The sequence below is a fragment of the Planococcus citreus genome, assembly GCF_003664125.1.
GTDB lineage: Bacteria > Bacillota > Bacilli > Bacillales_A > Planococcaceae > Planococcus > Planococcus citreus.
On sequence record NZ_RCCP01000005.1, the window covers coordinates 1 to 57,671 of the forward strand.

55 protein-coding genes (1 of these 55 running past the window's edge) are annotated in these 57,671 nt (G+C 50.0%); 37 read left to right on the forward strand and 18 right to left on the reverse strand.

The window, feature by feature from the left end; all coding sequences use genetic code 11:
* Positions 1-281 precede the first annotated feature (281 nt).
* The 3 genes from chrA to kynB are packed head-to-tail and all read left to right on the forward strand — an operon-like array spanning position 282 to position 3,346.
* Positions 282-1,451 carry a chromate efflux transporter gene (chrA, locus tag DFR62_RS14250; protein WP_121301002.1) on the forward strand — a complete coding sequence of 390 codons (1,170 nt, stop codon included), beginning with the start codon at positions 282-284 and terminating at the stop codon, positions 1,449-1,451.
* Positions 1,452-1,480: 29 nt separating this feature from the next.
* Complete coding sequence (kynU, locus tag DFR62_RS14255) at positions 1,481-2,722, forward strand: kynureninase (RefSeq protein WP_121301115.1); 1,242 nt, start codon at positions 1,481-1,483, stop codon at positions 2,720-2,722.
* Positions 2,723-3,346, forward strand: coding sequence for an arylformamidase (gene kynB, locus DFR62_RS14260; protein ID WP_121301003.1), 624 nt, complete (start codon positions 2,723-2,725; stop codon positions 3,344-3,346).
* Positions 3,347-3,395: 49 nt separating this feature from the next.
* On the opposite strand, the gene DFR62_RS14265 is transcribed toward kynB, so the two are convergent.
* A complete protein-coding gene (locus DFR62_RS14265; RefSeq protein ID WP_121301004.1) occupies positions 3,396-3,833 on the reverse strand; it encodes a low molecular weight phosphatase family protein in 438 nt (145 codons plus the stop codon).
* Positions 3,834-4,005: 172 nt separating this feature from the next.
* A complete protein-coding gene (locus tag DFR62_RS14270) occupies positions 4,006-4,527 on the reverse strand; it encodes a universal stress protein (RefSeq protein WP_121301005.1) in 522 nt (173 codons plus the stop codon).
* Between the two features lie 519 nt (positions 4,528-5,046).
* On the opposite strand from DFR62_RS14270, the gene DFR62_RS14275 reads away from it, so the two are divergent.
* Both DFR62_RS14275 and DFR62_RS14280 read left to right on the forward strand, forming a co-directional pair.
* Positions 5,047-6,786, forward strand: coding sequence for an ABC transporter ATP-binding protein (locus DFR62_RS14275; RefSeq protein ID WP_121301006.1), 1,740 nt, complete (start codon positions 5,047-5,049; stop codon positions 6,784-6,786).
* Positions 6,786-8,537: an ABC transporter ATP-binding protein gene (locus tag DFR62_RS14280; protein ID WP_121301007.1), complete on the forward strand. Its 1,752-nt coding sequence runs from the start codon at positions 6,786-6,788 to the stop codon at positions 8,535-8,537. Before DFR62_RS14275 ends, DFR62_RS14280 begins: the two co-directional genes overlap by 1 nt.
* Positions 8,538-8,661: 124 nt before the next feature.
* On the opposite strand, the gene DFR62_RS14285 is transcribed toward DFR62_RS14280, so the two are convergent.
* Complete coding sequence (locus DFR62_RS14285; RefSeq protein ID WP_058381306.1) at positions 8,662-8,865, reverse strand: YheE family protein; 204 nt, start codon at positions 8,863-8,865, stop codon at positions 8,662-8,664.
* Positions 8,866-8,942: 77 nt separating this feature from the next.
* On the opposite strand from DFR62_RS14285, the gene DFR62_RS14290 reads away from it, so the two are divergent.
* From DFR62_RS14290 to DFR62_RS14300, 3 genes are all read left to right on the forward strand, one after another.
* Entirely contained in the window at positions 8,943-10,091 is a 1,149-nt protein-coding gene (locus DFR62_RS14290) for a DUF445 domain-containing protein (RefSeq protein WP_241663040.1), read from the forward strand.
* 13 nt (positions 10,092-10,104) lie between these two features.
* Positions 10,105-10,452 (forward strand): YlbF family regulator, encoded by a 348-nt coding sequence (locus tag DFR62_RS14295; RefSeq protein WP_121301008.1) that lies wholly within the window; start codon positions 10,105-10,107, stop codon positions 10,450-10,452.
* 87 nt (positions 10,453-10,539) lie between these two features.
* Positions 10,540-11,319 (forward strand): enoyl-CoA hydratase, encoded by a 780-nt coding sequence (locus DFR62_RS14300; RefSeq protein ID WP_121301009.1) that lies wholly within the window; start codon positions 10,540-10,542, stop codon positions 11,317-11,319.
* A gap of 492 nt (positions 11,320-11,811) precedes the next feature.
* Here the strand turns inward: DFR62_RS14300 and DFR62_RS14305 are convergent, their stop codons facing one another.
* Positions 11,812-11,997, reverse strand: coding sequence for a YhzD family protein (locus DFR62_RS14305; RefSeq protein ID WP_121301010.1), 186 nt, complete (start codon positions 11,995-11,997; stop codon positions 11,812-11,814).
* Positions 11,998-12,121: 124 nt separating this feature from the next.
* On the opposite strand from DFR62_RS14305, the gene DFR62_RS14310 reads away from it, so the two are divergent.
* From DFR62_RS14310 to yhaM, 5 genes are all read left to right on the forward strand, one after another.
* On the forward strand, positions 12,122-13,021 hold the full coding sequence (locus tag DFR62_RS14310) for an ABC transporter ATP-binding protein (RefSeq protein ID WP_121301011.1): 900 nt from the start codon (positions 12,122-12,124) through the stop codon (positions 13,019-13,021).
* Positions 13,014-14,264: an ABC transporter permease gene (locus tag DFR62_RS14315; protein WP_121301012.1), complete on the forward strand. Its 1,251-nt coding sequence runs from the start codon at positions 13,014-13,016 to the stop codon at positions 14,262-14,264. Before DFR62_RS14310 ends, DFR62_RS14315 begins: the two co-directional genes overlap by 8 nt.
* Positions 14,265-14,363: 99 nt before the next feature.
* Entirely contained in the window at positions 14,364-15,578 is a 1,215-nt protein-coding gene (locus DFR62_RS14320) for a metallophosphoesterase family protein (RefSeq protein WP_121301013.1), read from the forward strand.
* Positions 15,575-18,412, forward strand: a complete 2,838-nt coding sequence (locus DFR62_RS14325; protein WP_121301014.1) for an ATP-binding protein — start codon at positions 15,575-15,577, stop codon at positions 18,410-18,412. The genes DFR62_RS14320 and DFR62_RS14325 overlap by 4 nt, the downstream gene beginning before the upstream one ends.
* Positions 18,409-19,347: a 3'-5' exoribonuclease YhaM gene (yhaM, locus tag DFR62_RS14330; protein ID WP_112233607.1), complete on the forward strand. Its 939-nt coding sequence runs from the start codon at positions 18,409-18,411 to the stop codon at positions 19,345-19,347. Before DFR62_RS14325 ends, yhaM begins: the two co-directional genes overlap by 4 nt.
* A gap of 285 nt (positions 19,348-19,632) precedes the next feature.
* On the opposite strand, the gene DFR62_RS14335 is transcribed toward yhaM, so the two are convergent.
* From DFR62_RS14335 to DFR62_RS14365, 7 genes are all read right to left on the reverse strand, one after another.
* Positions 19,633-20,553, reverse strand: a complete 921-nt coding sequence (locus tag DFR62_RS14335; protein ID WP_121301015.1) for a peptidylprolyl isomerase — start codon at positions 20,551-20,553, stop codon at positions 19,633-19,635.
* Between the two features lie 248 nt (positions 20,554-20,801).
* Positions 20,802-20,987 carry a hypothetical protein gene (locus tag DFR62_RS17535; RefSeq protein ID WP_068868672.1) on the reverse strand — a complete coding sequence of 62 codons (186 nt, stop codon included), beginning with the start codon at positions 20,985-20,987 and terminating at the stop codon, positions 20,802-20,804.
* A 59-nt stretch (positions 20,988-21,046) separates the two neighbouring features.
* Positions 21,047-21,592, reverse strand: coding sequence for a DUF3267 domain-containing protein (locus tag DFR62_RS14345; protein WP_121301016.1), 546 nt, complete (start codon positions 21,590-21,592; stop codon positions 21,047-21,049).
* Positions 21,593-21,696: 104 nt separating this feature from the next.
* Positions 21,697-22,257, reverse strand: coding sequence for an HTH-type transcriptional regulator Hpr (locus DFR62_RS14350; protein WP_083509225.1), 561 nt, complete (start codon positions 22,255-22,257; stop codon positions 21,697-21,699).
* Between the two features lie 116 nt (positions 22,258-22,373).
* Complete coding sequence (locus tag DFR62_RS14355; RefSeq protein WP_121301017.1) at positions 22,374-22,814, reverse strand: YtxH domain-containing protein; 441 nt, start codon at positions 22,812-22,814, stop codon at positions 22,374-22,376.
* Between the two features lie 123 nt (positions 22,815-22,937).
* Positions 22,938-23,471: a tryptophan transporter gene (locus tag DFR62_RS14360; RefSeq protein ID WP_121301018.1), complete on the reverse strand. Its 534-nt coding sequence runs from the start codon at positions 23,469-23,471 to the stop codon at positions 22,938-22,940.
* 103 nt (positions 23,472-23,574) lie between these two features.
* Positions 23,575-24,006 (reverse strand): HIT family protein, encoded by a 432-nt coding sequence (locus DFR62_RS14365; RefSeq protein ID WP_121301019.1) that lies wholly within the window; start codon positions 24,004-24,006, stop codon positions 23,575-23,577.
* Positions 24,007-24,180: 174 nt separating this feature from the next.
* Between DFR62_RS14365 and DFR62_RS14370 the strand changes: the two genes are divergently transcribed.
* Entirely contained in the window at positions 24,181-24,930 is a 750-nt protein-coding gene (locus tag DFR62_RS14370; protein WP_121301020.1) for an ABC transporter ATP-binding protein, read from the forward strand.
* Positions 24,914-26,134 (forward strand): ABC transporter permease, encoded by a 1,221-nt coding sequence (locus DFR62_RS14375; RefSeq protein ID WP_121301021.1) that lies wholly within the window; start codon positions 24,914-24,916, stop codon positions 26,132-26,134. Before DFR62_RS14370 ends, DFR62_RS14375 begins: the two co-directional genes overlap by 17 nt.
* Positions 26,135-26,188: 54 nt before the next feature.
* On the opposite strand, the gene DFR62_RS14380 is transcribed toward DFR62_RS14375, so the two are convergent.
* The 3 genes from DFR62_RS14380 to DFR62_RS14390 all read right to left on the reverse strand — a co-directional run bounded on the left by DFR62_RS14380 (position 26,189) and on the right by DFR62_RS14390 (position 29,015).
* A complete protein-coding gene (locus DFR62_RS14380; RefSeq protein ID WP_121301022.1) occupies positions 26,189-27,355 on the reverse strand; it encodes a M20 metallopeptidase family protein in 1,167 nt (388 codons plus the stop codon).
* Positions 27,356-27,433: 78 nt separating this feature from the next.
* Positions 27,434-28,432 carry a sodium:calcium antiporter gene (locus tag DFR62_RS14385; protein WP_121301023.1) on the reverse strand — a complete coding sequence of 333 codons (999 nt, stop codon included), beginning with the start codon at positions 28,430-28,432 and terminating at the stop codon, positions 27,434-27,436.
* A 67-nt stretch (positions 28,433-28,499) separates the two neighbouring features.
* Positions 28,500-29,015, reverse strand: a complete 516-nt coding sequence (locus DFR62_RS14390) for an antibiotic biosynthesis monooxygenase family protein (RefSeq protein WP_121301024.1) — start codon at positions 29,013-29,015, stop codon at positions 28,500-28,502.
* A gap of 221 nt (positions 29,016-29,236) precedes the next feature.
* On the opposite strand from DFR62_RS14390, the gene hemE reads away from it, so the two are divergent.
* From hemE to DFR62_RS14405, 3 genes are all read left to right on the forward strand, one after another.
* Complete coding sequence (hemE, locus tag DFR62_RS14395) at positions 29,237-30,280, forward strand: uroporphyrinogen decarboxylase (protein ID WP_121301025.1); 1,044 nt, start codon at positions 29,237-29,239, stop codon at positions 30,278-30,280.
* A gap of 21 nt (positions 30,281-30,301) precedes the next feature.
* The gene (gene hemH / locus DFR62_RS14400; RefSeq protein WP_121301026.1) at positions 30,302-31,234 is read left to right on the forward strand and encodes a ferrochelatase; all 933 of its coding nucleotides are present in this window, start codon (positions 30,302-30,304) and stop codon (positions 31,232-31,234) included.
* 151 nt (positions 31,235-31,385) lie between these two features.
* Complete coding sequence (locus DFR62_RS14405; protein WP_121301027.1) at positions 31,386-31,841, forward strand: FixH family protein; 456 nt, start codon at positions 31,386-31,388, stop codon at positions 31,839-31,841.
* 87 nt (positions 31,842-31,928) lie between these two features.
* Here DFR62_RS14405 and yhfH read toward each other — a convergent pair whose 3' ends face one another.
* Positions 31,929-32,054 (reverse strand): protein YhfH, encoded by a 126-nt coding sequence (gene yhfH / locus DFR62_RS14410; protein ID WP_083509120.1) that lies wholly within the window; start codon positions 32,052-32,054, stop codon positions 31,929-31,931.
* Between the two features lie 144 nt (positions 32,055-32,198).
* On the opposite strand from yhfH, the gene lplA reads away from it, so the two are divergent.
* The 7 genes from lplA (at position 32,199) to DFR62_RS14445 (ending at position 41,490) form a co-directional block, all read left to right on the forward strand.
* Positions 32,199-33,191, forward strand: coding sequence for a lipoate--protein ligase (gene lplA / locus DFR62_RS14415; RefSeq protein WP_121301028.1), 993 nt, complete (start codon positions 32,199-32,201; stop codon positions 33,189-33,191).
* 71 nt (positions 33,192-33,262) lie between these two features.
* Complete coding sequence (locus tag DFR62_RS14420) at positions 33,263-33,967, forward strand: response regulator transcription factor (protein ID WP_121301029.1); 705 nt, start codon at positions 33,263-33,265, stop codon at positions 33,965-33,967.
* Complete coding sequence (locus DFR62_RS14425; RefSeq protein ID WP_121301030.1) at positions 33,967-34,974, forward strand: sensor histidine kinase; 1,008 nt, start codon at positions 33,967-33,969, stop codon at positions 34,972-34,974. Before DFR62_RS14420 ends, DFR62_RS14425 begins: the two co-directional genes overlap by 1 nt.
* The gene (locus tag DFR62_RS14430) at positions 34,971-35,744 is read left to right on the forward strand and encodes an ABC transporter ATP-binding protein (protein ID WP_058381282.1); all 774 of its coding nucleotides are present in this window, start codon (positions 34,971-34,973) and stop codon (positions 35,742-35,744) included. Before DFR62_RS14425 ends, DFR62_RS14430 begins: the two co-directional genes overlap by 4 nt.
* Complete coding sequence (locus tag DFR62_RS14435) at positions 35,716-37,653, forward strand: FtsX-like permease family protein (protein ID WP_121301031.1); 1,938 nt, start codon at positions 35,716-35,718, stop codon at positions 37,651-37,653. The genes DFR62_RS14430 and DFR62_RS14435 overlap by 29 nt, the downstream gene beginning before the upstream one ends.
* Before the next feature lie 139 nt (positions 37,654-37,792).
* Entirely contained in the window at positions 37,793-39,346 is a 1,554-nt protein-coding gene (locus DFR62_RS14440) for a fatty acid--CoA ligase family protein (RefSeq protein ID WP_121301032.1), read from the forward strand.
* A gap of 164 nt (positions 39,347-39,510) precedes the next feature.
* Positions 39,511-41,490, forward strand: coding sequence for a S9 family peptidase (locus tag DFR62_RS14445; protein ID WP_208640411.1), 1,980 nt, complete (start codon positions 39,511-39,513; stop codon positions 41,488-41,490).
* Between the two features lie 49 nt (positions 41,491-41,539).
* Here the strand turns inward: DFR62_RS14445 and DFR62_RS14450 are convergent, their stop codons facing one another.
* Positions 41,540-42,316, reverse strand: coding sequence for an enoyl-CoA hydratase-related protein (locus DFR62_RS14450; RefSeq protein WP_121301034.1), 777 nt, complete (start codon positions 42,314-42,316; stop codon positions 41,540-41,542).
* 99 nt (positions 42,317-42,415) lie between these two features.
* Between DFR62_RS14450 and DFR62_RS14455 the strand changes: the two genes are divergently transcribed.
* A complete protein-coding gene (locus DFR62_RS14455; protein ID WP_121301035.1) occupies positions 42,416-44,032 on the forward strand; it encodes an ABC1 kinase family protein in 1,617 nt (538 codons plus the stop codon).
* Positions 44,033-44,244: 212 nt separating this feature from the next.
* Positions 44,245-44,610, forward strand: a complete 366-nt coding sequence (locus tag DFR62_RS14460; RefSeq protein WP_121301036.1) for a YhjD family protein — start codon at positions 44,245-44,247, stop codon at positions 44,608-44,610.
* Here the strand turns inward: DFR62_RS14460 and DFR62_RS14465 are convergent.
* Positions 44,607-45,161 (reverse strand): competence protein ComK, encoded by a 555-nt coding sequence (locus DFR62_RS14465; RefSeq protein WP_121301037.1) that lies wholly within the window; start codon positions 45,159-45,161, stop codon positions 44,607-44,609. The genes DFR62_RS14460 and DFR62_RS14465 overlap by 4 nt on opposite strands.
* 176 nt (positions 45,162-45,337) lie before the next feature.
* Here DFR62_RS14465 and DFR62_RS14470 point away from each other — a divergent pair, with 176 nt between their 5' ends.
* From DFR62_RS14470 to DFR62_RS14485, 4 genes are all read left to right on the forward strand, one after another.
* On the forward strand, positions 45,338-45,577 hold the full coding sequence (locus DFR62_RS14470) for an IDEAL domain-containing protein (RefSeq protein WP_058381274.1): 240 nt from the start codon (positions 45,338-45,340) through the stop codon (positions 45,575-45,577).
* A gap of 200 nt (positions 45,578-45,777) precedes the next feature.
* Entirely contained in the window at positions 45,778-47,760 is a 1,983-nt protein-coding gene (gene uvrB, locus DFR62_RS14475; protein WP_121301038.1) for an excinuclease ABC subunit UvrB, read from the forward strand.
* Between the two features lie 6 nt (positions 47,761-47,766).
* A complete protein-coding gene (gene uvrA, locus DFR62_RS14480; RefSeq protein ID WP_121301039.1) occupies positions 47,767-50,649 on the forward strand; it encodes an excinuclease ABC subunit UvrA in 2,883 nt (960 codons plus the stop codon).
* A gap of 83 nt (positions 50,650-50,732) precedes the next feature.
* Positions 50,733-51,896 carry a DUF4097 family beta strand repeat-containing protein gene (locus DFR62_RS14485; protein WP_121301040.1) on the forward strand — a complete coding sequence of 388 codons (1,164 nt, stop codon included), beginning with the start codon at positions 50,733-50,735 and terminating at the stop codon, positions 51,894-51,896.
* 50 nt (positions 51,897-51,946) lie between these two features.
* On the opposite strand, the gene DFR62_RS14490 is transcribed toward DFR62_RS14485, so the two are convergent.
* Entirely contained in the window at positions 51,947-52,489 is a 543-nt protein-coding gene (locus DFR62_RS14490) for an N-acetylmuramoyl-L-alanine amidase family protein (protein ID WP_121301041.1), read from the reverse strand.
* 164 nt (positions 52,490-52,653) lie between these two features.
* On the opposite strand from DFR62_RS14490, the gene hprK reads away from it, so the two are divergent.
* The 6 genes from hprK to DFR62_RS14520 form a co-directional block, all read left to right on the forward strand.
* A complete protein-coding gene (gene hprK / locus DFR62_RS14495; RefSeq protein WP_121301042.1) occupies positions 52,654-53,580 on the forward strand; it encodes an HPr(Ser) kinase/phosphatase in 927 nt (308 codons plus the stop codon).
* 21 nt (positions 53,581-53,601) lie between these two features.
* A complete protein-coding gene (gene lgt / locus DFR62_RS14500; RefSeq protein WP_121301043.1) occupies positions 53,602-54,414 on the forward strand; it encodes a prolipoprotein diacylglyceryl transferase in 813 nt (270 codons plus the stop codon).
* Between the two features lie 19 nt (positions 54,415-54,433).
* Positions 54,434-55,369, forward strand: coding sequence for a nucleoside recognition domain-containing protein (locus tag DFR62_RS14505; protein WP_121301044.1), 936 nt, complete (start codon positions 54,434-54,436; stop codon positions 55,367-55,369).
* A complete protein-coding gene (ppaX, locus tag DFR62_RS14510; RefSeq protein ID WP_121301045.1) occupies positions 55,366-56,019 on the forward strand; it encodes a pyrophosphatase PpaX in 654 nt (217 codons plus the stop codon). The genes DFR62_RS14505 and ppaX overlap by 4 nt, the downstream gene beginning before the upstream one ends.
* Positions 56,016-56,528, forward strand: a complete 513-nt coding sequence (locus DFR62_RS14515) for an acyltransferase (protein ID WP_121301046.1) — start codon at positions 56,016-56,018, stop codon at positions 56,526-56,528. Before ppaX ends, DFR62_RS14515 begins: the two co-directional genes overlap by 4 nt.
* A gap of 139 nt (positions 56,529-56,667) precedes the next feature.
* Positions 56,668-57,671 carry the 5' portion of an ATP phosphoribosyltransferase regulatory subunit gene (locus DFR62_RS14520; RefSeq protein WP_121301047.1) on the forward strand. Its footprint extends 160 nt past the window's final position, so the window shows 1,004 of its 1,164 coding nt (coding positions 1-1,004); its start codon is at positions 56,668-56,670; the stop codon falls past the right edge of the window.

Here is a 57,671-nt window from a genome sequence, read left to right on the forward strand (position 1 = left end):
GGGGGGGGGGGGGGGGGGGGGGGGTGGGGGGGGGGTGGGGGGGGGGGTGGGGGGGGGGGGGGGGGGGGGGGGGGGGGGGGGGGGGTGGGGGGGGGGGGGGGGGGGGGGGGGGGGGGGGGGGGGGGGGATCTGGTCCTTTTTGTGTCAGGTAGAGCTTTCTAAAAGTATACCACCAAAAAGACTAATTATTCAGTGAAAAATATTTACATGGGTTTAATATTGAAACATATAAGCAAACCGTTATGATAGAGAAGAATCCAAAAGAGAAAGGGAGATGGATAGTGAAGCGAAAAGAACGCTGGGTGGAAATCCTGAAAGCATCGACCAAACTGGGTTTGACCTCGTTTGGCGGGCCGGCCGCCCATATCGGCTATTTCCGTGATGAATATGTACATAGAAGAAAATGGTTGGACGATAAAGCGTATGCAGACTTGGTGGCGTTATGCCAATTCTTGCCGGGTCCTGCCAGTTCGCAGGTCGGCATCTCGATCGGCATGCTGCGCGGAGGGATCATGGGCGGATTTTTATCCTGGCTCGGGTTTACTTTGCCTTCTGTCATTGCCTTGATGATTTTCGCCATGCTGATCAGCAGTGGTTCGGTCGATATTGCCTGGCTGCATGGCTTGAAGATTGTCGCCGTCGCGGTCGTCGCGCATGCCTTGCTCGGCATGGGGAAATCACTGACACCGGATGTTCAGCGGCTGATGATCGCCTTTGGTGCGGCCATCGCCATTTTGCTGGTGCCGACCGCCTGGGCACAAATTATTGTCATTCTATTGACGGGCGTCATCGGGTTTTTATTGTACCGGAGAGAACAGGCGCCTGAGGCCGTCAAGCTCGCTTTGACCTTCGGCAAAAAGACCGGTCTCGCCGCTTGGGGGATTTTCGGGGCATTGCTGATCGGCTTGCCGTTATTGCGACCGTTCATCGAATCGAGCGCGTTTGCGATTTTTGACATTTTCTACCGTGTCGGCGCGATCGTCTTTGGCGGGGGCCATGTCGTCTTGCCGATGCTTGAGCGTGAAGTCGTGCCTGAATGGATGACGGCAGACGCCTTTATTGCAGGATACGGGGCGGCACAGGCCGTTCCGGGGCCATTGTTTACTTTGTCTGCTTATTTGGGGCAATTGATGAACGGGGCTGGCGGCGTATTGATCGCCGTCATCGCAATGTTCTTGCCGTCATTCCTGTTGGTCATCGGGACCTTGCCGTTTTGGAGCGTCATCCGCACGAAGCCTGGCATCCAAGCGGCCTTAAAAGGCATCAATGCTGGAGTTGTCGGCATTTTGCTTGCGGCGCTGTATGACCCGGTTTTCACCTCCGCCATTCAAGGGCCGGTCGACTTCGCCATTGCGATTGCCGCCTTCGGAATGTTAGTCTATTTGAAACTGGCTCCGTGGAAAGTCGTCTTGATTACGGCGCTTCTCGGTGCGCTGGCTTATGCTCTATAGGAATGGAGAGATGAGATTTGGAAACGGCAATGCAGAGAGACCAACAAGATCCATTGGCTAAATTCAAAGAAGAGTTTTTTGTAGAACCAGGAACGATTTATATGGACGGGAATTCGCTCGGCCTGATGTCAAAGCGTGCTGAAACAAAGCTGATTGCGCTCATGGACAGCTGGAAACAATTCGGTATCGAGGGCTGGACAGAAGGCGAACATCCATGGTTTACGCTGGCAGAGACGCTGAGCGAGAAAGCAGCGCCATTGTTCGGGGCGAAAGCACATGAAGTGATGGTCACCGGCTCGATCACGTCGAATATCCACCAGATGCTGTCGACGGTCTATGCGCCGACTGATGAGCGTTTCGTCATCTTGGTCGACGAGCTGAATTTCCCATCGGACATTTATGCAGTGGAGAGCCATTTGCGCCTGCGCGGGCAAGATCCGGCCATCGCAATGCGCAAAGTATCAAGCCGTGACGGCTACACGCTCGAGCTGGAAGATATTTTAGCGGAAATGAAAGACGATGTGGCGGTGCTATTGTTGCCGTCGGTCCTTTACCGAAGCGGCCAATTGCTGCCGATCCCTGAGATTACGCAAGCTGCACACAAGCACGGCATCATCGCAGGATTCGACTTGGCCCACTCAGCGGGCGCCATGCCGCATGACTTGCATGAAGACGGCGTGGATTTTGCTGTCTGGTGCCATTATAAATACATGAATTCAGGTCCCGGCGGTACAGGCGGCTTGTATTTGCATGAGCGCCATCACGATTTGAATCCTGGAATAGCCGGCTGGTTCGGTTCGGACAAGGCGAAGCAATTCGACATGGACCATAGCTTCACGAAAGCGGAAGGAGCCGGAGCTTATCAGGTCGGCACGCCGAATATCTTCAGCATGGCACCGCTAATTGGCAGCCTGGAATTATTCGAAGAAGCAGGGATCGATAAGATCCGCAGCAAATCGCTGGAATTGACGACGATGCTGCGCGAGAGGCTTGCGGCGCTCGTGCCTTCTTTAATAGATGTTACGCCCAAAGTGGATGGACAGCGCGGTGGCCATATCGCGCTTGCGCACCCGGAAGCGGCGCGAATCTGCAAAGCGTTGAAGAAAGCAGGGATCGTCCCGGACTTCCGTGCGCCGGATATTATACGCCTTGCGCCAATCGCCTTCTACACGAGTTTTGAAGATGTGGAGAAAGTAGCGCTCGCTTTGCAGGATATTATCGAGCACGAGCTTTACAAAGAATTCAGCAACGAACGAAATGTGGTGGCGTAAATGACAAAATCGATCATAGACATTTCGATGGCACTGGACAATTCAACTCCTGAATGGCCGGGAGATACGCCGTTTTCCTATCGTTTATCGGTCACGAAAGAAGAGAGCGGCTCGGTGAATATCGGCGAACTCAAGTCAAGCACGCATATCGGCACGCATATTGACGCGCCGTTCCATTACGATGAAAATGGCTTGAAGACTGACGAATTGCCGCTTGATGTCTATTTGACGACAGCTCAAGTGATGGACGTGTCGGGTCATGAACAAGTGCAATTGGCTGATCTGGATGAGCTTGCGCATGGCGTCAATGCTGTGCTGTTGAAGACGGCCGCGTGGCAAGACCGCAGCGCGTTTCCTGGAGCTTGGCCAGTATTCGACCCGGCGATCGCCGAATGGATGAAAGAACAAGGCGTCCGCCTGCTCGGTGTCGATGTACCGTCAGTGGACCCTGAGACGAGCAAAGAGCTGCCGATGCATCATGCGATGAACCGCAACGAGCGCTTTATCTTGGAAGGCATTGTGTTGGATGAGGTTGCGCCGGGTGTCTACAAACTTGCTGCGTTGCCTTTGAAGATCCGCGGCGGGGAAGGAAGCCCTGTGCGTGCCGTGCTTTACACAGAATAAGGAAAAAGCCGCCATTCAAACCGAATGGCGGCTTTTTTGCTATAGTTTTTCATTGTGTAGGCTGTGACCTGAGAATCGGTTCCATTTGTTTGATGTTCATCGCAATGGCATCGCAGACTTCCTGGTATAAAGCCCATTTCTCGTCATTGTCTGTACTGCGGATTTCGGGGTTCGGGATATCCCAGCGCACCAATTTCTGCATCGGCAAATCGTCGGGTATATCAGCTTGTTCGAATTCCCCGTCATGCAGGGCAATAATCAAATCCGCCTGTTTCACCTCGTCCGGATTGTACAAGCGCTGCTCGACTGGCGGAATCTCCAAGATGATTTCTTTGAGAACTTCTATCGGAATGTCGTTGAAAGATGGTTGGTTCCATGCCGCACTTCTGATGTCCCAGTCCGGCAGCATTAAGCGGCTCGCCCAAATTTCAGCCATCAGCCCGCGATGTTGATGTGATGATAGAAAATATACAGTATGTCTCGGCATGGCTGACCCCTTCTTCCTTTCTTTATTTTCCAGCTGGTTTAATTAGTATTCTTTACCCATGTAGGGAATCCGGCAAACAGATAAATATATGATATTCATTTAATTATGTCAAAAATATGTCATAAAAATAAACATCCCCCTCAGGATGGGGGAAGTCCTCATCCTAGGGGGATCATTTCACCACAAGAACGGTAGAATTTGAATCTTTGATCAGCTTACTGCTGACAGAACCGACAAAGAATTTCTGCAATCCGGATTTCCCGCTATTGCCGACAATCAAGAGATCGATATTTTGCTCATCGACAAATCCAGTGATTGTCTTGATGACCGGACCTTCCAGTGCAAGAACGGAAGCTTCGGCATTTTTTGCGTCGAGCTGCTGTTGAATCGAGTTGTGCATATGCTTCGAATATTCCGATGCGCGGGCCGTGTCCACTTCCTGCGGCGGCCGGTAGCCATCATCTCCGATTCCCTGCGGCATGAACTGTGCATATGAACTGTCGACGTTTGCAGAAGTGACCGGTGCGGAAGCATGCCCCACATCCATATAGCCTGTGCGTTCCTGCGCTTCTTCATTGACATAGATGACCGTCAGCTTAGATTCTGGAAGAATCTTGGAAAGTTCTATGCCTTTCTCCAGTGCCAGCCGGCTGCCTTCCGACCCGTCGTATGCGATTGCAATATTCTTATACATTTCTTTCACCGCCTCAATTTACTGTTATTCTCTTGTTCCCCCAAATATTGTAGCCGCAAACCTTTCAGGCACAACTGGCGGTAGTGGGAGGAGCAGCAGTACGACTTTTGGCTGAATTATTGTTTTGATTCGAAATAGCTTGACAATTCAAAAAAACGAGTGGTACTCTTGAACTAACAAATATATGGAAAAGGAGGTTTGGACAATGAAAAAAATTCAAAAGGCGTTAAACACCAATTGCATAGCATTGCCAGGCACTCCGATGATTTTTCATTGCTATTTACTTCGTGACTAGAAATATTCGGGTTGGGTCTGTGCATCCAGTCCTATTTTCAAGAGCGCATGCCTGAAAACAGGTATGCGCTCTTTTTGTGTGGTTTAAACAGCTTGGCTGCTTAAATAAATAATCGAAACTAAGGGAGAGAAGCATTATGGAAAAGCCTCATGTGAAAAAAGCATTGATCAAGGAATCGCTTGAAGGCGATTAGCAAAACTGAAAATGGAAAGAAGGCGTAATGTATGTTTGATGTTTTATGGAAATTAAAATGGTTTTTTAAAGAAAACTGGCTGCGCTACACCATCGCAGTGGTGCTCTTATTTGTAGCGAATATTCTCGAAATCGTGCCGCCGTGGCTGATTGGCGTGGCTATCGATGCCATCGCACAGCAGGAATTGACCAGTGAACTGCTGTGGCAGTATGTCGTCGTTTTACTTGTGGCGATGGTGCTGGCTTATGTCATTAATTTCATTTGGCAATACCAATTGTTCGGAGGGGCTTATGTCATCGAACGGCAATTGCGCTCAAGCTTGATGGGGCATTTCCTTAAGATGACGCCGACATTCTATGAGAAGAACCGGACGGGGGATTTGATGGCCCGTTCGACCAATGATTTAAAGGCGATTTCCGAGACGGCAGGATTCGGGATCTTGACGCTTGTCGACTCGACTTTATACATGGCGACGATCATCGTGGCAATGGGGATTCTCGTGTCATGGGAATTGACGTTTTTGGCCATTTTGCCATTGCCGGTGCTCGCGATTGTCGTCCAACTGCTCGGCAAGAAAATACACGAGCGCTACACCTTGGCGCAGGACGCATTCGGTGATATGAACGACAGCGTCTTGGAATCGGTCGGCGGCGTCCGCGTCGTTCGGGCATATGTGCAGGAACGTTCATCTGAAAAGGAATTCCAAGACATGACGCAAGATGTCTATGAAAAGAATATGGCGGTCGAGCGCATCGATGCCTTGTTCGCGCCGGTTACGAAAGTGCTGACGGGCATCAGTTATGTCATCGGCCTCGGTTATGGCGCGTTTCTGGTGTCCGAAGGGACGATGACTTTGGGTGATTTGGTTGCCTTTAACGTTTACCTTGGCATGATTGTCTGGCCGATGTTTGCGATCGGTGAATTGATCAATATCCTGCAGCGCGGCAACGCATCGATCGACCGCGTCAATGAAACATTGGATTACGAAGAAGACGTGGTTGACCCGAAAACGACAAAAGAAACCGGGCATCCGGAGCGCATCGGCTTCCGCGATTTCGGTTTCACATATCCACAGTCGACATCGATCAACCTTCAAGGCATCAATTTATCGATGAACAGCGGTCAGACGCTCGGCATTGTCGGCAAGACGGGAAGCGGCAAAACGACTTTCGTCAAACAGCTGCTGAAGGAATACCCAACAGGTGAAGGGTCGTTAACGATGAACGGCATCGAAATCAATGAACTAAGCAAAGCGCAATTGCGCGATTGGGTCGGCTATGTCCCGCAGGATCACGTCCTATTTTCACGGACCATCCTCGAGAACATCCTGTTCGGAAAAGCGGATGCGACAGAAGAGGAAGTGTCCCAGGCCATCAAGCTGTCCTATTTCGAAAAAGATTTGGCCATGCTGCCGAACGGTCTTGAGACGCTAGTCGGTGAAAAAGGCGTCGCACTATCCGGCGGGCAAAAGCAGCGCATTTCCATTGCGCGGGCAATCATCAAAAATCCGGAAATCCTCATTTTGGATGATTCCCTCTCGGCGGTCGATGCCAAGACGGAAGCCAAAATCATCGAGAATATCCAACGCGAACGGGCAGGCAAGACGACAATCATCACGACGCACCGGCTGTCTGCCGTCAAACATGCTGATTGGATCGTTGTGCTGGATGATGGGCGCATCATCGAAGAAGGCACACACGATAAATTAGTCGCAAAACAAGGCTGGTATCATGAACAATTCCTCCGCCAGCAAATCGGGGAGGTGCAATAATGGGAACAGGAAAACGATTAACGAATTATGCATTGCAATTCAAGAGCGTCATCATCTGGGGCCTGGTGTTCCTTGCGGTGGCGGTAGCCGCCGATTTGGCCGCCCCTTTGATCGCCATGGAAATCATCGATGAACACATTTCGGGTGCCGGGGAAATCGAATTTGGCCCGATCGCACAGCTGTTGGCCTTGTTCTTCGGCTTATCTGTCGTCACGGCAGTGTTCCGCTATTTGCAGTATATTTTGCTGCAAAAAGGCGCGAACCGTGTCATCCGTAAAATGAGGACCGATGTCTTTGAACATGTCCAACGCTTGCCGATTAGCTATTTCGATAATTTGCCGGCAGGGAAAGTGGTCGCGCGTATCACCAATGACACCGAAGCGATCCGTGAGTTATTCGTCACAGTGCTTGCGCAATTCGCGACTAGCTTCATGTATATGGCAGGAATCTATGCCGCTCTATTCTATCTGGACTGGCGCATGGCGGCGATTGCATTCGTGCTCGTGCCGCTATTGTATGCATGGATGCTCGTTTACCGGAAGTATGCTTCGAATTTCAATCATGTCGTCCGTGAAAAAGTCAGTGAGATGAATGCCATGATCAATGAATCGATCCAAGGCATGAGCATCATCCAGGCATTCCGGCGCGAGAAGCAGATGAAAGGTGAGTTTGAAGAGCTCAACCAAAAGCACTTCAAATTCCAGCAGAAATTATTGGTGCTAGAAGCCGCCGCCTCGCATAATATGGTCGGCGTCTTGCGCTCGATGATCTTCGTTTTGTTCATCTGGTACTTCGGAGGGGCTTCCATGACCGGTAACACGGTCGTCACAGTAGGCGTGCTGTACGCATTTGTCGATTACATCATCCGCCTGTTCAACCCGATCAGCGGCATCGTCAACCAATTCAGCCGTCTGGAACAATCACTCGTGGCAGCTGAGCGCGTGTTCCGCTTGCTCGACCGCCCCGGGGAACCGGTCAGCGATGAGCGGGTCGAACGCTACCAAGGCAATGTGAGCTTTGAAAGTGTCTGGTTTGCGTATAAAGATGAAGAATATGTGCTTAAGGATTTGTCTTTCGAAGCGAAACAAGGGGAGACTGTTGCACTTGTCGGCCATACGGGATCAGGGAAAAGTTCGATTATGAACTTGCTGTTCCGCTTTTACGATGCGACAAAAGGGCAGATTTTAATCGACGGCGTCAATGTCAATGATCTGCCAAGGCAAGCGGTGCGTGAACATATGGGCATCGTACTGCAGGATCCGTATTTGTTCACCGGAACAATCGAATCCAATATCACGCTTGGGGACGACCGCGTCAGCCGCGAAAAGGCGCAAGCGGCACTTGCGGCTGTCGGCGGCGAGCGTGTCACGAAGCATTTGCCGAATGGCATCGATGAGCCGGTTGTGGAAAAAGGCAGCACGCTTTCTTCCGGCCAGCGCCAGCTCGTATCGTTTGCCCGGGCGCTGGCATTCGATCCGGCGATTTTGATCCTAGATGAAGCAACGTCCAATATCGACACCGAAACAGAGGAAATCATCCAGCATGCGATGGATGTATTGAAGAAAGGCCGGACGACGTTCATCATCGCCCACCGTTTGTCGACCATCAAGAATGCAGACCGCATCTTGGTGCTTGACCGGGGCGAAATCGCTGAATCCGGCACGCACGATCAATTGATGGATCACGATGGCATTTATCGCCAGATGTACCGCATTCAATCAGGGATGGCCACTACCCAGAACGTTGGGTAAGGGGCCACCCCTTTTTTCTTTTTAAGAGGAAGCAATTCGCTATTGTTGTGAAACCGGCAGCTCTATCTTTATAATATAGCTACGGCATAGCCATAGAAAAAAGCGCCGGAACTTTTCCGGCGCTTCAGTCGTATACATGATAGAGCATCAGCTCATGGACCATTTTCTTGATGGCTTCCTCATCCTGCGGCGGAGCGGATTGCCAAACAATCGACCCGTCCGGATGATACTCGCCGCGAATGCGTTCATTGCGGTAAAAGAATGAGATGTTCCAGCCGGGCAGCCGGCTGTCTTCGAACATCGGCTTGAATTTAAAATGCTGCAGCATCGGAATCCCCCTTTGATCGTCTCTTTCCATTATAGGGGAAGAGGCGCAATAGACAAAGAAGAAATGAGTGACCTTAGTTGAATATTCTACTGACATTAATGCTGATGGCCTTGATCGGTGCCTTGATCGGCGGCATGACCAACCATTTGGCCATCAAGATGCTGTTCTGGCCATACGAAGCGAAATACATCGGCAAGTTCCGCCTGCCGTTTACGCCAGGGCTCATCCCGAAGCGACGGGATGAATTGTCACGCCAGCTCGGCCGTACCGTGGTCGAACATTTGCTGACGCCGGAAACCTTCAAAAAACGCTTTTTCAACGAAGCGATGCATAAGAAAACAGAGAACTGGCTGAATCGCCAGTTGGATCTGCATCTTTTTTCTTCACCCCGCACGTTCAACGAATGGCTGGACCTTGCCAATCAAAAAGGTGTGGACCGAAAGCTTGAAGCGAAGCTCGACGGGTTGGTTGACCGCAACCGGGACGCCATAGATGACTACATCGCCGGAAAAACCGTTCGGGAATTGCTTCCGGATGCCTGGAAGCCGGGAATCGAGGAAAAGATTTTTGGCGGCGTCAAATACGCCATCGATAGAGGCTCGGACTATTTTGCTTCGCCTGCAGGGCGACAGACGGTTAAAAGTTTATTGGACGAATTTCTAGTATCGCGCGGCCGTTTCGGGAATGTGCTCCACAATTTGTTCGGCGATTCCCAGTCAATCACGAATAAGACCCAATCGGAAATCATCAAGTTCCTTAATTCCCCGAAAACCTTTGAACTGCTCGGCACTTTGGCGTTTCGTGAGTGGGAAAAGCTGCAAGATAAGCGCGCGGATGAGCTCTTGAAGGAATTCGACGCCGAGCCGGCGATTGCGGCCATCAAGCAGTATGTCCGCGACCAGGCCCGCATTTCGGCAAGACTAGACGCATCACTTGCAGAGACATGGCCTCGGGGGTTAGAATGGACAAGTGTCAATATTACGCCTCTCATCACGGACTTCGCGTTTGAAATGGGAGAGCAGAAGTTAGAAGAGACCATATTGAAAATCGACATGGAAAATATGGTCAGACAGCAAGTCGATTCTCTGCCGCTCAGCCGATTGGAAGAATTGGTGCTCGGGATTTCACGGAGAGAATTCAAGATGATCACGGTACTGGGCGCATTTCTGGGGGGCTTTATCGGCATACTCCAGGGTTTGCTCGTCACAGTGCTGAATTTAGGGTAGAGGAGAGATTTACATGGCAGTAAACATTTATGACGACATCAACAAATTAGAATCATCGTTCCGTTCAACAGAGGAATTTCAAAAACTTCAAGAAGCGGTTGCACAAGTAACGGCAGATAGCGAAGCAAACGAATTGTTCAAGAAATTCCGCGACCTGCAAGTTACATTGCAGCAAAAACAACAGCAAGGCGAAGAGATCACTGAAGAAGAAATGATGGGTGCTCAAGCGACAGCGCAAGCTGCTCAGGAAAACCCGAAAATCTTGTCTATGCTCGAAGCTGAAATGGCCCTTAGCCAAATGATCGAAGAAGTAAATCGTGTTTTGATCAAGCCAGTACAAGAACTTTACGAAAGCATGTAATTCCAGCAAAAAAAGGATTTACGGAAAAGACACCGAATACGTAAAGATGAATGCTAATTCATTTTTACGAAGGGGTGTCTTTTTCTTATGTATCAAACGATTATGCTGAAAAAAGATGGGCGTTTGGCGTACTTGGTGCTGAACCGTCCGGATTCAATGAATGCAATGAATGCGAAAATGATGGGAGAGCTCGCGGATTGCTTTGAAAGCTTGAAAAATGACCAGTCGGTTCATGCGCTGATTATTCACGGGGCAGGAAGGGCGTTTTCTGCTGGAGGCGATATTAAGGAAATGGTCGATCCCGACAACCCGATGGATATCGATGTGGTGATGGGAGACGTTAGCCGCCTGGCAAAAGCGCTTTATACCTTGCCGCAAGTGACGATTGCGGCTGTGCATGGCGCTTCTGCAGGGCTTGGGTTCAGCATGGCGCTTGCCTGCGACCATGTGGTGGCGGAAGAAAGCAGCAAATTGGCGATGAATTTCATCGGCATTGGACTCATCCCGGACGGAGGCGGCCATTTCTTCCTGAAAGAGCGTGTCGGCGTGCCAAGGGCGAAGCAATTGATTTGGGCGGGCCAAGTGCTGAAAGCGCATGATGCCCTCGCCAAAGGCTTGATCGAAGAAGTGACGGCGGAAGGCAGAGGCTTGGAACAGGCGGAGAAATACGCGCATGAAGTGCTGGCCTCTCCGGTTGCTGCGATGCTGAAATCGAAAGAAATCCTGCACGCCATGAAGCTGGCTGAACTGGATAAAGTGCTCGCAGGCGAAGCATCCGGGCAATCGGCGATGCGTAAAACGGCAGACCATCTCGAAGGCATACAAGCCTTTGTCGAAAAGCGCAAGCCTGCTTTTAAAGGAAAATAAAAAGAGTGACGGGTTTCCGCCATTCTTCACAGGCTGTCGAGAAAGGTTAGAAGACGTATTTTCCGAAGCTTATTGCTCTCTTTCCGTGGGCTCGCGCCCAAGCCTCCTCAGTCGCCTTGAAACCCTTGTGCTCCCACCTCTGCTTAACGCAGATGCGTCGCAAATGAATGCGCTCAGCTAAGCTTCGCTTATTTATTCCTTGCGGGGTCTCGGTCGTCTCGCTGATCCACTGGAAAGATGAGGTCGACCTACGGGAGACCTTATCTTTGCGAAAGTAATGCGCAGCATTATTGAGCAGAAGGGGTTACGAGCAAACGCTTCTCCAAATACTTAGACAGAACATTGATTTTGAATGTAGAATATATGATCTCCTTATTATTCATAGTGGAACACGAACTTCTTCAACACTCTGAAAAGCATGGCGGGTTTCCGCCATGCTTTTTTTGCAGCAAAAATAGATCAAAAGAAAAAACACGGCGACTGCCGTGTTTTTTAAGTATGGAACAATAAGAGTTTGCCGGCTGGAGATGCAAGCCGGTGGGTTTTTTCAGTCAGCGCTTTTTCTTCGAGCAGCGCAAGCCCTTGTTCTTTCGCCTCGTCGTCAGTCTCCGCGGTGAAAGTTTCTTCTGTAATCAATTCGCCGGTTTTTTCGAAAGCAGTCAGTTTATAAGTTCTCATATTCGGCACCCCTTTCTGAACGGTTATTCAGTTTAAGTATAAAGGGTTTACATGGAAATGTCCTGCAAATTTGAAACATTTCGGCTTCGCTGCCGTATATAAAGGTGGAAAGGGGACATGAATGATGACTTTATCGATTAAAAACGCAACAAAACAATTTGGCGACTTTACAGCTGTAGACGATATCTCCCTCGATGTAGCCGAAGGGCAGATGCACGGCTTTCTCGGCGCGAACGGGGCAGGCAAGACGACGACCTTCCGCATGGCGCTCGGTTTGCTTACGCCGACACAAGGCGAGGTGTTGTGGCAGGGCCGCCGGATCAGTTATGCAGACAGCCCGGACATCGGTTATTTACCGGAAGAGCGAGGCTTGTATCCGAAGATGAAGGTGCAGGACCAGCTCGTCTACTTGGCCAGGCTCCGGCGCATGGATAAAAAACAGGCGGAACAAGGCGCAAAGGAATGGCTGGAGCGCTTTGAAGTGCCTCATTACGCCAATAAGAAAGTGGAAGAATTATCGAAAGGCAATCAACAGAAAATCCAGTTAATCGCATCTCTATTACATAACCCAAAACTGTTGATTTTGGACGAGCCGTTTTCCGGGCTCGATCCCGTCAATGTGGAAATGCTGAAAAAAGCGATACTCGATTTCCAAAGACATGGGGCGACCATTGTGTTCTCCAGCCACCGCATGGACCATGTCGAAGAATTATGCGACGACATGAGCATCTTGGACAAAGGGAAGCTCGTCGTACACGGCTCGATACGGGAAGTGAAGCGCACGTTTGGCAAACAGAATGTCCGCATCCACAGTGACGCTGACATCACCGCGCTCAGTGAATTGCCAGGCGTCGAGAAATTTACCGCTCAGCGCAGTGGCGGCGTGTTCCGTATTGCCGATGAAGCGGTCGGCCAGAACTTGCTCGCCCGTGCCTTAGAGCTTGGCCCAGTGCGCCAGTTTGCTTTAGAAGAGCCTAGCCTCGAAGAGATTTTCATTGAAAAGGTGGGGCGTGCCCATGTATAGTTTCTGGATTATTTTCAAACAGGCATTCAAAACGAAAGCGATGACGAAATCGTTCATGATCACCACGCTGGTCGTTGTCGCTTCATTTTTCCTGCTGGCCAATTTGCCGTCGATCATCGAGTCATTCGATGGAGACGACAATTCGCAGCAAACGATTCAAGTGGTGGATGGGACAGGGCAGTATACGGAAGCCTTGCAAGCGCAGCTCGACCAACAAGACAGTGCCATTCAACTAGAAGCGAGCGCGCTTTCTGAAGAACAATTGAGGACGGATGTGGAAGCAGGTGAAATGGACGCTTTTCTTGTTATCGAAGGCGATGATGAGATCACTGCCCGTTACATAGCGGAGTCCGCCACTGAATCGGCTCAAGCCGCAGAATTAGAAAACGCGCTTCAGAGCCTCCAGACAGCGAGGGTCGCCGAGCAGCTGGAGCTCGAAGCTACGGAGCTTGCCCAATTGTTTGCGCCAGTTGAAATGGAACGTGAAGCGCTTGCCGAATCTTCCAAATCACAGGAAGAGTTAAGCCAAGCGCGCGGCCTTGTCTATATTTTGATTATGGTTATCTATATCGCGGTCATTTACTATCCAAATATGATCGCCATGGAAGTGGCGAACGAAAAATCCTCGCGCGTCATGGAAATCTTGATTTCCAGCGTCTCACCAGTTAAGCATATGTTTGCGAAAATTGCGGGCATCGGCTCGCTCGGCATTTTGCAGATGATGATTTTCGCGCTTGCCGGATATTTGGCGATCCAAAGTTCAGGGTCGGACCTGACCGAAGGCGTATTTAGCGTCATGGGCTTTTCCGAAGTGAAGTTTAGCACCTTCTTTTATGCCATCCTGTTCTTTTTGCTGGGCTATTTCCTCTATGCTGTGCTTGCGGCATTGCTCGGCTCGCTCGTCAGCCGGACAGAGGATGTTCAGCAATTGATGCTGCCGATGATGATTTTGATCATCATTGCGTCATTCATCGCGTTCTCGGGCATTTCCATGCCGGAAGCGGGTTATGTAACAGTCGCTTCCTATATCCCGTTTTTCGCGCCGCTCGTCATGTTCCTGCGTGTCGGCCTGCTCGATATCCCGTTATGGGAGCCGCTGTTGTCGATTGCGATTATGCTGTTGACGATCGGCATACTCGGCTGGTTCGGCGCCCGCGTTTATCGCGGCGGCGTCTTGATGTACGGTTCATCGCAGTCGCTGAAAGATATCCGCCGGGCGATCAAGCTTGGCAACGAGAAATAATGTAGAGACTGCTTGCGGGAAGTTGCCGCAGGCAGTTTTTTTTCGCTCGGGGAAATGGTAAGATAAGAACAAATATTCGCTTTTGAAAAGGGGATCACGATGGCAAGCATTCGATTTATCCACAGCGCTGATTTGCATCTCGGCAGCCCATTCAGCGGCATGAAAGGGCTCGGTGCTGAGCAATGGAAAACATTGCAGAACAGCACGTTGGCCGCTTTTGAACGGTTGATTACCTATGCGCTTGAAACGCGGCCTGATTTTTTATTGATTGTCGGGGACATTTACGATGCGGAAGACCGCAACTTGCGCGCGCAGCATCGTTTTCAGCAAGGCATGGAACAATTACATGAAGCGGGCATCCCGGTTTTTTTGAGCCATGGCAACCACGATCATTTAAGCGGGAGCGGCGTGAGTTTTGACTTGCCGTCAAATGTCCATGTGTTCCAGGACAGCGTAGAGAATATGACCTTTACGCTGAGAGGCGCAACAGTGAACATTGCCGGGTTTAGCTATGGCCGCCGCCATGTCACCGAATCGATGATCGAACATTATCCAAGTAAAGAAAACGGCGTCATCCAGATTGGCATGCTCCACGGTTCTGAGGAAAGCGACACAGAGCACGCTGTATACGCACCGTTTCGCAAAGAACAATTGCTGGCCAAAAACTACGATTATTGGGCTCTTGGCCATATCCATAAGCGGCAGCAATTATCCATGGATCCACCGATCGTCTATCCCGGGAACCTGCAAGGGCGCCACAGGAAAGAGCCCGGTCCTAAAGGCTTTTACGAGGTCGTGCTGACGGATGGCTATGCCGAATTGGAATTCATTGAAACAGAAGCAGTGCGCTTTGAGCGGATCGAAATCGATTGCAGTAGCGTCCAGCACATGAATGAATTATTCAGCATTGCCAAAGAGCAGCTCGAAGCGCATGACGCTGAGGCGCTCGTCGTGGATTTGGAACTCCGAAGTCTGGATGAGGCAACTCTTCACATGCTGGAAGATATCCCGAATGGAGAGCTTGTATATGCTTTACGCGAAGCGCTCAGCGAGCCACAGCGCTTTGTCCATATTTCAACGGTTCAGCTTGACAGAAACGGCCTCTCTTCGGAATTATCGCCGTTCGGCAAACAGCTTGCCAGCCGCTTGGAAAGCTGGCAGTCGAATGACTGGAAACAGGCGTTGAAAGAGCTTTACAACCATCCGAAAAGCGGGCGTTTCCTGCCGCAGTTGAACGAGGGGCTGCAGAGTGAATTGCAGGTGGAAGCGGTAGCGAAAATCCGCAAGATGATGGCATTGGAGGACCAGCAATGAAACTTGAAAAACTGATCATTTATGGTTTTGGCCGCCACGAAAACAGGACCATCGAGCTGAACAAACCGATAACCGTATTTTACGGAATGAACGAAGCGGGCAAAACGACCATCCAACAGTTTATCTTGCAGATGCTATTCGGCTTTTCAGCACGCAGCCAAGCGCATAAACGCTACGAACCGAAAGCGGGCGGCAAATACGGCGGCCAGCTACAGCTGAGCGATCCCGTTTATGGCCGTGTCGTGATCGAGCGGATCGCCGGCAAATCGGCAGGGGATGTGACGCTCTGGTTTGAAGACGGGCGCCGCGGGGGCGAGGCAGAACTGGCGGAGTTATTAAGAGGCTATGACAGGGCATCCTATGAAGCAATTTATTCGTTCTCTGTCCACGAACTCCAGGATCTCGACCAAATGACGGAACAGGAGCTGACGCGCACGCTGTTATCTTCCGGCACTGCCGGTGTCGATCACGCGGGGAAAATGGAAAGCCAGCTCGAACGCGAAATGGGCGAGCTGTTCAAGAAAGCGGGGAAATTACCGCTAATCAACCGTTTGACCGAAGAGTTACGGGAACTTGAAACGGAGTTGCGCGAATACAAACAGCGCGCCGACAGCTTCCGTCCGGCAACCGAGCGGCTGGAGCACATCAAACAGCGATTGGCTGAGCTGGGCCCAACTGAAAGCGTGCTCGTTCAAGAGATCAAAGAAGCGGAGAAATGGCGTCAAACGGCGCCGCTATTGGCACGGAAGCAACAACTTGAGCGCGTGGCGGAAAGCGGCCCGATGAATTTTCCGGAATCGGGCATCCGCCAGTATGAACGCCTGCTCGACCAGAAAAACGAATTACAGGCCGAATCAGCTTTTCTTGAAAATGAAATCAATCGCTTGGAGCCGGTCCGCGAGCTGCCTGAAACAGATTCACTAACAGACCTGCTCGGACGCGAAGCCGAATGGCACCAGATAAATTCTTCATTGAAAGTGAAACAAGAAGAGCGCAGCCGATTGCAGGATGAGCTCGACCGGTTACTGAAATTATGCGGAATGAACAAAGAGCAGGCACTGCTCTCGGATGCCTCGCTCGAACAGGAAGACCGCTTGAAGACCGTATTGGAGGCGCTCCAAAGCGCAGAACAAGAACAAGCTTTCGGGCAGCGGCGATTGGCAGAAGAGCGGCAACGATTGTCAGAAGCTGAACGCGCGTTAAAACAATACCTCGAAGCAGAGCCGCCTGCAGAACAGCGTCAGCGCGCAGAGCAATGGGCCGACATCGAGCCGCAATTGGCATTGGCCAAAGCGCAGCAAAAACGGCAAACGGGAACGGCTGCCAATAATCGCCTAGCCCAATTTCTGCTGGGGGCCATCGGGATTGTCGGCTTGATCATCGCTGCATTTTCCGCAGACGCTTTGACAGGCTTGCTTGCGGCGATGGCACTCGGTGCAGCAGTGTGGCTCTGGCTGCGCGATAGCAAATCACCATCTGGTACGGCGAAGGATGAATTAGTGGAACGCTACGGCGGGCAGGAAGCGGAATATGAAGCTTTGCTCATGAAGCTAGCGGAATATGATAGAGGCCTTGATGAACGATTTGATGCAATCGAGGCAAGCAAGCAGAAAATCGCTGCGCTGCCGCAGACAGACAGCAGCGAGGAATTGCAGGAATACCGGCGATTGCTGAAATCACTCGGCTTTCCGGAAGATACTTCACGCGCTACCGTCCTCACTTTATTCGATAAATTGCGTGACGTGCATGCAGCCGCTAGCCGGCTGGAGCGCGTCACAGAAGAAATAAAGAATTTGGAAGGCCAGCGAGAAGGATGGCTAGAGCAGGCGCAGCGTGCATGCGGCAAACCCGTAAGTGCAAGCAATGTCATCAGCGTGCTTCGTGCGGAATCGGAAGCACGCCAGCAGAAACTTCAGCATGCCGAAAAAATCCTTGAGAAAAACCAGCAGCTGGCGGAACAGGCCCGGAAATGCGCTGAGCGATTGGCCACGCTTTCCGAAGCGATGGATGAGCTGTTCAAAAGGGCTGCAGTGGCAGATGAAGATTCGTTTTACCGCGCTGCCAAACTATCGGAACAAGCAAAGTCCGCACAGGAACAATTGCAGATGGTTCAGTCGCAGCTTTCGGCCATCGGGAAAGTGGAAAAGCCCGCTGCACTTGGTGACGAAGAAGAGAGTGCAGAACAATTTCTTGAGCGTTCGCAGCAACAACTGGATGAACTGCAGAATGAACGCCAGTCATTATGGGAAGAACAAGCAGAAAAACTTCAATTGACGAGGCATTTACTGTCGGATGAAGGGCATTCGATGAAACTTCAGGAACTGGAAGCGAAAAAAGCAGAGTTCCAGGATGCAGCCAAAGAATGGGCTGTCAACCGCGCAATCGTTGAAGTATTCAAGCAGACGATGGATGAATTGAAAGAGACGAAATTGCCGGCAGTACTGAAGCTTTCGGAATCGTACTTCACCCAATTGACCGGCGGCGAGTATGTGCGCTTGCTGCTCAGCCAGGAAGGAAACTTTGAAGCGCTGCGGAAAGACGGCTTGCGCTTTCGCGTCATCGAGCTCAGCCAAGCAACGAAAGAGCAGGCATATTTGGCACTGCGCTTTGCGCTGGCATCTTCTTTGAAGGAATCTCACCCGTTCCCGATCATCATGGATGACCCGTTCGTCCATTTTGATCGCCGAAGAAGCCAGCAAGTGATAAAATTAGTGGAAGAGCTGCAGGCAGACCATCAGTTCATTTATTTCACATGCCACGAAGCGATGCGGCAAGCTTGGCCAAGTGCCCAGCAAATCGACGTGGCGAATCCTGAAAGGAGCATCCAAGCATGACAAAAGGAATAACTACCCGCGCTGTCGGGGAGACAGTCGATGATTTTCTTCTGATCAAACAATCGGTCAAAGGCGTCACGACGACCGGCAACCCATTCATGTCACTCGTTCTGCAGGACAAGAGCGGAGACATTGAGGCAAAGCTATGGGACACGAAAGACGAACATGAACGCATGTATGCGGCAGAAACGATTGTCAGAGTCGGCGGGGAAATCCATAATTACCGCGGTAAAAACCAGCTGCGCATCAAAAGCATCCGTCCGGCAAAACCGGAGGAGAACTTGACGATCGCCGAGTTTTTGCCTTCAGCGGCGCAAAGTACAGATGAATTGCACGAAGAAGTGACGAAGTTCCTGTTCGAGATGGAAAACCCGCAAATCCAGCGCATCACGCGCCATATCCTGAAGAAATACCAGCAGCAATTCCTGACTTTCCCGGCCGCGACGCGCAATCATCACGATTACGTATCTGGCCTTGCGGATCATGTCGTGTCGATGCTCAAGCTCGGGAAAGCGATTTGCGAAGTGTATCCAAGCCTGGATAAGGATTTATTGTATTCGGGGATCATCCTCCACGATATCGGCAAAGTTTTTGAACTTTCAGGGCCGGTTGCGACGACTTATACCGTAGAAGGCAATCTGCTCGGCCATATCTCGATCATGGTAACCGAAATCGCAAAAGCAGCAGAAGAGCTTGGCATCGAAGGGGAAGAAGTCATGGTCCTCCAGCATATCGTGTTGTCGCATCACGGAAAAGAAGAATGGGGCAGCCCGAAAAAGCCGATGATAAAAGAAGCGGAGATCCTTCATTATATCGATAATATCGATGCGAAAATGATGATGCTCGACCGCGTGCTCGGCAAAACGAAAGAAGGCGAGTTCTCGGAACGTGTCTTCGCACTCGACAACCGCTCATTCTACAAGCCGAAACTATAATACAGAAATACAGGAGGGGGAGCTATTCGAAAATCTGATGACAGGGCTTTCGGAAACGCCCCTCTTTTTATACTTAGTATATTACTGATGTCCATTACGACGGACGCTTTCCGCGGGCATGGCCTCAGCCGCTTCGTCGCTGGCGCTCCTGCAGGGTCTTCGGCTCATGTCGCTCCGTCGCTTTGCTCCGTCACTGCTCCCGCAGGAGTCGCCGTCTCCATTTCCATCACGAACCTCTTCAATATATAAAAACCCCCGACAAAGATGTCGGGGGTCTTACTTTGCTTATTCAGCTGGAGTTTCTTCCTCAGTTGGGGCTCCTTCTTCAGGAGCTGGTTCTGTGTTAAGGATTTCATCAAGCGCGCCTTCAAGTTCTTCATCTTTGATTTCGATGTTAGCTTCTTCCATCAAAGCTGCGACTTTCGGGAGTAGTGTGGATTGATCCGCTTTGGACATGGCGATTTCAGAACGCAAAGCTTCGCGTTGGTCTTCAAGCGGCTCTTGGCCTTCGACTTCACGTTTTTCAGTCACTTGGATAATATGGAAACCGTGCTGGGATTGGACCGGTTCGCTGATTTCATCGACTTCAAGTGAATAAGCCGCATCTTCGAATTCAGGGACCATGGCGCCAGTGCCGAACCAGTCAAGTGAACCGCCATTAGCGGCAGATCCTGGGTCAGTGGAGTATTCTTCCGCCAGTTCAGCGAAATCACCGCCATCGTCAAGTTTCGTTTTCACTTCATTGGCTGTTTCTTCATCCGCAACTAAAATATGACGCGCATTCAATTCAGTTCCTTGGCGTTCGTACCGCTGCTCGATTTCTTCATCCGTCACTTCGATGTCTTCCGTCAATGCTTTTTCCTGAAGCAAGTTCAGGCGAATGACTTTTTTGTAGCTTTCTTCCGTGTGGTTGTTTTGCGCTAGAAACTGTTCAAAGTTCTCGCCCATTTCTTCTTTGTTACTTTCGAGCTCCGCTTCTACTTCTTCGTCAGTCACTTCGTAATTCGCGCCTAACACTTTCTCAATCATCAGGATTTGGATGGCTTGGTCCCCGACAGAGGTTTTCATTTCCTCGTAAAGTTCTTCTTTGGTCACGTCTCCCGCTTCGGAAGTGACGAGCACTTCACTATCGGAACCGTTATCGCTGCACGCAGAAAGGGCAAGAACCGCCGCTGCGATGGAAAGGGTAAAGGCTGATTTCTTCATAAAAATATTCGCTCCTAACTTTCTTTCAATCTAAGTTGAATTTATAGGGTGGATGATTTTACACAAAAGGATAGCCGCTGCTGCATGATGGACAGCCGGATGTTTTTTGTGTTTGTTTTAAGTGATTCCGTAGTTACTATATCATAAACGAATGAAAAAATAAAAAGTTCCAAAAAATTGCGAATCCGTTAAAGAGTGGGGGATATTGGAGTGAATGCCATGAAAAAAGCACTTGCTCTGGCAAGTGCTTACGGGGTGAATTCGACCCCGACATATAATGAAACAAGCAGGATTAGAATCAATATGTTAATGGTACGAAAAATCTTTTCATGGTTTTCCTCGGGAATTTCCCGGGATGTAACAAGTGCTAATGTCATCCGATTGATCTGGAATAGATAAAATACGGAAAACATTACAACGAATGCGACTATCATGAGTTTCCTCCCCTCTGACCTTAACTTCCATTATAGCAAAATGGAAAGAAAAAAGCAGGTCAGGCAATTGGCTGCGGCACCAGGATCTCGAATCCAGTGTCCGTCTCTTCGATAAGTGCGTGCCGCGGCGAGCGTGCCAAGTTGCGGATATAGATCAAATCCGTAACGGACAAAGCGCTATGGTACGCAAGCAAAATGGCGAAATAGTGGCTGTAAGCCGGCCAAATGATGCTCAGCGCGATAATGGCTGTATTGATGACCGCAAACGGTGTAACAAGCGCTAGCAGAAAACGTGATTTCCGCACCGGTTCTTTGATATACAAAGAAATGGTCGGGCACATTTTCAATTGTTTGCGCATGCTGATTTTCAGGCATTTGCGGCTTCCGAGTAAAGGCAGAAGGTGCAAAAGTTTATGGATAGGGTAGATGGCCAGCATTCCGATCATGAACAGCAAAAAGTTCTGGTCGGATAACGGGTCGGCATACATGATGGCCAGCAGCATGTAATAGCTGGTGAACACCCCGGCGCCGATCAGCGCGGAAATGAAGAACAGGCGGTCAGAACCGTATTGTTTTTTGACGTTGATTGTTTTCCAGCAATGCATATGCGTATCTCCCATTGATGTATAGTGTTGTTGAGCCGATACATACAATACAACGTTTCCTGGGGGAATGCAAGCTTCTTCGGCGAAATTTTTCACCGTGTTTTTCAGCCGTTTTTATTCTCGGTTAACACGTGGTTTTCCTCATTGAAACGGTTCTCGATGTTTTTGAATGAAGCCTCGAAAATCTCCATGAAATCATCGCCGTAAATATTGCGGATGATGGCCATGACATCCATGAATTCGGGGAATTTCCCGTATAGATTGCGCAGTGGGAGCGAGCCGTCGACGACCGAATGGGGCGTATCGTGATAACGTTCGATCATCTCCTGCATCAACTCTTCACCTTTTTGTGTCAGTTCTACATATGTATTGCGTTTATCGGTATCGCGTTTCGAGAAGGACAGCAATTCACGTTCTTCAAGTTTTTTTGAAAAATTGAATGCCGTGGAGACATGCATGACCCCGAATTTCGCCACATCGGAAATGGACGCTCCTTTCAAATGGTAGGAAATCCATAAAATGTGATGTTCATTAATATTCAGGTCATAAGGTTTTATCCACATCTGCCAATCTTTCTCGACTGCTTTCCATAATGCTTTCGATAATTGCCCAATTCTTTGGCTGTACAGCATAGCTTCTTTCATTGTGTATTCTTTATCATTCACGCGAGCACCAACTTTCACCGGAAATATTTTCTTTATTATAGCAATAAAGCAAAGTGAATTAAAGTGAGAATAGTAAAATAATTTAGTCAAAAAAAAAACAACCTGACCCATGAAGGTCAAGCTGTCTCAGAATCGTCCTTATTTTCCGCTTTTTTTGGGTCGATTTTCGTCGGTTTGTCTTTTTTCTTCTCTTCCTCGTCTTTATCTTTGCTGATCGCCGCCTGCAGCTGCTCGATGGAATTCTGGATCGCTTTGATTTCCAGCTGCAGATGTTCTTTCGCGGGAGCTGTGCCTTCTTGCCAAGATTGGAGGGATGCTTTCAATCCATCTACGGCTTCAGGTACTTGTGTTTTCGATTCTTCCGTCAAATGGTTGATCGATTCCTTCAATTCATTGATGCGGGCTTTCAGCTCGTTCATCGATTCTTTCCATTCCGAGCCGCTTGATTTGATGGAAGTGCGCATTTCCTCACCGGATTTCGGAGTGGAGAGGATGGCTGTAACGGCACCGGCAATTAGACCGGCACCCAAGCCGGCAAAAAAATTCGTAACTTTCATAAGTGTAAACGCTCCTTTCGTCGTCTATCTTTCTTTTCCTTTATTTCACTTAATTAAAACATGGAATGAATGGCTATTCAATAAAAAATGCCTTTCTCCGTGAAAGAGAAAGGCATTTTAGCATTAGCGGACGTTGGCGGCTGTGGCACTTTGGAAGTTCGAGCGCTTCATGAGCCCTGTGACGATTGGGAACATGACCGCAAAGGCAACGCCGTTCATGATGGTCGCCGGAACGACTACCGTTGCAAGCAGGAGCGTGAACGGAATATCGGCGCCTAGGATGAAGATGGCGGCCGACAGGAAAATGGTTCCTGACAGCACCGTTCCAAAAGCAGCGAGCGCAATGCCAACCGGCAGCTTGGCCGCATGCTTTTTCAATAATGTCACAAGCGCGAAAAAGACGAATGCGGTGACGAATTTATCGATGATATTCGGGAAAAAGCCTCCCGGAAAGCTTGAAAACAATCCGGAAATAATTCCGGTAGTGACAGCGAGCAAAAAGACGCTTTTCACGTCACGGAACAGCAAGATGCCGATAAACATCATCGTCAGCATAAAGTCGGGTTTCATCCCGCCATTAATTCCTGGGATCATTACATACAATGTTGCACCGACACTGACAAGCAGCGCCATTAACACAAGATTTTTCGTATTCATTTCTCATCTCTCCTCAGCTCAAGATAGTTTCTTTTTCCCGGTCGTGCCCTCGTGGCCGCCGGCGAAAAACGTATTACGATCTTATCTCGTGCAGCACAGAAAATCAAGCCTCAGAGGCTAGCTTGGATTTCACTTGTTCAGCAAGTTCCTGGATCTTCTCTGTGGTGTACTCTTTCTCTTTGGTCATCCATTTGGCGCCGAACCCATCGCTTGCGCCGTAGCGCGGAATGAAATGAAGATGGAAATGGAAGACGCTTTGCCCAGCTTTTGGCCCGTTGTTGTTCAACAAATTCATGCCTTCGGGTTCGAAGGTTTCTTTGATGGCGCTGGCGATCTTAGGCGCTACGCTGAACAATTGAGCAGCTTCTTCCGGCGCCATGTCGTAGACAAACTCGCGATGGGTTTTCGGAATCAGCAGCGTATGCCCTTTTGATAAAGGCATGATGTCCATAAAGGCATAGACATGCTCGTCCTCGTACACTTTGACGCTCGGGATTTCTCCTGCAATGATTTTGCAAAAAATGCAATCGCTCATAAACTCATCCTTTCTGTAATGGGTTGGCCGTTCTTTTTTCAGTTTACCATATTCAGTGAGCGAGTCATTCCACATTTCAGCTTGTTCCGACCGGCTTCATGAAGCGTCCCATTTCCCGAAAGAATTCGCCACGCAGTTTTGATACAATAGTAAACGAAGAAAGAGGTGTTGAAAGTGGCAATATTGGAAGTAAAAAATTTAACGGGCGGCTATACGAGAAAGCCCGTGTTAAAAGACGTAAGTTTTTCAATAGAAAAAGGCGAATTGGTCGGCTTGATCGGTTTGAACGGGGCGGGGAAGAGCACGACCATCAAGCATATCATCGGCATCATGCAGCCGAAATCCGGTTCGATCCGACTCAATGGCCGGACGTTCGAGGAAGACATCGACGCTTACCGTTCCGCTTTTTCCTATATTCCGGAAACGCCTGTGCTGTATGAAGAATTGACCTTGCGCGAACATCTCGAACTGACGGCAATGGCTTATGGCTTAGAACAAGAGGTGTTCGAACAGCGTTCCGCAGCTTTATTGAAGGAATTCCGCATGGAGAAGCGGCTAAAATGGTTTCCGTCCCATTTCTCAAAAGGGATGCGCCAGAAAGTCATGATCATGAGTGCATTTCTAGTCGACCCGGATTTGTACATCATCGATGAACCATTCGTCGGGCTCGACCCGCTTGGCATCAAATCGCTGCTTGACCAGATGGAACAGCAAAAGCGCAGCGGCGCATCAGTGCTCATGTCGACCCATATCCTGTCGACAGCAGAACGCTATTGCGACCGGATCATCCTGCTCCACAACGGGCGCGTGCGGGCAATCGGCACGATGCCGGAGCTGCGCCAGGCATTTGGTATGCCGGATGCCTCACTCGATGACCTGTATATTGCGATGACCGAGGATGACGACAATGAAGAACCTGCATGAAGTATGGGACAAGCGGCTCCGGCGCTATACGACGGAAGTCCAGAATTATTTAAAATTCATCGTCACCGGCCATATTGCGGTCGTCATGCTGTTCGCCATCGGGGCGGCCGGCTACGCTTACAGCGAATGGGTGCAAAATGTGCCGCCGGAATTTCCGGCAGCGCTATTGATGGCAGTATTGTTCGGGGCGCTATTGTCCTACAGCCCGCCGGTAACTTTATTGAAACAGGCGGACGGGGTGTATTTACTCCCTCTTGAAAGCCGGCTTGATGAATATTTGAAACCGGCACTTCGCTGGACTTATGTGTCGCAGCTGTATTTGCCGATTGTCGTATTTATCGTCTCCTTGCCGCTCATCAAAGCCTTATACGGCTTGCCTTCGTCTTATTTGATCGGGTTTCCGATTCTATTGCTGCTTGTGAAATGGTGGAATGTCAGGAGCGAGTTTCATTGGCGGAAATCCGATGAAGGGCACAAAGTGTGGCTCGAGCGCGCAGTCCGGTTCTTGCTCGTTGCCGGATTTGTATGGTCGTATGTCGACGGATGGATGATTGTTTCGGCAGTCTTTTTGTTCGCGATGATTTTCTACGGCAAATGGCTGGAACGCCGCGCTGCGGGAAAAGCATTTCCTTATGGCCATTTCATCGAATTGGAAGAAAACCGCATGCTGCGCTTTTACCAGTTTGCCAATTATTTCACCGACGTCCCTCATTTGAAAGGGAAGGTGAGGGAGCGCAGATGGCTCAACCCGGTTTATCGTTTGATCAAGAGCAAAGCTTCGAATGCCCATTTGTATTTGGTGAGCCGGACGTTCATTCGTTCGGATGAGCTGTTCTTTTTATGGGTGCGTTTGACGCTGATCATCCTGGTCGGCGCTTGGCTCATCCCATTCCAAATCGCGATTGCTTTATTTGCTGGGGCATTGGCGTTCGCTTCCACGATCCAATTATGGCAAGGCTTGAATCAGTCCCAACATTTCCGCATGGACCAATTGTTTCCGCTTAGCACGCATAGCCGCGAAAAAGCGGTATGGAATTGGGTGCTCGCGGTCCAGTTGATCCAAACTGCAGCGGCATTGGTCTTGCTGCTGGCACTCGGACAGTTTGCAACAGCGCTACTTATCGCGGCAGTCATAGCCGTCGTTTCGGTCGTGACGCTTGCGGGCGCCAGAAGAAAATCTGCAAAGCTGAACAAACGAAAATAATTTAAAAAAGGGTTGGAGAAAATGAAACTTTCTCCAGCCCTTTTACTATGTCGTTTATTCGTGGCAAGTGACTGCGGCTTTGCCAAGCGTTTTTGCGGCAATCAGCATCGCTTCTTCTTTAAAGTCGAATTTCGGGTGGTGGTGGGGATAGACTTCACCGTCCGGCATCGCGCCTGTGAAGAAAAATGTGCCCGGAATCTCTTCGAGGTAATAGGCGAAATCCTCGCCGCCCATTTGCGGCGGGCAATTGAAGACTTCCTCAACACCTGGCACATCTTCGGCAAGGTCTCTCAGGAATTCGGTTTCCTTTTCGTGAGTGACGACTGGCGGGTAGCCCCGATGGAATTTAAAGTCGATGTCGCTATTAGTCGCGATGGCCGTGCCTTTAGCGACGCGCTCCATTTCCTGCTCCATAAGGGTGCGCGTTTCTTCGGTGAAGGATCTGACTGTTCCGTTCAGTTTCGATTGGTCGGCAATGATATTGAACGGGTTCTCTGCAACGAATGATGCAATCGTCAAAACTGCGGACTCGAGCGGGTCCACACGGCGTGCGACAAGCTGCTGCAGGCTAGTGACAAGTTGTGCCCCTGTCACAACGGCGTCGACAGTTTCGTGTGGCATCGCGCCGTGGCCGCCGCGCCCTTGAACAGTGATTTCAAAACGGTCTGCAGCTGCCATGATCGGGCCAGTCCGGTAATCAATCCGCCCGAATGGCGTTGTCGACCAAAGGTGGGTGCCGAAAATGACATCGACGCCGTCGAGCGCACCGTCTTCGATCATCGGTTTCGCACCGCCTGGCGCAAGTTCTTCTGCGTGCTGGTGAATGAGCACATACGTGCCAGGGAGTTCGTCACGCAGCCCGTGGAGGATTTTGCCAAGAACCAGCAAGGTCGCCGTATGGCCGTCATGTCCGCAAGCATGTACCACATTCGGCACAGTGGATTTATAGCTGGTTTCTTTCTGGTCCTGAATTGGCAGGGCGTCAAAATCGGCGCGCAAGGCGACCGTCTTGCCTGGCTTACCGCCGCGGATCGTCGCGATGACGCCATTGCCTCCCACGCCAAAGCGGATATCGACACCGAGATCTTCATAAAAATCGCGGATATATTTAGCAGTCTTGGTTTCCTGGAATGATGGCTCCGGGTTCATGTGCAGGTGGCGGCGGATTTCCACCATTTCGGGATAGGCATTATCGAGTTCAGCAAAGATCTTTTCAATCATTGGATCATATCCTTCCTAATTTTCTGGATTTTCTCTAGTTTAACATAGCAAAAAACAGAACGGGGAAGCCCCGTCCTGTCAGTAAGTGAAATTCAGATATGAAGCAACGAAGTAAAGCAGTACCACCAAAATGGATGGCAAGCTATACGCCCATGTTGAAGCTGTCTTCGGCCGGTAAAGCGAGAACATTACCAGTACGCTCATGACGAGCACTGCGCTGGCGATGATGAAATTGGCGCCGGAAACTTCAGCAAGAATCGAGCCCTCCACGTAAATCGGGTCCGACAAAGCCAAAATGACCATGTTGAAGATATTGCTTCCGAGAACAGCGCCGACCGCCATATTGACATTAGACAGGCGGAGCGCGACGAAAACCGAAATCGCTTCCGGCAGGGAAGTGGCAGCGGCCACCAGGAAACTGCCGACAAAGCTCGAGCCGATGCCTGTCACGACAGCAATTTCATCGCCCGTAATGGAAAGGGCGGTGCCTGCCGCCATGATGACCACAGCGACAAGCGCGAAACGGATGCCCGCGTGTTTCGGGGATAAATGCGCACTCGGATTTTTCGGCGCTTTGGCATCGACCGGCTCATCGTCCATATCGATCGTATCCAAGTTCGGCAATTTATTGATGATCAGCATGCCGATCACATACGTTATTCCGATTGCCAACGAATCGAGGCCGATTCCAAGGAATGTGACATCGGTGCGCAACCACAACGCCAACAATAAGAGCACAATCAGGAAGATGCCGAGCAGGGAAGAATAGGTGTGGTCCTTGGATGCCCGCTCAAGCATGCGTCTGCGGTTCAGCAGCAAATCGAATCCCGCTAAGATAAATAAATTGAACAAATTCGAGCCGATCATATTGCCGACTGCGATATCGGCATTACCGATCGCGGCTGCCGAGAAACTTGTGGAAATTTCCGGGAGACTAGTGGCGCCGGCAAGCAGAAGCGTTCCGACCATCATGCCGCCCATCGCTGATTTTTCACTGATGACATCCGCATACTGGGACAGTTTAATGGCGGCGAACACGGTGACTGCTGCAGCCAGCAGAAAATAAATGAATACCAATAGATGTTCCTCCTAAACAGGTTTCTTCTATATAGACAGCAAAATAGCCGGGCAAGCCGGCCGTTGGTTACTCGTCTTCTTCAGGTTTCGCTTTATACATAGTGACATAAGAAGAACCGGAGAAGATATTGGCACGCGGTTTTTCCGCTTCTTTCTGCGGTTTTTCAGAATGTGCTTTGGCAAAAGCTTGCGACTCTTTCCATTTCTCATAGAATGCCGGAGATTCCCATTCGGTCAGTACGACGTACGTATCGGAATCGAGCGGCCGCAAAACGCGAAAAGCGACATATCCGGGTTCATTTTCGATTGCCCCGGCACGGTTCTTGAAGCGGTGCTCAAAAACAGGGCGCCCTTCATCGGCCACCGGGATATTATTCATGACGAAAAATCCTTTTTCGCGGAACTCGCCGGTGCCATCGACCACTTCAAAACGGCGGGGAGTTTGGAAAATGGATTTGCCTTCGGTTTCGTGCAATAACAAAGTCGTGTTTTCGCCTTGCATGAGTACCATCGTTTCATCCGCATGCTTTTCGCGCATTTTTTTCATAAATTCGTAGGTTCCTGTCGTCATATAAACATTCATTGAAAAAGCCTCCTAATAATCGGGATACATTTTGAGTTGCTAGTTCACTTTTCCCGAAAACCCTGCGCTTGAAACAGAAGGTGTCAAATCAGTGAAGGCATTCGGGTCTAATTTATGACAATTGCGCCCAGATTCTATACAATAAGGAGCGGAGCGTCTATAGTATAGACGGATAATGAAGGATAAACTATAGCCGCAAAGACTGAAGGGATGAATAATTCATGACTTTTAATGATACGTACCTGCGCGCAGCGCGCGGGGAAAAGACCGACCATGTACCGGTATGGTATATGCGCCAGGCTGGGCGTTCACAGCCGGAATACCGCAAGATCAAAGAAAAGTATTCATTGGAGGAAATCACGCACCAGCCGGAACTTTGCGCTTACGTCACGAAACTGCCGGTCGACCAATACGACGTCGACGCAGCGATTCTTTACAAAGATATCGTGACACCGCTTCCAGCAATCGGGGTGGACGTCAAGATCAAGGCAGGCATCGGGCCGGTCATCAGCAATCCGATCCGCACAAAAGCGGACATCGATAGACTTGGTGAAATCAATCCTGAGCAAGATGTCGACTACGTGCTGAAAACGATCAAATTGCTGACAGAAGAGCAATTGAATGTGCCGCTCATCGGCTTTTCGGGTGCACCGTTCACTTTGGCGAGCTATATGATCGAAGGCGGCCCTTCGAAGAGCTACAACAAAACGAAGGCAATGATGGTATCAGAACCGGAAATGTGGTTTGCGCTCATGGACAAGTTGGCAGACACAATCATTCCTTATGTGAAAGCACAGATCCATGCAGGTGCAAAAGCGATCCAGATTTTCGACTCGTGGGTCGGCGCATTGAACGTGGAAGATTACCGCATCTTCATCAAGCCGGTCATGGACCGCATTTTCAAGGAAATAGGCGAAGAAGGCGTACCGATGACAATATTCGGTGTCGGCGCGAGCCATCTGGCGAACGAATGGCATGAACTGCCGGTGGATGTGGTAGGACTGGATTGGCGATTGCCGATCACCGAAGCACGTGAAAGAGGCTTGACGAAAGCCTTGATGGGCAATTTCGACCCGTCTTATTTGCTGGCGGATTGGTCTGTCATCGAAGAACGTACGAAAAAAATCTTGGATATGGGCATGCAGGATGATGGCTATATCTTCAATCTTGGGCACGGGGTCTTCCCGGAAGTGCAGCCGGACACGCTGAAGCGTCTGACGGCATTTGTCCATGAATACAGTGCAGCTTACAAAAAACAGAACTAACAAATCTTTGACGAGGTGATAGTGATGAAAAAGACAATGGGATTATTGGTGATGGCGTATGGCACGCCATATTCGGAAGATGATATCGAGCGCTACTACACGCATATCCGCCGCGGCCGCAAACCGAGCGAAGAAGCGTTGCAGGATTTGAAAGACCGCTACAAGGCGATCGGCGGCATTTCACCGCTGGCTAGAATTACAGAAGATCAGGCAAATGGCTTGTGTGACCGCTTGAACGAATTGCAGGATGACATCGAGTTCAAAATGTATCTCGGCTTGAAGCATATCGAGCCATTCGTGGAAGACGGCGTGGAAGAGATGAAAAAAGACGGCATCGAAGAAGCGATTTCAATCGTTCTTGCGCCGCATTTCTCGACATTCTCCGTTAAATCTTACAACGGCCGTGCAAAAGAAACAGCCGATAAGCTCGGCATCAAGCTGACTTCAGTGGAAAGCTGGTACACAGAGCCGAAATTCATCCAATTCTGGAGCGAAAAAGTAAGCGCAGCATTTGCTGAAATGTCAGAACAAGAACGCGCGAAATCTTGTCTGATCGTCTCTGCGCATTCCTTGCCGGAGAAAATCATCGCAAATGGCGATCCATACCCAGACCAATTGAAAGAAACAGCTGACTTGATTGCTGAAGCGGCGGGTGTTGAAAACTACGAAATTGGCTGGCAAAGTGCCGGGCAGACGCCGGAACCGTGGATCGGGCCGGATGTCCAGGATTTGACGCGCGATTTGCATGAAGAAAAAGGCTATACTTCTTTCGTCTACACGCCAGTCGGCTTTATCACAGACCATTTGGAAGTCCTGTACGATAACGACTACGAATGCAAAATTGTTTGTGATGAAATCGGCGCGACATACCGCCGGCCGGAAATGCCGAACGTAGATCCATTGTTTATCGATGGAATGGCCAATGTTGTGTTGAATAAATTGAACGAAAACTGATCCTGACGAATTGTCTAGGATGCAAGTTTTCAATCAATAAACCGTTACTAAAACGCCGCTCAGCAGTTAACTGTGGCGGCGTTTTATCAATGAATGGGCAAAAATTTCGGCCAGTGGGAGCAATATGTACCCACCGCAAGGAGGAAATCACATGAAAAAATGGATCGTACTTGTGCTGGTGATGCTGCTGTTGGCAGCATGCGGCGAAGAAGATTCATCGGCTGGTACGGGCGAACTGCCGCAACAAGTGGAAGTCGAGTTCAATACAGAAGAAACCGCCGAGCCCGGCGAAGAAGTTCGGCTATCAGCTACTGTCACACAAGGCACAGAGGCAGTAGAAGATGCAGATGAAGTAGTCTTTGAAGTATGGCAGTCTGGGGCTCGCGAAAACAGCGAAATGCTAGAAGCAAGTCATACACAAGACGGGGTTTATGAACATAGCTGGACGGTGGAAGAAGAAGGGCTGTATTTTATCCAAGCCCATACGACGGCCCGCCGTATGCATGTCATGCCAAAAATGGAATTGACAGTAGGCGATCCGGATCCGGAAACGATCGTGCCTGACGATAGCGAAGACTCGGATGCCATGGAAAAGATGGGACATTGATTTTTTCGTCCTTGCCACTGTTGCATAACAGATCTAAGGTGATGCATAAAAAAACGGCCGGAGAATTTCTCCGGCCGTTTTGTCTATTTAGATTTCGTTGCAGGTCTGGCAGTGATTGCCGTAGCACTCGTGCTGCTCTTCGATTTTCTCTCCGCAAGTGGCACACTGTTTCGGGGGCAAGTTCTTGAAGAATTCGACTACGTTCTCAATCATTTCTACCAGCTCCTTTTTGTTATAGTACTGTAAGTGATAAACACAGTGTATTATAACAGTTTAGATCCGTCAACCCTTAACCGTGATTATTTTGAAAAATTCCGTTAAAATAAAGATAGTCACTAGTAAAAAAGGAGAGAGATCATGTATTTCGTAGATAATAAAGGCATAACAGATCCGCGCATCAACCTGGCCATCGAGGAATATTTATTGAAAACGATGGATGTCGACCAAAACCCGTTCCTTCTGTTCTACATCAATGAACCGTCCATCATCATCGGGAAAAACCAAAACACAGCAGAGGAAATCAATACCGATTATGTGGATTCAAACGGTATCCACGTCGTCCGCCGGCTTTCAGGCGGAGGAGCCGTCTATCATGACCACGGCAATTTAAACTTCAGTTTCATTACAAAGGATGACGGCAACAGTTTCCGTGATTTCCGCAAGTTCACAGAACCGGTCGTCAAAGCTTTGCAGGATATGGGCGTCAACGCCGAACTTTCAGGGCGCAACGACCTTCTCGCTGAAGGGCGCAAAATATCAGGAAATGCACAGTTTGCAACGAGAGGCCGAATGTTTAGCCACGGCACGCTGTTGTTCGATACGAAAATGGACGAAGTCGTCTCGGCATTGAAAGTGAATAAGGAAAAGATCGAATCGAAAGGCATCAAATCGATCCGCAGTCGCGTGGCGAATATTTCAGAGTTTTTGGAGCAGGACATGTCGGTTGGACAATTCCGTGAAGCTGTGCTGCATTCAATTTTTGCTGGTGAGGAAAATGTCCGTTTTTGGGAACTCACCGACCAGGATTGGGACAATATCCACGAATTGTCGAGAGAGCGCTACGCTAATTGGGACTGGAATTACGGCAAGTCGCCGAAATTCAACATCAAGCATTCGCACCGATTCCCTGTCGGCGGAATCGATGTCCGCCTCCAAGTGGAAAAAGGCATCGTCCAGGAAGCGCATATTTACGGCGACTTCTTCGGTGTCGGCGATGTAGCGGAAATCGAACAGGCACTCACCGGTGTGAAATATGAACGCGCAGCGCTTGCTGAAGCGATTGAAGAGATCGACATCCCGAAATTGCTCGGGGGGATCACGACAGAAGATTTCCTCAAGTTGATTTATTAAGATTTTCTGTGGAGCCTGCTTTCGAGCAGGCTCTTTTGTTAGAATAGAAAGAAACGGAAGGGGGAAGGGACATGGGTGAACAGCGGATATTCATTGTAGAAGATGATGCGAAGATCGCTTCGCTGTTATCGGATACATTGCGCAAATATCATTACCAAGTCGAAACTGCGAAAGACTTCGACCGCATCTTGGAGGAGTTTACCGCCTTCGACCCCCATTTGATTCTTTTGGATATTAATTTGCCTTCTTATGACGGCTATTACTGGTGCCGGCAGTTGAGGCAGCAGACAACTTGCCCAATCTTGTTCATTTCCGCCAGGTCAGGCGAAATGGACCAGGTATTTGCACTGGAAAACGGCGGAGACGATTTCATTACGAAACCTTTCCATTACGAAATCGTCCTTGCAAAAATAAGAAGCCATTTAAGAAGGTCTTATGGGGAATATGCACCAAAACAAGAAGAGCGCACGGTTCGTGCAGGACGGCTCATTTTATATATGGAGCGGCTTGAATTGCATTGCCGGGAAACGGAGATCCCGCTCCAGAAAAAAGAAAGCACCATTTTAGAACTATTGATTGCCGCGTATCCGAAAGTGGTGACGCGTGAGCAATTGCTAGAGGAGCTATGGGATGACCAGGCGTTCGTCGATGAAAATACTTTGAATGTCAATATGGCCCGCGTGCGCAAGAAGTTGACGGATTACGGCATCCAGAGTTTCATTGAGACGGTGCGCGGCGCCGGCTACCGGTTGATCCTTGGCAGGGAGGAGCAATGATGCTGCGGTTATTCCTGCGTGAACATGCCGCATTTATCGTATTTCAATTCTTGCTCGTCGGGTTCATCCTGATGCTTTACTGGCTCGACGGATTCCGCAATACGGACACAGCCGTCTATTCATTCATCATCAGCTTATTGCTGCTGGCCAGTTTTCTCGGTGTCCGCTTTGCAATGCGCTACCGTTATTATGAGCGCCTGCTGAGCGACCCGCCGAATATGGAGCATGCTTTGCAGCGGGAAGGTCGTTCGGCTGAAACGGTGCAGACGGAATTGTATATGCAAAAATTGTACCGCCTTTACCAATACGAAGTGCAATCGCTTTATGCGGGGCAGACCCGCCACTTGCAATTCATCAATCAATGGGTGCACCAGATGAAGACGCCGCTATCGGTCATGCACCTGTTATTGCAGGAACCCGAAGAATTGGATAAAGCGAATATCCGCGAAGAAGTGGACCGCTTGCGCGCAGGGCTCGACACAGTATTGATGAACGCTCGCCTCGATACATTCGAGCAGGATATGCAAATCGAGCAGGCATCGCTGCGCGGCATGGTATCCGAAATGGTGACGGAAAATAAGCGCCTGTTCATCTCGCGCCGCGTCTATCCGGAAATCGACATCGAAGAACGCTACCAAGTGGCGACAGACCGCAAATGGATGAAATTCATCATCGGCCAATTGCTGACGAATGCAGTGAAATACACCTTCGAAGAAAATAAGAAACTATATATCCGGGCCAGCTGCCTAGAAGGTACTATTACCTTATCGGTGCAGGATGAAGGCATCGGGATTCCGCCATCGGATTTGCCCCGTGTCACCAAAGCCTTCTTTACAGGAGAGAACGGGCGCCTGAGCGGTGAATCGACCGGGATGGGACTGTATCTGGCACAGGAAGTATGCAACCGGCTTGGGCATGAACTGGAAATCACTTCATCGAAAGGCCAAGGGACGACCGTCTCAATCGTCTTTCCTTATCAGGAACAGAATGTAGGGGGATCAACATGACAGTAGTGAAAATTGATGAAGTGACCAAAGTCTATGAAGGAAAAGTGACGCATCGTGCGTTGAACCAATTAAGCTTCGAAGTGGAAAAAGGGGAATTCCTCGCAGTGATGGGCCCTTCCGGAAGCGGCAAGACGACGCTATTGAACTTGATTTCAACAATCGATTCATTGACTTCTGGCACCATCCTCATCAATGGCATCAATCCGCATTCGTTGGATAAAGATGAATTGCCGCTGTTCCGGCGGCGCCAGCTCGGCTTTGTGTTTCAGGATTTCAATTTGCTGCAAATGCTGACGGTGGAGGAGAATTTGGTGCTGCCGCTGACACTCGACGGCATGCCGATCAAAGAAATGGAAAGCCGCGTCCAGGAATTAGCAGCAAGGCTCCATTTGCAGCCATTTCTCCATAAGAAGCCGAATGAAATTTCCGGCGGCGAAGCGCAGCGTACGGCAATCGGCCGCGCACTTATCCACCGTCCGGCGCTTATACTCGCGGACGAGCCGACCGGCAATCTCGATTCGAAAGCTTCGAAAGATGTGCTCGAGCTATTGAGCGGCTTGAGCCGTGAGGAAGGCACGACGATCATCATGGTGACGCACGACCCGATCGCCGCAAGCTATTGCGATCGCGTGCTGTTCATCAAAGATGGCGAGTTCTTCAATGAAATTTACGGGGATGACCGCCGCCAAACCTTCTACCAAAAAATCCTCAACGTGTTATCTCTATTGGGAGGCTCCGTTAATGACCTTTCGCCAACTCGCCTTCCGTAACGTTTTCAGGAATTTGAGAAGCTACGCAGCCTTCCTATTGGCCAGCGTCTTTTCGGTCATGGTGTTCTTCATCTACTCGATGTTCATCTTCCATCCGTTATTCGAAGAAGAAGGATTCCGCGTATTGGCTGTGCGTGGCATGTTCATCGCGGAAATCGTGCTGTACATTTTCACGCTGTTCTTCCTGTTCTATTCCTTGAGCGCGTTTTTGCAGGCGCGGACAAAAGAATTCGGCGTCTTGATGCATCTCGGGATGAGCAAAAAGCAGCTCAATAAATTGGTGTTTTTCGGGACAATGATTCTCGGCGGCCTGTCGACAGCGGCAGGGATCATCTTCGGTTTCGCGTTCACGAAATTCTTTTTCATGATCGGGCGCGAAATCATGCAATTAGAGGAGTTGCCGCTGTATTTCTCCTGGAAGCCGTTCGTCTTGACCATCGGCGCATTCGCCAGCTTGTTCATCATCATCTCGCTCATCAGCGTGTCCTTTATCCGCACGAAACGCGTCGTCGATTTACTGGTAGGCTTCTGGAAGACCGAAGAGGAAGCGGCGTATTCGCCAGCTTTATCAGCGTTCGGATTGGTACTTTTGGGCATTGCGTATTTCTTGGCCGCGACGGTATCCGACCGTACCGTTTACATCATGGTCTTTATCGTCCCGCCACTCGCGACGATCGGCACGTATTTGTTTTTCACGCATTCGATCCATACCTTTCTTCAATTGTATAAGAAACGCCGAAGCATCTATTGGCATAAAACACGCCTTGTGTCGCTTGCCGAAGCGGCGGTTAAGTTGAAAGACAGCGCGCAAATGTTCTTTATCGTGACCATCGTCTCGACCGTCGCCTTCCTGACGGTCGGTACGCTTGCCTCGTTCACTTCCTATACAGCAGAGTTCCGGCAAAGCAATCCGCTCGGGTTGATCTACGTTTCTTTTGAAGGCAATACACTCGAACAGCAGCAACTGGACCAGCTGAAGCGTGAGCTTGAACAACAGCAGCTTGCCTATACGCTCGTGCCTTTGGAAGTGAAGCGTCAGACATCGAGCGCAAGCGGCAATGACGTCGACATTATGTCCTTGTCGGAGTTCAACCGTCTCGCTGTTGCGCTCGGCCATGAACCGGCACGGCTTCAAGCCGGTGAAGCGATGTTCCTGCCGTTTTCACAGGAATCGCTCCGTGAACTGCAAAAAAGTTACGCAGAGACGGAATTGGTGGAGAGCGGGGTGGAGCTGACGATCGACCAGACTTACCCGCAAGTGCTGTTTCCGGCGCATACCTTGAACGCCAATACGATTATCATGAACAATGAAGATTTCAGCAAAGTGGATGAACCGTTGATGGGTTATCCGCCAGACACATCGGATTTTCGCTATTACGCTTTCCATGTGCCGGATTGGACAGAGACCGTGTCAATCGGCGAAAACGTCCGCTATCCGGTCAGCGAGGCGATGGTCAGTGGAAATTTTGCTGGGCTCAATTATTATTTTGAGAATCCAGGATACGAATACCGCTGGTTTAAATCGTCCTTTGCGTTGTTATTGTTCATCGGCTTGATGGTGGCGGCTGTGTTCTTGCTGGCTGCAGGGAGTTTCATTTACTTTAAGTTGTATACAGGGCTCGAGCGCGACCGCAGGCAGTACCAATTGATGGTACGTCTTGGGATGACGGAGCGGGAACTCGGAAAAATCGTTAACCGCCAGCTTGTGCCGCTGTTTTTCCTGCCTTGGGCGCTTGCATTGCTTCACAGTGCTTTCGCATTCATTTCGCTTCAAGTCGTATGGGATGAGTTTGCGGAGCTGTCGATTTTGTCAGAGATGGCAATCGTGCTTGGTGGTTTCACGCTCATGCAGATCCTGTATTTTTTCTTGATTCGCTGGCGTTATATCGCCCATTTGAAAGCTTATTGACCAGAGGGAGCCGCCGGATAATTCCGGGGGCTTTTTTACTGGAGATTTTTGGCGGGCAGTTGTATTGTCTGAAGATTTATTTTATAATGAATAAAGTAAATATGAATGAGTATTCATTCAATAGAAAGAGGGATATTCAATGAATTTGGGAGAACGTGTTCACGAAATTGCACAACAGGAAGCTGGAAGAATTGCTTATACGTTCATGGGCAAAGACACAACTTATAGCGAATTCGACCAATCGGTATCGAAATTCGCTGGTGCATTGCAGGAACTCGGTGTGGAAAAAGGGGACCACGTCGCATTTCTTTTAAGCAACACCCCGCATTTTCTCATTTCGCTATACGCCACTTTGCGCCTGGGCGCGACAGCTGTCCCGGTCAACCCGATCTATAGCCCGGATGAAATCGCTTACATTGTCAATAATAGCGATGCCAAAGTAGTTGTAGCACTGGACGCTTTGCTGCCGCTTGTGGAAAAAGCGCATCAGGCTTTACCGGCAGTGGAAACATATGTCATTTGCGAGACGGATCCAGCGACTGCCGAAAAAATGGCGCAGCTACCGGAAGCGGTCAAAGGGAAAGTCCGTTCCTTCACGCAACTTCTCACAGCTTCCGATGCTTTTGGCGGGACTGCAGACATTTCACAGGATGACAATGCCGTCATTCTCTATACATCCGGGACGACAGGAAAACCAAAGGGAGCGATGTTGACCCATGGCAACCTGTATTCCAACGCGCGCGATGTCGCGGAATATCTCCAAATCACGCAGGATGACCGTGTAGTGGCGACGCTTCCGGTATTCCACGTGTTCGCATTGACGGTCGTCGTCAACGCACCACTTATGCAAGGTGCGACGATTGTCCTCGTTCCGCGCTTCACGCCGCAGGAGGTATTCGCAGCGACAAAAGCGTCCCAAGCGACGGTCTTTGCGGGTGTGCCGACGATGTTCAACTTCATGTACCAACTGCCCGATGTGGACCCGGCGGATTTCGCTTCTGTACGCTTGGCGATTTCCGGGGGATCTGCGATGCCTGTCGCGTTGTTGCATAATTTCGAAGACAAATTCAACGTGCGTATTTCTGAAGGCTACGGCTTGTCCGAAGCATCACCGGTCACGTGTTTCAATCCGATCGACCGCGAACGAAAAGCGGGATCGATCGGCACATCAATCATCAATGTCGAAAACAAAGTCGTCAATGAACTCGGCGATGAAGTGCCCGTCGGTGAAGTGGGCGAATTGATCGTGCGGGGGCCGAACGTCATGAAAGGCTATTACAAAATGCCGGAAGAAACGCAAGCTGCGATCAAAGACGGCTGGCTGTACACAGGGGACTTGGCGAAGATCGACGAAGAAGGTTATTTCTTTATCGTCGACCGCAAAAAAGACATGATCATCGTCGGCGGTTATAATGTCTACCCGCGAGAAGTGGAAGAAGTGCTATTCGCTCACCCAGCGATTGTGGAAGCGGCAGTGGTCGGTTTGCCGGATGCTGACTTCGGCGAATCGGTCAACGCTTATGTGGTGTTGAAAGACGATGCAGTTTCCATTGAGGAGCTGCAAGCATATTGTGCGGAACATTTGGCGAAATACAAAGTGCCGCGCCATATGGAGATTCTTGATGAATTGCCGAAAAATACGACCGGCAAAATCCTGCGCCGTTCGCTGAAAGACCAGGCTGTAAAAAAATAATCATGAACCGCTTTCCGCTTTTCGCGGAAAGCGGTTTTTCTTTGTATTGGAACATACGGTATACATATTTTCAAAGGGCTTTAATTGAAAAGACAGACAATTACCGATATAGTGAAAAGGCAACTATTACGAAAAACGAAATAGTTATTCAGGAGGCTGAGCGTGTGTCGAAAAAAGCTGTTAAAATAGAAGATTTACTCGAATTAGTATCCGTGACCGACCCGAAGATTTCACCTGATGGGAAACGGGCGGTATTTGTCCAGACACAGATGGACGAAGAAGAAAATACATATCATTCGCATGTACATCATATCTCGCTGGAAACCGGCGAATCGGTTCCTTGGACTTATGGAGAAAATCGCAATAGCCAACCCGCTTGGTCAGCAGACGGCCGCCATGTCGCTTTTCTATCCGACCGCAACGACAAGAATCAATTGTACGTCCTGCCGGCAGGCGGCGGGGAAGCGCGCGCTGTGACGGATTTTGAAAAAGGGGTAAGCAGTTTCCGCTGGTCGCCTTGCAATAAAAAAATCTGGGTCAATGCGCTGGTACAGGACGGAAAAACATTCACGGATCAAGAACCGGAAAAAGAGGAAGACAAGAAAAAGCCTGAACCCTATCGCACGACGATCATGAAATACAAAATGGACGGCAATGGGCTGGTCAAGCAGGACTACCACCGCCAAATCGGCTCTGTGGACCTGGAAACAGGCACGGTGGAGCAGTTGACGGAAGGGCCTTATCATTTCGGCTTGGAAGCCATTTCCCATGACGGCACGAAACTGGTATACGGATCGGCCAAAGAGGAAATTCAGGATTTCATTTTCCGCCAGTCGCTCTACATGCGCGATCTGGAAACGGGAGAAGAAACGGCCATCATCGAACAAGACGGATATTACGGGGATGCCGCGTTTTCCTTTGATGATGCACGTTTGGCGTTTGTCGGCCATTCGCGCGCTTACGAAAATGCCACGCAAGCCGAACTGTATGTATACGATGTGGCAAACCAAACGACGCAATGCCTGACAGAAGGCATCGACGCACCGATCGGCGATTATGTCGTCGCCGACCATCAACAAGGCGCGCAGGCACCCGGCGTCGTTTGGACACAAGATGACCATTTATATTTCCGAGTGTCTACGGATGGCGATGTGCGCTTGTATTTCGCTTCGCTTGACGGCGCGGTGTATCCGGCTTCCCCGGAAGATGAGCATGTCTACGGCTACGACATCTCTAGAGACGGCAGCTTTGCGCTTGCCGCCATCAGCAACCCGGTGTCTCCCGGAGAACTTTACAAACTCGCCATTTCGACTGGAGAGCGCGAAGCACTTACTTCCTGCAATTCACACTACCTAGAACAAACAGAATTGATTGCACCGGAAATCGTTTCGCATACAACGGAAGACGGCTTTGAAGTACATGGCTGGCTCATGAAGCCCCGTGGATTCGAACCGGGCGGAAAATATCCGCTCGTCGTCAATATCCACGGCGGGCCGCATGCCATGTACGCCAATACATTCGTCCATGAAATGCAGGTGCTTGCAGCAAACGGTTACGGCGTCCTGTATGTCAATCCACGCGGCAGCCACGGCTACGGCCAACGCTTTGTCGATGCCGTGCGTGGCGACTACGGCGGCGGCGACTACCGGGATATCATGGGGGCACTCGACAATGTTCTCGCAGAAAATGACTGGGTGGATACAGAGCGGCTCGGCGTGACCGGCGGCAGCTATGGAGGGTTCATGACCAACTGGATCGTCTCACATGAAGGGCGCTTTAAAGCGGCTGTAACCCAGCGCTCGATCTGCAACTGGATTTCCTTTTTCGGCGTTTCAGACATCGGCTATTATTTCAGCGAATGGCAGCACGGAGCCGCCATGGACAATGTCGACAAGCTGTGGGAGCATTCCCCGCTGAAATATGCGAAAGACATCCACACGCCACTGCTCATTTTGCATTCGGAAAACGACCATCGCTGCCCGATCGAGCAAGCGGAGCAATTATTCATCACCTTGAAGAGCATGCATAAAGAAACGGAGTTCGTCCGATTCCCGGAAGCCGACCATAACTTATCGCGCACCGGCAAACCGAATTTGCGTTTTGCGCGTTTGCAGGAGATTGTCGGCTGGATGAAGCGACTGTAAATATGTAAAAAAGCCAGGTGGAGAAATTTCTCCGCCTGGCTTTTTTGGGTTAACGCCCTTTGAATTCCGGTTTGCGTTTCTCGCCGAACGCGAGCAGCGCCTCAACTCGGTCTTCTGTCGGGATGGTGATTTCGTATGCTTTTCGTTCGATTTGAAGCCCTGTCTGCATATCGGCGTTCATGCCGTTTTTGATGGCAAATTTAGCTTGTTGCAACGCGATTGGCCCATTCGCGAGAATCGAATCCGCAAATTCGCCTGTTACTTGCGCCAAGTCGTCTGGCGCAGCGAGGCGGGTGACGAGGCCATAATCGAGCGCTTCTGATGATTTCAAGCGGCGCGCAGTCAAGATTAGTTCCATCGCTTTCGCTTCGCCGATCAATCTCGGTAAGCGCTGCGTGCCGCCGGCGCCCGGGATGATCGCGAGGCTCGTTTCGGTCAATCCGAGCAATGTATCATCCGTCGCGATGCGGAAATCACACGCCAAGGCCAGCTCCATGCCTCCGCCGAATGCATAGCCGTTAATCATGGCAATCGTTGGCTGTGGCAAGTTTTCGATGGTCGTAAACACTTCGCCAATTTTGTAGATATTGCGCTTGACCTGGTCTTGCGTCAAGGTCTTGCGCTCCTTCAAGTCGGCCCCGACACTGAAAGCCTTGTCACCGGCGCCAGTGAAGACGACGACCCGGATATCCGGATTGATGCGGATCGCTTCTGCCACTTGGCCAAGTTCAGCGAGCATATCGTAATTGAATGCATTCATCGCATCCGACCGATTCAATGTGATGAACGCCAAATTTCCTTTTTGTTCATAATGAATTGTTTCCATATCCATCCCCCTTAATAATCCATCCGTTAAAAACATACCACTTTTTGGACTAATCTGTCACCAAACTCTATAATGGGAACAACAGGGGGGAGCTCATTCATGAACCAGGTTACATATCTCCGTATTTACCGCATCGTTTCCATGGCGATCCGATTTTATGTGCAAGTGGCGCTTTTCCAAAGGCGCAATAGGGGCAAGTGGACTCCAGTCGTTGAACAGCGCTGGAATGAGCTCGTTACCCGCCAGGCAAAAGAATACAAGGAACTGGCACTCAAGCTAGGCGGCTTGATGATCAAATTGGGTCAATTCCTGTCAACCCGTGCGGATATCATGCCACCTAGCTTCTTGGCAGAACTCGAGGGCTTGACGGACCGCGTGCCATCCGTGCCGCGGAAAGACATCGTCGAAGTGCTCGAGCAAGAATGGAATGTTGAGCACGGCAATTACCTGGATGAATTGTCGGACCAAGCAATCGCTTCCGCCTCCATCGGCGAAGTATTCAAAGGACGCTTGAAAAACGGCACCGAAGTCGCTGTCAAAGTGCAGCGTCCGGGAACCGACCGCATCATCCGTGCCGATTTCCAGGCGATGCGCATCGTCATTTGGCTCGCGAAGAAATTCACCCCTTTCACGAAACAAGTCGATTTTGACCAATTGTATGTCGAGATGACCGAAACAATCGGCGCAGAACTGAACTTCGTCCGCGAACTTCAGAACGGCCGCGCTTTTGCGGACCGCTTCGCGGAAATGAATGGCGTCCACATCCCGGTATATTACGATGAATACACGACGCGCCGCGTATTGGTGATGGAGTGGATTGAAGGCGCGAGAATTACCGATATCAGTTTTATCGAAGAGCATGGCCTTAACCGCCACGAAATTTCCGAGCGTTTGTTCATCCTGTTCTTGGAGCAAGTGCTGTACGGAGGCCAGTTCCATGCCGACCCGCACGGCGGAAATATCCTGTTGAAGCCGGACGGCACTATCGTGCTGATCGATTTCGGCATGATCGGCACCATCTCAGAACGCGATTCGCAAGCGATTCTGTTGATTGCAGAAGGCATCCTGTTCAAGAATTATGAACAAGTGCTCGATGGATTGGAGGATCTGCGTTTCCTCTTGCCGAATGCAGACCGCGACTTACTGGCGGATGCTGTTGAACGGCTCGTCGCCGCTTATGAATCGAATGAGTTGATGCAGATGGACAGCTTTGTCGTCGAACGGCTATTAAAAGACATGCAGGATATTGTCCGCACGCAGCCGGTGCAGCTGCCAGCGGAATTCGCCTTTTTTGGCCGGGCGACATCGATTTTCGTCGGTGTCTTGCACGTATTGGATCCGAAAGTTGACCTTTTCGCCCTTGCGCGTCCGCGCGTATTGGAATGGGCTTCGACTAAGCGGGAAGGAAAAGGCATTTTCGGCAAAGAAGACGTCTTCCGTTGGATCCTCAATTCCACAGGGCCGGCGCGGGCGTTCCCGAAAAAACTCATCAACTTTCTCGATGAACCGGAACGCATCCGCCATTACTTGGAGAACAAGGAAGGCCGGGAGCGCGAACATCAGCGCAATCTGCAGAGCCGGATGTTCGCCGGCATTTTCTCGCTAGTATCGTTTTCCGGGATTTCATTATCCGTCTGGTTCTGGCATGAGCCGTTCCTATGGGTGTCGTCGGTATTTTTTGTCGGCTCGCTGTGGGCATTCCGTGCTATCCGCTAAACAAAAAAATCGCCTTATCGAAATGCAGGTGTTGGGCCTGCATGCCGAAAAGGCGATTTTTTATATGTGAATAAAGGCTGCACCGGTTCTTCCGGCATGGCAAAAAAACAATCGAAATTGTCCTTTTTTAACTGGCGGCTCTTGCAATTTCCGGATTCCCGGTTAGAATAAAAATAAGAACACTTGTTCCTATCTGCTAGGGGGGTGAGGAAATGCCCCTGATTTCAAGGGCGGAAATAGCCGTGTTTGAGAAGCGGGTGCAATTGCCGATGGTGCTCCTCATTTTGGAACGAGATCGCGAGTGGGTCAGGAAAAGCCCTTTCAAGCTGAAAGCTCCTTACCTGGAATTATTGGACAGGGCGATCGAGCGGGCAAAAGGCGACCTGGCCGAAACCATCGAGTTGATGAGGGCCAATGGCATGAAGGTGAGGCGGGGAAGTAAAGACGACAATTTCTCGGAATATGTATTTTGCCATGGCGGCTATGAAGACCATCGCCGCTATTTGAATATCCGTCTGAAAAATGCCGTTGAAGAGTTATTGAGGTTTTATCTGTCCGCAGCCGCTAAATCATTTTAATCCAGCGGCTGCTGGCTGCGAGGCGGAAACGCCCGTTTCGTCACATAATTCATCCGGTGGTTATGAACGCGCTGCGCTTTCTTGAAATAGCGGCGCAAAGACCCAGTGAAGGAGTGTTGGTTTCGAAGCGCAATGGGAGAGATGTCGGCAGGGACGACGACGCCATTGCCGAGCGATACCAAACTGCCCCGCCCGCTGTCATCTGCAGCAATCAAATCGATGGCATCGAAATTGAACCAGATGGAATCCTTGTTTTTCGGAGAATGCGTAGGGAAGAAAATCAATGGGTTCCCGTAATACTCGCCGACGATAATCGGCGGCTTGTGTTTTACGCCAATCGCTTTTTGTGCATAGAGCGTGGCGCTGGCAAGGGAGCCGCGATAGAAAGAGCACGATTTCGCCACAATTTTATAGACCGATTCCTCCACCAGGAATTCGCTGCGGTCTTCGATGACCCGTGTCAAGAGCCGGTGGCCGTCCATATACGGAAGCAGCGCATATGTGTTGCTGCAAATTGTATAAGAGACGGGATATTGATTCTTCTTACCCATGAACATTTACCCCCTAAATTTACTTTACATACCTTATTATAATAAAAAATGGAAAATACACAATAAGTATTTTTCGAAAAAATTATTTTTTCAATCTCGTTGTAATTTTCAAAAAACTCTTGCTTATTTCTTGGGCTTTCGTGTATACTAATGAAAAGCATTCGGGGTGAAGAAGAATGGAAAACTATTATTCTTATGCTGACTTCATGAAAGCGATGGCTCAAACGAAAAAGATCACGGAAGCGGAAAAGCTGCTAAATGAGATCTACTTGGATCTGTTCTTGAAGCATGTTCACCGCGAACAGCAGGAAACGCAATTGTTGGCCCTTATCGACGAAGCCCTGGATCATAACGACCGCAAATCTTTCGACACATATACTGCGCAGCTGCAAGAGCTGAAGCGGGAAGAAGAATAACAGAACCGCCCGGAGAAACTCCGGGCGGTTTTTCTATGCCTTGATGACGGCAGCTGCACTTTAGTGAAATGGAAAATCCATCCTGCAAACAGCCGATAAGTTGAATATACTTCAGAAAAAACATACGTTCGCTTTTTGTTAGGGGAATTTTAGGGCATATGTTAAAGTAGAAGTAGTGAAAAATACGGGAGGACATATCCATGAAAAAGGAATTTAACCTGCAAGCTCCTTATGAACCGGCGGGCGACCAACCGGAAGCCATCGCCAAGTTAACGGAAGGCATCATCGACGGAAAAAGGTTCCAGACCTTGCTCGGTGCGACCGGTACGGGGAAAACCTATACGATGTCGAATGTTATTCAACAAGTGAAAAAACCGACATTGGTCATGGCCCACAACAAGACTTTGGCAGGCCAGCTTTACAGCGAGTTCAAGGAATTTTTCCCTGACAATGCTGTTGAATACTTCGTCAGCTATTACGATTATTATCAGCCTGAGGCATACGTGCCGCAGTCAGATACATTCATAGAAAAAGATGCGAGCATCAATGATGAAATCGACAAATTGCGCCACTCAGCGACCAGTTCCTTGTTCGAGCGCGACGATGTCATCGTCATCGCCTCCGTCTCCTGCATCTATGGCCTCGGTTCCCCGAAAGAATACCGGGAACTCGTCGTCTCGCTGCGCAAGGGGATGGAGATCGAACGCAACCAGCTGCTGCGCAAATTGGTAGACGTGCAGTATGAGCGCAACGACATCAATTTCATCCGCGGGACATTCCGCGTACGCGGCGATGTGGTCGAAATCTTCCCGGCTTCGCGCGATGAGCGCTGCTTGCGCGTGGAGTTTTTTGGCGATGAAATCGACCGCATACGGGAAGTCGATGCCCTGACAGGGGAAATCATCGGCGACCGCGAACACGTCGCTATTTTCCCGGCGTCCCACTTTGTTACGCGGGAAGACAAGATGGTCAGAGCCATCGAAAATATCGAAGCGGAACTGGAAGAACGCCTGAAGGAAATGCGTGCGGAAGATAAATTGCTCGAAGCGCAGCGGCTCGAGCAGCGTACGCGCTACGATTTGGAAATGATGCGCGAGATGGGCTTCTGCTCAGGCATCGAAAACTATTCACGCCATTTGACGCTGCGTCCAGCAGGCGCGCAACCTTATACATTGATCGATTACTTCCCGGACGATTTCCTGCTGGTCGTCGACGAAAGCCACGTCACGTTGCCGCAAGTGCGCGGCATGTTCAATGGTGACCAGGCGCGTAAGAAAGTGCTTGTCGACCACGGTTTCCGTTTGCCATCCGCTATGGATAACCGCCCGCTGACGTTTGATGAGTTCGAAGAGCATATCGACCAAGCGGTGTTCGTTTCAGCGACGCCAGGCCCTTATGAACTCGAACATACACCGGAAATGGTGGAGCAGATCATCCGTCCGACGGGCTTACTTGACCCCGAAATCGAAATCAGGCCGATCGAGGGCCAAATCGATGACCTAATGTACGAAATCCAGCAGCGCAAAGAGCGCGGGGAGCGTGTATTGGTCACGACCCTGACGAAGAAAATGTCGGAAGACTTGACGAATTATTTGAAAGAGGCAGGCGTCAAAGTCAATTACCTGCATTCCGAGATCAAAACGCTCGAGCGCATCGAGATCATCCGCGAGTTGCGGATGGGCGTATACGATGTGCTGGTCGGCATCAACTTGCTGCGTGAAGGTCTCGATATTCCTGAAGTTTCATTAGTGACCATACTCGATGCCGATAAAGAAGGCTTCTTGCGTTCTGAACGTTCCCTAATCCAGACGATGGGGCGCGCTGCCCGGAACGAGAATGGCCACGTTATCATGTATGCGGACCGTGTCACGGATTCAATGCAAAAAGCGATCGATGAGACGACCCGCCGCCGCACAATCCAGGCAGCTTATAATGAAAAACACGGCATAACGCCGGTAACCATAAAGAAAAAGATTCGCGACGTCATCCGTGCAACAGAAGCGGCAGAAGAAGCGGAAGAGTATGTCAGCAAAGCGGTCGAAGGCAAGAAACTCAAAAAAGAAGACCGCATGAAGCTCGTCACATTGCTTGAGAAGGAAATGAAAGAAGCGGCGAAAGCGCTCGATTTCGAACGTGCCGCAGAACTGCGTGATACAGTATTGGAATTGAAAGCGGAAGGATGATAGGACTTGAAAAACCAAGAGATACGCATACAAGGCGCGCGTGCACATAATTTAAAAAACATCGATGTGACAATCCCCCGCGATAAGCTCGTCGTCATGACCGGCTTATCCGGTTCCGGAAAATCATCCCTGGCGTTCGATACGATCTATGCGGAAGGACAGCGCCGCTACGTCGAGTCCTTGTCGTCTTATGCACGGCAATTTCTTGGCCAAATGGACAAACCGGACGTCGATTTAATCGAAGGTTTGTCTCCGGCGATTTCGATTGACCAAAAAACTACGAGCAAGAACCCGAGATCGACCGTAGCAACCGTGACGGAAATCTACGATTATATCCGGCTCATGTATGCGCGGATCGGCAAACCGATCTGCCCGAACCACGGCATCGAGATTTCTTCCCAAACGGTCGAGCAGATGGTCGACCGTTTGGTTGAATATCCGGAGCGGACGCGCATGCAAGTGCTGGCGCCGCTCGTATCCGGACGCAAAGGTACACATGTGAAACTGTTGGAAGACATTAAGAAACAAGGATACGTCCGCGTCCGCGTCAATGGCGAACTGATCGACTTGGATGACAATATTTCGCTCGATAAAAACAAAAAGCATTCCATTGAAGTGGTCATAGACCGTGTCATCATGAAAGACGGAATCGCCCCGCGTTTAAGTGACTCGCTGGAGTCGGCTTTGCGTCTTGGGGAAGGGCGAGTGCTAGTGGATGTCATGGACGAAGAGGAATTGCTGTTTAGCGAACATCACGCCTGCCCGATTTGCGGATTTTCCATCGGTGAATTGGAGCCGCGCATGTTTTCATTCAACTCGCCATTTGGGGCATGCCCTGAATGCGACGGGCTAGGCATGAAATTGGAAGTCGACCCTGAACTGGTCATTCCGGATTGGGATGTCAGCCTCGCAGATCACGCCATCGCCCCATGGCGTCCGACGAGTTCCCAATACTACCCTCAATTGCTGCAAGCAGTATGCAGCCATTTTGGAATTGAAATGGACGTGCCGATGAAGGAATTGCCTGAAGATCAGGTGAATATCATCCTTCACGGTTCGGCTAATGAAAAAATCCGTTTCCGCTATGAAAATGATTACGGCAAAATCCGCGACAGCCATATTTTCTTCGAAGGCGTGCTCGCGAATGTCGACCGCCGCTACCGGGAAACCAGCTCCGATTATATTCGGGACATGATGGAGAAATTCATGGGCCAGCAACCATGCCCGACATGTTCAGGCTACCGGTTAAAACCGGAATCATTGGCTGTCAAAGTCAATGACTTGCACATCGGTCAAGTCGTTGAATATTCCATCACGGAGGCACAAGCGTTTTTCGACAGCTTGACGCTATCGGAAAAAGACCGCCAGATTGCTACTATGATCCTTCGCGAAATTCAAGAGCGTGTCGGTTTCTTGATCAATGTAGGGCTCGATTATCTGACATTGAACCGCGCATCTGGAACATTGTCAGGCGGCGAAGCACAGCGAATCCGTCTTGCAACGCAAATCGGCTCAAGGTTGACAGGCGTTCTTTATATTCTCGATGAACCTTCAATCGGCCTTCATCAACGCGACAACGACCGATTGATCAGCACATTGAAAAATATGCGCGACATCGGCAACACGCTGATTGTAGTGGAACACGATGAAGATACGATGATGGCAGCGGATTACCTGATTGATGTCGGTCCTGGAGCTGGCGTACACGGCGGCGAGATCATTGCTGCCGGAGCGCCCGAAAAAGTGATGAAAAACAAGAAGTCGTTGACCGGCCAGTATTTGAGCGGCAAGAAGTTCATTCCGCTGCCGGCTGAACGCAGGCAGCCGAACGAACGGAAGATTTCAATCCGCGGAGCTTCCGCGAATAACTTGAAAAATGTCGACGTCGACATTCCGATTGGGTTGTTCACAGCGGTCACCGGAGTTTCGGGTTCTGGGAAAAGTACCTTGATTAACGAGATCCTTTACAAGTCGCTTGCCCATAAACTGAACCGTGCGCGGGTGAAGCCTGGCCAGCACAAGTCGGTGGAAGGTATCGAGGAACTGGAAAAAGTCATCGATATTGACCAATCACCGATTGGGCGCACACCGCGTTCCAACCCGGCGACCTACACAGGCGTATTCGATGATATTCGGGATGTTTACGCGACGACCAATGAAGCGAAAGTCCGCGGCTATAAAAAAGGGCGCTTCAGCTTCAATGTCAAAGGCGGACGCTGTGAAGCCTGCCGCGGCGACGGCATCATCAAAATCGAAATGCATTTCCTGCCGGATGTCTATGTACCGTGTGAAATCTGCCACGGCAAGCGCTATAACCGTGAAACGCTGGAAGTGAAATATAAAGATAAAAACATTGCAGACGTGTTGGAAATGACAGTCGAAGATGCGTATGCATTCTTCGAGAATATCCCGAAAATCAACCGTAAATTGAAAACCATCGTCGATGTCGGGCTTGGCTATGTAACGCTCGGCCAGCCGGCGACTACATTATCCGGCGGTGAAGCACAGCGCGTCAAACTGGCTTCGGAGTTGCATAAACGCTCCAATGGCAAGTCGTTCTATATTTTGGACGAACCGACGACCGGCCTCCATGCCGATGATATTTCACGTTTATTGAAAGTGCTGCAAAGGCTCGTGGATAATGGAGATACCGTGTTGACGATCGAGCATAATCTCGATGTCATCAAAACGGCTGATTATTTGATTGATCTCGGACCGGAAGGCGGAGACAAAGGCGGCACGATCTTGGCCACTGGCACGCCGGAAGATATCGCCAAAGTCGAAGGATCCTATACCGGCATGTACTTGAAGCCAATTCTTGAGCGGGACCGCGCGCGCATGAAAGAACTGGTCGGAAAGGCCAGCGCTAAGAAAAGAAAAGCAAAGTGAAACTTTCCCTCGATCCAAACGTATCATTAAAGTAGAACAGGAATTTCTGCGAGGGCAGAAATCCGAAGAGGAGGCCAAACGATATGCAAAGTGAAAAAGAACGCATTTTGGACATGGTTGAAAATGGCACAATCTCGGCACGTGAAGCGGTTGAGCTATTGAAAGCGGTCGATGGCGGGGAAACCGGCAATGCTTCAAAAGACCACGGCCGTGAAACCTACCGCAGTTCGCGCGGCAAGCGTGGATTCTTCCGTCCGGAAGACATGTTCAAAAAGTTCTCGAAAGATCTTTCGAAGGATTTTTCCAAGAACATGTCCAAGGATTTCAATCAACTTGGAGACCGGATGATGCATTTCATGCAGACGTCCGCCGATAAGTTGAAAACGATGGAATTCGATTCGCCATTTGGTGAAGCCGTTCGTTTTGAACACACCTTCACGGAAGAAAGTGCGGATCTCCACACGATCATTGCCGATATCGCTAACGGGCAATTGGAAGTTTTCCCTTCACAGGACGGTTCGATCCGTGCAGAATGCAGCGTAAAGGCATTCCGTGCAGAATCTCCGGAGCAGGCAAAACAGGATTTCCTGGAGAAATTCGTCTTCATTGCGGATGACCGTAAATTGCGCATCATCAGCGACTTGAAAACGACGCAAGTGAATCTTGTCTTGTATGTGCCGGCAGCGGCATTCGAACAAATTGTCGTCCGTCTGTTCAATGGCGGCTTTACGATGAAGCGCCTGGATTCGGCATTGATCAAAGTCAAAACAGCAAATGGCAAGATTGACTTGAAAACGATCCAATTTGAAGAAGCCGAGCTTGAAACGGCTAACGGCCCAATCCAGATGATGGAAGTGAAAGGCCGCGAAGTCGAAGCAGAAACTTTGAATGGCCGCATTTACATCGATGGGGATATCGAAGACATCGACGCGAAGTCCTTAAACGGCAATGTCGTCGCGACGACGCGCAGCAAAGAAGCGAAAAAGCTCGAAGCGAAAACTTTGGCAGGCAATGTGGAGATTTACATCCCGCAGCATTTAGCACTGCGAGGAGAAGTCTCTTCGAACCTCGGACGCATGGACGTCATGCTGCCGGACATCAACAGCAGCCACGAACAAGGCCAGTTCATGCAGAAGAAAATGCATTTCACGAAAGCAGGAGATGTGGAGTCAGCAGGCGGGCCATTGCTTGTGTATGGCGAAACCAAAACCGGTTCTATCCTCGTGCGTTATTTGACAATCGACTGAACCACATAAAAAAGCCCAGTGGAGAATTTTCTCCACTGGGCTTTTTTGCGTTATCGTTCCATACAGGTGATGGCAAAGCTGATGGCGCGTGCACAGCGCTTGCGGTATTCAGCGGATTGCAGCAAAGCCGCTTCATGCTTATGGGTCATAAAACCACATTCCACTAGAACCGCGGGCATGGTAGTATCCCGCAGCATGGCGAAATCCGCTGTTTTCAATCCGCGGTCTTTCCGCTGCGTCGATGAGATCAACGAATCCTGGAGCAACTGCCCAAATTTACGCGTCCGGGCAGGGGCTGCGGGATAGATGAAACTTTCGATGCCTTGTGCGGGGCTATAGCTATTTCCTGCCGCATTCGCGTGGATCGACACCAAAAGTTCTGCGCCGGACCGATTGGCGAAGCTCGTCCTTTCCTTCAAAGGGACGTCACGGTCTTGCTGGTGGCTAAACAACACCGTGTAGCCGTCCGCTGCCAAGCGATTTTTCACTTCTTCAGCGACCGCGTTGTTGAAATGGAATTCGCGCATTCTGCCGTCGGGCGTCCGTTTGCCGATCGTCCCCGGTCCGTGTCCTGCATCAATGATAATCTTCATATAACATTCCCCCTTCATTCCTTATATAGAAGGAAAGGGCGAGAAAGGGGACGAAATTCTTCAATTTCTTTTTTTCCATGTTAAAATAAAAACAAACCGCCCGCAAAATGAAGGGATTATTTGGAAGATCTAATTTGCGCAGCCGGGGGAATGAGGGAAAAATTATGGGACAAGTAACAGTGAAACAAGTAATGGAGACGTTCGGCTTGAAACTGATCAGCGGCCAGGAAGGCATCGGGCGCCATATTGCCATCAGTGATATTTCGAGACCGGGACTGGAAATGGCAGGCTATTTCACCCATTATCCAGCGAATCGCATGCAATTGCTCGGGAAAACGGAATTGTCGTTTTTCGCCATGCTGAAACCGGAAGAACGACTAGACCGGATGATGAAACTGTGTGCGGAGGATACGCCCGCCATCATCGTTTCCCATGGTGTCGATGTGCCGGAGGAATTGGTCATCGCCTCTTCCGAAAAACATGTGCCGGTGCTCGGGACGAACATGACAACCACGCGGTTTTCCAGTTTGTTGACGAACTTTTTAGAAAGCCGGCTGGCTCCGACGACCGCTGTACATGGCGTGCTGGTCGATATTTACGGAATCGGTGTGCTCATCACCGGAAAAAGCGGCGTCGGTAAGAGTGAAACCGCTTTGGAATTGGTTAAGAAAGGCCATCGCCTTGTAGCGGATGATTGTGTGGAAATTCGTCAAGAAGGCGAAAGTACACTTGTTGGGCATCCGCCAAAGCTAATTGAATATCTGCTCGAGATTCGCGGTGTCGGCATCATCGACATCATGACTTTATTCGGAGCGAGTGCTGTACGTAACTTTAAGCGTATTTCACTTGTCATTGATCTCGAGATTTGGGATCAAGATAAAACTTACGATCGTCTCGGCCTTGAGGAAGAGACAATGAAAATCATTGATACGGATGTGACGAAGCTGACGATTCCTGTACGTCCAGGACGTAACCTTTCTGTCATTATCGAAGTAGCCGCGATGAACTACCGCCTGAAACGGATGGGGGTCAACGCTGCCGAGGAATTCTCCAAGCGGCTTGATGATGTCATCTCGCAAGATACAAATTAAGCGAATGGGAAGGTGCATTATATGTATTCAGTTTTAGCAGCGATCGATCCAGTGGCGTTTTCACTCGGGCCGATCGACGTTCGGTGGTATGGCGTCATCATTGCGACCGGCATCGTCATTGCGTTTCTCGTCGGGCAGAAAGAAATGGTCAAGCGCGGCTTGCATCCGGATTATCTGACCGATCTATTGATCTGGGCTGTCCCGCTCGCCATTGTCGGCGCGCGCATTTATTATGTGATGTTCGAGTGGGAAAATTATAAAGACCAGCCCGCCCAAATCATCGCCATTTGGAATGGCGGGATTGCAATACACGGTGCGTTGATCGCTTCGGTCATCGTTGCCTATATATTCACGAAACGCCGCAATACGCCGTTTTTGAAAGTGGCAGATATTTTGGCGCCGAGTATTTTGATTGGCCAGGCCATTGGGCGCTGGGGCAATTTCATCAACCAGGAAGCGCATGGCGGAGAAGTATCGCGCCAGTTTCTTGAGAATCTGTTCATCCCGGATTGGATCATCACCCATATGTACATAGATGGTGCTTATTACCACCCGACTTTCCTCTATGAATCGATGTGGAGCTTGGTGGGGATCATTATTTTGTTGCTGCTTAGAAAAGTCAATTTGGTGCGCGGCGAAATGTTCTTCTTCTATATGATCTGGTATTCAGTCGGCCGTTTCTTCATTGAAGGAATGCGCACCGACAGCCTGTACGTCATTGGCGAATTGCGCGCTGCACAACTTGTATCGGTCATCGCGATCGTCATTGGGCTTGCGTTCATCATCTACCGGCGCGTAGCCATCAAAAATCCGCCGCGCTATTTGGATAAATAACTAGGAAAGAAGAGATTGAATGTCGACAGTGAAAAATGGCTTGAAAGCCGGATTAAAGACTACGTGGTCACTCGGAAAAATCATTTTTCCGATCACTTTGCTCGTCACCATGCTGCAATTCACGCCGGTATTGCCATTTATCATCGATTTAATCGCACCGGTCATGGGAATATTCGGCTTGAGCGGCGAAGCGGCTGTTCCGCTTGTGCTCGGCAACGCGCTCAATCTGTATGCCGGAATCGCCGGAATTTTATCGCTTGAACTGACCGTGAAAGAAGTATTTATCCTGGCGGTCATGTTATCGTTCTCCCATAACATCTTTATCGAAACCGGAGTCGCCTTGAAAGTCGGCGTCCGTTTGTGGGTCGTCTTGGTGGTGCGTTTCGGTCTTGCGGCTTTGTCCGGCATCTTGATTAACTTGTTCTGGTCGGGCGGCGGGGAAATTGCGCAATACGGCTTTGCGCCTGAAGTCGCCGCTGCTCCGGAAACATGGCTTGGCATCTTCTTGCTCGGCTTGGAAAAAGCAAGTTTTGGTGTGCTTCAGCTGGCGATGATCGTCATCCCGCTTATGCTGATGATCCAATTATTGAAAGATCGCCATTATTTGCAGAAAATCTCAAATATGATGGGGCCGCTCACTAAGCTGATCGGCGTCGAGAAAAACGCCTCATTGACGCTCGCCTCCGGATTGATTTTCGGTTTGGCGATGGGCGCGGGCGTGATGATCCAAGCAGTTCAGGAAGACGGCGTTAGCCGCAAAGACGCAACACTCGCCTTTATCTTCCTTGTGGCGTGCCACGCGATTGTCGAGGATACCTTGATTTTCATTCCGCTCGGCATCCCGATTTGGCCGCTGCTGCTGATTCGGGTCATCACCGCCCTCGCCTTGACGATATTCATCTCTTATCTATGGCGTCGGGCTGAAGACAATCGGAAGGAAGTGCTCTCTACATGAACAAAGATATAACGACTTTATTGTTTGATTTTGATGGAACCTTGCTCGATACGAATGAATTGATCGTTCAGACATTCTTATCGGTGCTCGGCGAACATTTCCCGGGCGAATACGGACGGGAAGATGTCTTGCATTTTATCGGCCCTTCATTGGAACAGACCTTTACAAAAATCGCACCGGGCAAAGTCAGCGAACTGAGCGATCAGTACCGCCGCCTAAACCGGACGCTCCATGACGAGTTGGTGTCTGAATACGACGGGGTTGCAGAAACTTTACGGACGTTGAAATCCAGAGGCTTGAAAATGGCGATTGTTTCCACCAAACGGGAAGAAACGATTTTGCACGGCTTGAAGTTGATGGGCGTGCACGATGTGTTCGATGTCTTGGTGGCGTTGGATCATGTGCAGAACCCGAAGCCGCATCCCGAGCCGCTTGAACTGGCATTGCGTTTATTGGAAGCGGATCAGCAGGGAGCCTTGATGATCGGTGATAATTCACATGACATCGAAGGCGGTAAAAATGCCGGCGTCCGCACAGCAGGCGTCGCATGGACTGCAAAAGGAGAAGAGTTTTTAGCGAGCTTCGAACCGGACTTCATGCTGCAGCATATTTCCGACCTTTTGGAATTGACGAAGGCGGGCGTAAGATGAGACGCACTGAGCGATATCCTGTTGAAGGAGCAAATTCGCTTTGGCATATCTACAAAACCGTGCCGTTCTGGAAAGTGGCGAAAAACTTTCTGGTCCTCCAGACGGCCCGCTATACGCCGTTTTTGCCGATGAAAAACTGGTTGTATCGCCAATTTCTTGGCATGAAGATCGGCAAGGAAACGTCATTTGCGCTGATGGTCATGCCCGATGTCATGTTTCCGGAACGCATACAGGTCGGGGCCAATACCGTGATCGGCTATAATACGACCATTCTTGCGCACGAATACTTGATTGAAGAATACCGGCTCGGTGACGTCTTGATCGGCGACCGTGTCATGATCGGAGCAAACAGTACGATTTTGCCCGGCATCAAGATTGGGGATGGTGCCATCGTCTCCGCTGCCACGCTCGTCCATAAAGATGTACCGGCTGGGGCTTTCGTCGGCGGCAATCCGATGAAAATCATTTATACAGCCGAAGAAATGGCCGATCGACAAGCAAAATCCTGAAAGCTCAGTGCTTTCAGGATTTTTTATATCCTCCTTGCTTGACGGGCCAAAGCGGCTTGCGCTAAAATAAGAATCACTTTAACGATTCATCACTCTAGCGAACTAAAGTGAAATAACCGATAATAGGAAGTGTTCAACGATGACCATCGAAATGTTTGAAAAACCATTAGGCATGCGTGACGATTTTCCTTTAATTGCAAAGCAAAAAGCAGATTTGAGAAAACAAGGCACTCAATTAATCGAGCGGGCAGGGTATGAACTGCTGCAAACGCCGACTTTGGAATACTACGAAACGATCGGGAAGATCTCCGCGATTTCAGATGACGCGTTATTCAAGCTGCTCGACAGCCAAGGTAAGACGCTCGTCTTGCGGCCGGATATGACATCCCCGATCGCACGGGTTGCGGCATCGAAATTATTGCGCGAAAAAATGCCGATCCGCCTCGGCTATTATTCCAATGTGTTCCGTGCGCAAAAGCGCGAAGGCGGGCGTCCTGCAGAATTCGAGCAGATGGGCGTCGAGTTGATTGGCGACGATTCCCTTTATGCGGATGCGGAAGTGATCAGCCTGGCTTGGGATATTCTGAAGGAATTGGACGTTGGTTCTGCACGCACCGTCATCGGCCACACGAGGCTGCTTGAACTGATATTGGCAGATTTCGGGTTGGATGCGGAACAAAGCGGCAAAGTGCGTGAACTGTTTGTCGCGAAGAACGGTGTAGGGGTCGAACAATTGGCAAAAGAGCTGCCGATCCCTGAAGGCAAACTGGCATCGTTCCTGAAATTGATGCAGGCAACAACAGTAGCTGATTGGAAACAGTGGATCAACGAAGAAAACGAAGAACAACGCGAGCTTTACCGCGACATGGAGCGCCTTGAACAATTGCTTGGACGCAATGGACTCGGGGATGCAGTCACTTTCGATATTTCCTTCAGCAGCCACATGACCTATTACACAGGATTGGTGTTCGAGTTCTACGGAGCCGGCAGTGGATTTCCACTCGGCAGCGGCGGGCGCTATGACGGCTTGATGGAGCAGTTCGGCTTGCAGGTCGGCGCGACCGGATTCGGGTTGCGGGTCGATCGTTTGCTGGAATCGGTGACACCTGAAAAAGCGGAGCAACCGCACACATTGATCTTATT

Bases quoted from the DNA above. Each gene is read 5' to 3' on its own strand.
- DFR62_RS14345 (WP_121301016.1), bottom strand. From the start codon at position 21,592: ATGCATTGCTGGAAAACAATCAACGTCAAAAAACAATACGGTTCTGAC.
- DFR62_RS14320 (WP_121301013.1), top strand. From the start codon at position 14,364: ATGGCAAGCATTCGATTTATCCACAGCGCTGATTTGCATCTCGGCAGC.
- DFR62_RS14305 (WP_121301010.1), bottom strand. From the start codon at position 11,997: ATGAGAACTTATAAACTGACTGCTTTCGAAAAAACCGGCGAATTGATT.
- uvrB (WP_121301038.1), top strand. From the start codon at position 45,778: ATGAAAAAGGAATTTAACCTGCAAGCTCCTTATGAACCGGCGGGCGAC.
- hemE (WP_121301025.1), top strand. From the start codon at position 29,237: ATGACTTTTAATGATACGTACCTGCGCGCAGCGCGCGGGGAAAAGACC.
- DFR62_RS14390 (WP_121301024.1), bottom strand. From the start codon at position 29,015: ATGAATGTTTATATGACGACAGGAACCTACGAATTTATGAAAAAAATG.
- DFR62_RS14325 (WP_121301014.1), top strand. From the start codon at position 15,575: ATGAAACTTGAAAAACTGATCATTTATGGTTTTGGCCGCCACGAAAAC.
- DFR62_RS14440 (WP_121301032.1), top strand. From the start codon at position 37,793: ATGAATTTGGGAGAACGTGTTCACGAAATTGCACAACAGGAAGCTGGA.
- DFR62_RS14435 (WP_121301031.1), top strand. From the start codon at position 35,716: ATGACCTTTCGCCAACTCGCCTTCCGTAACGTTTTCAGGAATTTGAGA.
- DFR62_RS14505 (WP_121301044.1), top strand. From the start codon at position 54,434: ATGTCGACAGTGAAAAATGGCTTGAAAGCCGGATTAAAGACTACGTGG.
- DFR62_RS14355 (WP_121301017.1), bottom strand. From the start codon at position 22,814: ATGAAAGTTACGAATTTTTTTGCCGGCTTGGGTGCCGGTCTAATTGCC.
- DFR62_RS14425 (WP_121301030.1), top strand. From the start codon at position 33,967: ATGCTGCGGTTATTCCTGCGTGAACATGCCGCATTTATCGTATTTCAA.
- yhfH (WP_083509120.1), bottom strand. From the start codon at position 32,054: ATGATTGAGAACGTAGTCGAATTCTTCAAGAACTTGCCCCCGAAACAG.
- DFR62_RS14430 (WP_058381282.1), top strand. From the start codon at position 34,971: ATGACAGTAGTGAAAATTGATGAAGTGACCAAAGTCTATGAAGGAAAA.
- DFR62_RS14365 (WP_121301019.1), bottom strand. From the start codon at position 24,006: ATGAGCGATTGCATTTTTTGCAAAATCATTGCAGGAGAAATCCCGAGC.
- DFR62_RS14270 (WP_121301005.1), bottom strand. From the start codon at position 4,527: ATGTATAAGAATATTGCAATCGCATACGACGGGTCGGAAGGCAGCCGG.
- DFR62_RS14360 (WP_121301018.1), bottom strand. From the start codon at position 23,471: ATGAATACGAAAAATCTTGTGTTAATGGCGCTGCTTGTCAGTGTCGGT.
- DFR62_RS14335 (WP_121301015.1), bottom strand. From the start codon at position 20,553: ATGAAGAAATCAGCCTTTACCCTTTCCATCGCAGCGGCGGTTCTTGCC.
- ppaX (WP_121301045.1), top strand. From the start codon at position 55,366: ATGAACAAAGATATAACGACTTTATTGTTTGATTTTGATGGAACCTTG.
- DFR62_RS14490 (WP_121301041.1), bottom strand. From the start codon at position 52,489: ATGAAGATTATCATTGATGCAGGACACGGACCGGGGACGATCGGCAAA.
- DFR62_RS14375 (WP_121301021.1), top strand. From the start codon at position 24,914: ATGAAGAACCTGCATGAAGTATGGGACAAGCGGCTCCGGCGCTATACG.
- DFR62_RS14455 (WP_121301035.1), top strand. From the start codon at position 42,416: ATGAACCAGGTTACATATCTCCGTATTTACCGCATCGTTTCCATGGCG.
- DFR62_RS14485 (WP_121301040.1), top strand. From the start codon at position 50,733: ATGCAAAGTGAAAAAGAACGCATTTTGGACATGGTTGAAAATGGCACA.
- DFR62_RS14280 (WP_121301007.1), top strand. From the start codon at position 6,786: ATGGGAACAGGAAAACGATTAACGAATTATGCATTGCAATTCAAGAGC.
- lplA (WP_121301028.1), top strand. From the start codon at position 32,199: ATGTATTTCGTAGATAATAAAGGCATAACAGATCCGCGCATCAACCTG.
- DFR62_RS14450 (WP_121301034.1), bottom strand. From the start codon at position 42,316: ATGGAAACAATTCATTATGAACAAAAAGGAAATTTGGCGTTCATCACA.
- DFR62_RS14310 (WP_121301011.1), top strand. From the start codon at position 12,122: ATGACTTTATCGATTAAAAACGCAACAAAACAATTTGGCGACTTTACA.
- DFR62_RS14295 (WP_121301008.1), top strand. From the start codon at position 10,105: ATGGCAGTAAACATTTATGACGACATCAACAAATTAGAATCATCGTTC.
- hprK (WP_121301042.1), top strand. From the start codon at position 52,654: ATGGGACAAGTAACAGTGAAACAAGTAATGGAGACGTTCGGCTTGAAA.
- kynB (WP_121301003.1), top strand. From the start codon at position 2,723: ATGACAAAATCGATCATAGACATTTCGATGGCACTGGACAATTCAACT.
- DFR62_RS14470 (WP_058381274.1), top strand. From the start codon at position 45,338: ATGGAAAACTATTATTCTTATGCTGACTTCATGAAAGCGATGGCTCAA.
- DFR62_RS14405 (WP_121301027.1), top strand. From the start codon at position 31,386: ATGAAAAAATGGATCGTACTTGTGCTGGTGATGCTGCTGTTGGCAGCA.
- DFR62_RS14380 (WP_121301022.1), bottom strand. From the start codon at position 27,355: ATGATTGAAAAGATCTTTGCTGAACTCGATAATGCCTATCCCGAAATG.
- DFR62_RS14300 (WP_121301009.1), top strand. From the start codon at position 10,540: ATGTATCAAACGATTATGCTGAAAAAAGATGGGCGTTTGGCGTACTTG.
- DFR62_RS14315 (WP_121301012.1), top strand. From the start codon at position 13,014: ATGTATAGTTTCTGGATTATTTTCAAACAGGCATTCAAAACGAAAGCG.
- DFR62_RS14515 (WP_121301046.1), top strand. From the start codon at position 56,016: ATGAGACGCACTGAGCGATATCCTGTTGAAGGAGCAAATTCGCTTTGG.
- DFR62_RS14420 (WP_121301029.1), top strand. From the start codon at position 33,263: ATGGGTGAACAGCGGATATTCATTGTAGAAGATGATGCGAAGATCGCT.
- DFR62_RS14275 (WP_121301006.1), top strand. From the start codon at position 5,047: ATGTTTGATGTTTTATGGAAATTAAAATGGTTTTTTAAAGAAAACTGG.
- yhaM (WP_112233607.1), top strand. From the start codon at position 18,409: ATGACAAAAGGAATAACTACCCGCGCTGTCGGGGAGACAGTCGATGAT.
- DFR62_RS14285 (WP_058381306.1), bottom strand. From the start codon at position 8,865: ATGCTGCAGCATTTTAAATTCAAGCCGATGTTCGAAGACAGCCGGCTG.
- DFR62_RS14460 (WP_121301036.1), top strand. From the start codon at position 44,245: ATGCCCCTGATTTCAAGGGCGGAAATAGCCGTGTTTGAGAAGCGGGTG.
- DFR62_RS17535 (WP_068868672.1), bottom strand. From the start codon at position 20,987: ATGATAGTCGCATTCGTTGTAATGTTTTCCGTATTTTATCTATTCCAG.
- kynU (WP_121301115.1), top strand. From the start codon at position 1,481: ATGCAGAGAGACCAACAAGATCCATTGGCTAAATTCAAAGAAGAGTTT.
- DFR62_RS14465 (WP_121301037.1), bottom strand. From the start codon at position 45,161: ATGGGTAAGAAGAATCAATATCCCGTCTCTTATACAATTTGCAGCAAC.
- DFR62_RS14265 (WP_121301004.1), bottom strand. From the start codon at position 3,833: ATGCCGAGACATACTGTATATTTTCTATCATCACATCAACATCGCGGG.
- lgt (WP_121301043.1), top strand. From the start codon at position 53,602: ATGTATTCAGTTTTAGCAGCGATCGATCCAGTGGCGTTTTCACTCGGG.